Below are 54863 nucleotides of genomic sequence, written 5' to 3' on the forward strand. Positions count from 1 at the left end.
CTAAAGTCACAGGAGAGAATGCAGCATATGCTTTTGAAAGGCAAACCATTGCGTAATTAGAAGGGGGAGTAGGACTGTGAGAGAAGCAGTTATTGTAGCCGGAGCAAGAACACCTGTTGGAAAAGCGAAAAAAGGATCATTAGCAAACGTAAGACCTGATGACCTAGGGGCCCTTGCTGTGCAAGAAACGTTGAAAAGAGCAGGCGGATATAGTGGTGAAATTGATGATCTCATTATAGGATGTTCGATTCCAGAAGCAGAGCAAGGGTTAAACTTAGCGCGAAACATTGGGGCTTTAGCAGGGTTACCGTACACCGTTCCAGCGGTTACGATCAATCGATACTGCTCATCTGGATTACAAACGATTGCGTATGGCGCAGAGAGTATTATGCTTGGAAAAGCGAATGCAGTATTAGCAGGAGGCGTAGAATCAATGAGCCTTGTGCCGATGATAGGGCATGTGACACGATTGAATGCTCGCCTAGCGGAAGAAAAACCGGAGTATTATATGGCAATGGGGCATACAGCTGAACGAGTTGCCGATAAGTATGGCATTAGCAGAGAAGATCAAGATGCCTTTGCTGTAAGGAGTCACCAAAAAGCAGCAAAAGCAATACAGGAAGGTAAATTTAAAGATGAAATAGTACCTGTTGAAGTGCCGATAAGAACGGTGGATGAACATCATAAATGGAATGAGAAGAAAGTGTTGTTTAGCAAAGATGAAGGAGTACGTCCTGGAACAACAATGGAGGCTCTTAGTCATCTTCGCCCAGCTTTTGCCTTGAATGGTTCGGTGACAGCAGGAAATGCATCTCAAACAAGTGATGGGGGAGCAGCTGTCTTTTTAATGAATCATGAAAAGGCGAAAGCAGAAGGTCTTAAACCAATGGCCAAATTCCGTTCATTTGCTGTTGGGGGAGTTCCGCCTGAAATCATGGGAGTTGGTCCTGTTGTTGCTATTCCAAAGGCGTTGAAGCAAGCTGGTCTGTCGTTGAGTGATATTGGGCTATTTGAATTAAATGAAGCATTTGCATCACAAGCCATCCAGATTATTAGAGAGCTGGGGATAGATGAGGAAAAAGTAAACGTAAATGGAGGAGCGATTGCGCTTGGTCATCCACTTGGATGTACAGGAACAAAACTAACTCTATCACTTTTGCATGAGATGAAGCGAAGAGGAGAACAATTTGGCATTGTTACAATGTGTGTTGGTGGTGGCATGGGAGCAGCTGGGGTTTTCGAACTTTTAGCATAAAGGGAGGAAGAGTTATGAAAAGCAAAGGGGAGAAAGTAGTAAAAGGTGGAAGTTTCATTTTAGAAGATATTGATCCTGCTATGGTATACACCCCAGAAGACTTTACAGATGAACACAAAATGATTGCTAAAACAGCAGCTGACTATATTGACAAAGAAGTATTAAAAGAGGTGGAGCATCTTGAGAATCATGAGTTTGATCGATCTGTGAAGCTGTTGAAAAAAGCAGGGGATCTTGGGTTGCTTGGCGGAGATATTCCAGAGGAGTATGGCGGACTTGATCTTGATAAAATCAGCTCAGCCCTTGTAGCGGAAAAGTTTTCAAAAGCAGGTGGATTCTCTATTACTCATGGAGCGCACGTTGGAATAGGCTCTTTGCCAATTGTTCTTTTCGGTACAGAACAGCAAAAGCAAACATACTTACCTGAGCTTGCAAGCGGGGATAAGATTGCAGCATATGCTTTAACAGAACCTGGATCTGGTTCTGATGCCCTTGGTGCCAAAACAACGGCACGTCTAAATGAAGAAGGGACACATTATCTTTTAAATGGTGAAAAGCAGTGGATTACAAATGCAGGATTTGCCGATCTTTTTATTGTATATGCGAAAGTAGATGGAGAGCATTTTACCGCATTTATTGTAGAACGAACAGCAGAGGGAGTTTCAACAGGCCCAGAAGAAAAGAAAATGGGAATCAAAAGTTCATCAACAAGAACCCTTATTTTAGAAGATGCTAGAGTTCCTAAAGAAAATGTGTTAGGGGAAATTGGCAGAGGACATATCATTGCTTTTAATATTTTAAATATTGGCCGCTATAAATTGGGGGTTGGAGCGATTGGAGCTTCAAAACATGCCTTTGAGCTTGCTGTAAAATATACAAATGAGCGAAAACAATTTAAAACAAAGATTTCACAGTTCTCTTTAACAAAGGAAAAGCTGGCAACAATGGCAGCTAAGATTTATGCAACAGAAAGCTCTGTTTATCGAACAGTGGGGCTTTTTGAAGAGAGAATGGGATCCTTAAACGAAGAGGAAAGAAAAGACGGTGGAAAAGTAGCGGCTTCAATTGCTGAATACGCTATTGAATGTTCACTAAATAAATTCTTTGGTACAGAAGTGCTTGATTATGTTGTTGATGAAGGGTTGCAGCTTCACGGTGGCTACGGATTTATGGAAGAATACGAAATTTCACGGCTTTATCAAGATTCACGCATTAATCGGATATTTGAAGGCACGAATGAAATTAATCGCTTGCTCGTCCCAGCAACTTATTTGCGTAAAGGAGTAAAAGGAGAGCTACCTCTATTTGAGAAAGCGCAAGCTCTTCAAGAAGAAATGATGATGACAAGAGCTGTAGAAGCAGGAGAAGGGCTTCTTAATCAGGAAGAGAACTTAGTGAAGAACGGTAAAAAAATAGCTTTATTAATTCTTGGTCTTATTGCTCAAAAGTATGGAAAAAAAGCAGCGGAAGAACAGGAGATTTTGGCAAACGCTGCTGATATTATTAGCGAAGTATATGCAATGGAATCTGTTTTACTTCGAACACAAAAGGCCGTGAGGGCTACTGGTGAAGAGAAAAATCAATTAAAAGTACGTTATACCGAAATCTTTTGCCAAGAAGCATTCCAAAAAATTGAGCATCATGCAAAAGAAACACTTTCATATGTTGAAGAAGGGGATAGCCTCCGAATGATGCTTTCTGCTTTGCGTAAATTTACGAAATACATCCCCAAAAATATGATTGCTAAAAAAAGAGAAGTAGCTGAAGTACTAATCGAACAAGAGGAGTTTATTGTGTAATGACTATAAAAAAACAGGGAGAGCGTTCGAGCTTTCCTTGTTTTTTAATGAAGATTCACGATAAAATGAGAAAGAAAATATATGGAATTATGGTGGTGTAATAAATGAGTGTAACAATATATGAATATCCAAAATGCAGTACATGTCGAAATGCAAAGAAATGGCTTGATGAACATAATGTGGAATATAACGCCATACATATTGTAGAAAACCCTCCTTCAAAAGAAGAAATTAAGGAACTTTACAAAAAAAGCGGTTTAGAGCTAAAGAAATTCTTTAATACAAGTGGTAAAAAGTATCGTGAGCTTGGATTAAAAGATAAAGTAGCTTCTGCTTCAAATGAAGAACTTTTTGAACTTCTAGCTTCAGATGGCATGCTTTTAAAACGACCAATTGTGACAGACGGGGAAAAAGTAACGGTTGGGTTTAAAGATGAGATGTTTCAGAAAGAATGGAAATAGAAGGATAATACTTATTGAAAGTTTTTCTTATTTTAGAATGCTTTTAAATAGAAAATATTCTATTTTTACGTTACAATTAAAATAATATGAGAGCGTTTATGTGCTCCCTTTGATAACGAATAAAAGTGATAAGAAAATGAACGATGTATGGAGGGAACTAGAATGAGTTTACCAAAAGATTTACGTTATTCAGAAGAACACGAGTGGGTAAAAGTTGAGGGTGACAAAGTAACAATCGGAATTACTGACTTTGCACAATCAGAACTAGGCGATATCGTATTTGTTGAGCTTCCTGAAGTAGGAGCAACAATTGAAGCGGACGAGCCTTTTGGAAGCGTTGAGTCTGTTAAAACAGTATCTGAGCTGTACGCACCAATTAGCGGAAAAGTAGTTGAAATCAACGAAAACCTAGATGACAGCCCAGAGTTTGTTAACGAATCTCCATACGAAAACGCATGGATGATTGTTGTGGAGCCTGATAATAAGGAAGATATTGAGAAATTAATGACTGCAGAAGAATATCAAAAAATGATTTCAGAATAAAAATGAGGAATGTTTCCAAAAGGGAAACATTCCTCATTTTTATTCTGAAAAGGGAAAAATTTCATTTATGAACCCCTCTCTTTCAGGAGAATCTATAATTAGATTCGTCTATAAGGAGTGAAGCTTAATGTTAGAAAAGCGTCATATTGATGTAACGGACCGTGTTGTCGGAAAGTATGTAAATGATGAATTGAATTTATACGTTGAAAATGAACCAATCGGTAAGGTGACTGTTAACGAGCAAGGAAAATCAGAATATCAGTTAAATAACGGATATCAATATCGCGATAATAAATTTTACCAACATACAGATGTTACAACAGGTAAAGATATGAAGTATACAGATTGTGACAATGAAGAAGGTTGGTGCTAAAAAGCAGCGGGATTCCGCTGCTTTTTCTCTTAAAGAAAGCATTTTATAAAATTAAATATGAAGAAACAGGGGAAAAGACGTGAGAAAGCGAATATTGTATACTAAAGGATAAATGGATATTGGTGTACATTCTAACAAACAGGTGATGACAATGGTAGAAGGTATGGATAAGGTAATTATTGTTGAAGGAAGATCGGATAAAAAAAGAATTGAAAACATTATTAGAGAACCGATTGAGATTATTTGTACAAATGGCACGCTTAGCGTTGCCAAACTTGATGAAATTATTGATGCAACATTCGACAGAGACGTCTATATATTAGTCGATTCAGACGATGCTGGTGATAAGCTTAGAAAACAATTTCGTCGTGAATTTCCTGAAGCAGAACATCTTTATATTGATCGAGCCTATCGAGAAGTAGCTGCTGCACCAAGAAACCATATTGCGACCGTGTTGTTGAGTGCTAATATTGATATCAACACAGAATTTTTAGTTTAAAGGATTTGGTTAACGATGCAGGAATGGACAGAAGAGATTGTAAATGAAAATATAAACAAAGACGGATATCGCTTTCTCTATTTTTACACACCACTTTGTGGAACATGTCAGCTTGCAAAGAAGATGCTTGAAGTAAGTGAGAAAGTGCTACCAGATGTAAATATTGGAGCAGCTAATTTAAACTATATGCCAAATAAGGCAAGTGAATTTAAGATAGAAAGTGTGCCATGTTTGCTCATTTTGAAAGATGGGAAATTAGAGGAAAAAGTATATGCTTTTCATTCAGTTGAAAACATTATTGGAAAATTAGGCTCTTATGAAAGTGCTTTACGCTAATGTAAAGCACTTTTTGACATATTTCTTAGGAAATAAAGGTGTTGCGACATTGTTTGAAGTTTAAGAAAAGAGATTGTCGAGAAAAAGAACAAGGAACAGGAAAAAAAAGAGAGAACTTTAACAATACGAGAAAAAAGGAGTGTAAGCGGATGAAACTAAAAACATTAGTTCACAGTTTTATGAAACGCCTTACTAAAAGCGCTCACTTACTGCCGTTAATGGGAGACGAATATTTTGTTATTTCTCTTCAAGATGAAACAGATTCCTATTCCTTGCTTATTTCAAAAGACGAGCAAATTGTTGTGTCTGGATTAGTTCAACAAGCAAACGTTCGGATTCAGGGTGATAATAAAAGTTATTATGATTTGCTACTAAGTTTAGAAGCTTTGCAGAAGCTAAGTAAACAGCAACAAGTGGTTATAGAAGGTAGTTTTGCAGATGTTCTGAAAGCTGAAATGTTGATTAAACTGGCTACAAAAGAGCAAAAAGGAAAAGTTGTACAGTTAGCCTCATAGCAAAAAATAGAAATGTTATCACTGTTGAAAATTATTTGACATTATTTATGATAGGTGCTACAATCACTCTCGTAACTTCTAATCGTTTAATTAAATATTGCAACTCTTATCAAGAGAGGTGGAGGGACTGTGCCCGATGAAGCCCGGCAACCGTCAGATAATCTGAAAAGGTGCCAATTCCTGCAAAGCCGTGTAATACGACTTTGAGAGATGAGAGAGAGGCTTGAACATACACAACCTTTCTGCTCGTCGTGCAGAAAGGTTTTTTATTATGCTGAAAAGATTCTGTTTGGGGATACTATCCTTCATTACTAGGCCTCTTTATCGGAAAAAACTGACTTTTTAAACGATAAATAAGAATAACTGACAGATCGAAGAAGGTGAATACACAATGATTACATTGAAGAACGTCAACAAGACATACAAAACGAAATCAGGTGAAGTTGTAGCAGTCAAAGACGTAAATCTCGAAGTTGGAAAGGGAGAAATCTTTGGGATTATCGGTTACAGCGGAGCCGGAAAAAGTACGATGGTTCGACTTTTTAACGGCCTTGAGAAGCCTACAAGTGGGGATGTCGTAGTAGCAGATAACAACATTGGTCATATAAAGGGCGAACAGCTCCGAAAAGCTCGTCAAGAAATAGGAATGATCTTTCAACATTTCAATTTATTATGGTCTCGAACTGTACGTGATAATATTTCGTTTCCTCTTGAAATTGCTGGAGTACCGAAGAAAGAGAGACAAAAAAGAGCAGAGGAGCTCATTAAGCTTGTTGGGCTTGAAGGGCGCGAGAAAGCTTACCCTTCTCAATTAAGTGGAGGACAAAAACAAAGGGTTGGAATTGCGAGAGCACTTGCTAACAATCCAAAAGTTCTTCTTTGTGATGAAGCCACTTCAGCACTTGATCCTCAAACAACAGATTCAATTTTAGATTTACTTGTAGACATTAATAAAAAATTAGGACTAACAATTGTCCTCATTACGCATGAAATGCACGTTATTCGCAAAATTTGTCATCGTGTAGCGGTGATGGAGAGCGGAAATATCGTAGAGCATGGTGAAGTATTAGAAGTCTTCCGCAACCCACAGCAGAACGTAACGAAACGTTTCGTTAAGCAAGTAGCAGAAGCAGAAGATGCTTCTGAAACAATCTCTACTTTAGTAGAACGCTATAAGAGCGGACGAATTGTACAGCTCACATTTATTGGAGATGATGCGGAGCAGCCGCTTATTACTCAGCTTATCCGAAAGTTTGATATTGCGGTAAACATTGTACAAGGGAAAGTGTCTCAGCTCCAAGACGGCGCGTACGGTACACTATTTATCCATCTTGATGGAAATGAAGAAGAACTAAACAAGGCATTAGCCTTTTTGCAACAAGAGAACATCGAAGTAGAGGTGATCAATCATGTTTAGTGAATGGTTTCCAAACGTTGACTTAGAGTCTTTTCAGCAAGCAACAATTGAGACGCTCTATATGACGTCTATCTCAGTTATTGCAACGTTTATTTTAGGGATTTTACTTGGACTCTTATTATTTTTAACATCTAAGGGAAGTCTATGGGAAAACAAGTTCTTTAACACAATTATTGCTGTTATTGTGAACGTATTTCGTTCCATCCCCTTTATCATTTTAATCATTCTATTGCTTCCTTTTACAAACTTTATAATTGGTTCTATGTTTGGTCCAAAAGCAGCTCTTCCAGCATTAATTATTGGAGCAGCCCCTTTCTATGCGCGACTTGTAGAAATTGCGCTTCGTGAAATTGATCGTGGAGTTATTGAAGCAGCTCAAGCAATGGGAGCGAAAACAAGAACTATCATTTTCAAAGTATTGTTACCAGAGTCATTGCCAGCCCTTATTTCAGGTATTACTGTAACAGCTATTGCTCTTATTGGATACACAGCAGTAGCGGCAGCAATTGGAGCAGGAGGACTTGGCGCCCTAGCATATGACCAAGGATTTAAACGTAATGAGAATGATGTAACATTTTTAGCAACAGCTTTAATTTTAGTTATTGTATTTATTCTTCAATTCATTGGCGACTTAGCGACGAAGAAAATCGACAAACGCTAATGTTATAAACTAATTTTGAAATAAAAGGAGAGTCATTACATGAAAAAGTTATTTGCATCAGCTGTTCTAGCTCTATCTGTGACAAGCCTTGCAGCTTGTGGTTCAAGCGGCGGTAGCGACAGCTCTAAGGAAAAAGAAATTAAAATTGTAGCAACAAGTACTCCACATGCTGAGATTTTAGAAGAAGCAGCCTCAATTTTAGAGAAAAAAGACATCAAGCTTGATGTTGAAGTGAACGACGATTACAGTTTACAAAATAAAATGCTAGCTAGTGGTGAAGTTGATGCAAACTTCTTCCAACATACACCATATCTTAAAAATGCAATGAAGGAAGACAAAAGCTTTGATCTTGTAAGTGCAGGTGGCGTACACCTTGAGCCGATGGGTGTATACTCTAAAAAATATAAAAACCTTGATGAAATTCCTAAAAACGGAACAATTATGATTAGTAATAACGTAGCAGAAGAAGGACGCATGCTTTCTCTTTTACAACAAGGCGGTCTTATTAAACTAAAAGAAGGCGTTGACGCTGTTTCAGCAACGAAGAAAGATATTGTAGAGAATAAGAAAAATATCAACATTAAAGTTGGTGGTGATGCTGCTTTAATGCCAAAAGCATATGAAAATGAAGAAGCAGACGCAGTTATTATTAACACTAACTATGCAATCGGAGCTGACTTAACGCCAACAAAAGATGCGATTGAGTTAGAAGGAGAAGACTCGCCATACGTGAATATCGTTGCAGTGAAAAAAGGTGACGAAGATCGTGAAGAAATTAAAGAACTTATGAAAGTTCTTCATTCGAAAGAGATTCAAGACTTTATTAAAGAGAAATATAAAGGTTCTATCATTCCAGTTTCAAAATGATTTGGAAAGGGAGCGCATTTGCGCTCCCTTTTTTATTTTTATGAGAGGTGCAGAAAGCATACATTTTTTCTAGAAGACCATACTAACGTTGAAAAGTTTAAAGAAATGGAGTTGATAGGGATGGATACAGGTCAAAATTCAACAGACCAGGCGTTGCATGCGTATAAAGTAGGTATCGGTGAATTCACACAGAAGCTTCCAGATGTTGCTGAAGCATTTAATGCATTTACAGAAACATGTTTTAAAGAAGGAGAACTTTCAGCAAAACAGAAACAGCTGATTGCTCTTGGAATCAGTCTTGTAGCACAAGATGAATACTGTATTATTTACCATACAAAAGGATGTCTAGATGAAGGAGCAAGTGAGAAGGAAATTCTTGAAGCATGCGGCGTTGGCGCAGCATTTGGCGGAGGAGCAGCAATGAGTCAAGCTGTTACACTCGTGCAAGAATGCATTGGAGAACTAGATCAGCACACACATTAAACAAACGTTTGATTAATGTTTCTAGGCTAGTATTCAAGCTTTACAATGCCCCTTTTTTAAAAGGGGTCTTTTACATAAGTAAGGAAAGAAACCAATAACAGCTATTCCTTAAAATTAGTTAAAGCTTTTCTCTGTTTCTATAGTAGAAAATAGGATAGAATGAGAAGAGATTAAGAGCTAAGCCTAATAGGGAGATTAGCCTTTCTGGGTTGCCATAGGATTTTATTTGTTATAAAATTATAATGAGAATAAAATGAGAATGATTAGTAATAAAATTAATAATAAATATTGGCATATATAAGCTAATAATTGGAGGGTTTACGAATGGCAGGTTCAACATTAAAGATTACAGACCTTCATGTTGAGATTGAAGGAAAAGAGATTTTAAAAGGTGTTAACTTAGAAATTAAAGGCGGCGAAATCCACGCTGTTATGGGACCGAACGGTACTGGTAAATCAACGTTATCATCTGCAATTATGGGACACCCTAAATATGAGGTAACAAAAGGTAGCATCACGCTTGATGGAAAAGATGTTCTTGAGATGGAAGTTGACGAACGTGCACAAGCAGGTCTTTTCCTTGCAATGCAGTACCCAAGTGAAATCAGTGGTGTAACAAACGCAGATTTCCTACGTTCAGCAATTAATGCTCGTCGTGAAGAAGGTGATGAAATTTCTCTAATGAAATTCATCCGTAAATTAGATTCAAAAATGGAATTGCTTGAAATGGATCAAGACATGGCACAGCGTTACCTAAACGAAGGTTTCTCTGGTGGGGAGAAGAAACGTAATGAAATTCTTCAACTTATGATGCTTGAGCCAAAATTAGCAATCCTTGATGAAATTGACTCTGGTCTTGATATTGATGCCTTAAAGGTTGTTTCTAAAGGAATCAATGAAATGCGCGGAGAAGACTTCGGTTGCTTAATGATTACTCACTATCAACGTTTACTTAACTACATCACACCTGATCATGTTCACGTTATGATGCAAGGACGCGTTGTTAAATCTGGTGGTCCAGAACTAGCACAACGTCTAGAATCAGAAGGCTACGACTGGATTAAAAAAGAACTTGGCATTGAAGATGAAACAGTAGGACAAGAAGCATAAAGTAAGCGTTAGGAGGAAATGTCATGACGATTGAGACAACATTACCATTTGATAAAGAGTACGTCCGCAATTACTCACAGCAGTCAGAAGAGCCAACATGGCTAACAGACATCCGCTTACAAGCTCTTGAACAAGCGGAATCTCTTCCACTGCCAAAAGCAGAAAAAACAAAGATTACAAACTGGAATTTTACAAGCTTTAAGGAGCATACAGTAGAAGGTTCAGCAATTTCTTCTATTAATGAGCTACCTGAAGTTGTACAGTCTTTAATTAATAAAGAGAATGCAAATAACCTGTACGTTCAGCAAAATCAAACGGCTGTTTACTCAGAGTTAACAGCAGAGCTTAAAGAGCAAGGCGTTATTTTTACAGACATTCAAAAAGCAGCAAAAGAGCATAGTGACCTTGTACAGAAATACTTCATGCAAGGAGCGAAAGTAGACGAAAACCGTCTGACAGCTCTTCACGCAGCTCTAATGAATGGCGGCGTGTTCGTTTATGTTCCAAAGAACGTTGAAGTAAAAGAACCATTGCAAGCTGTTTTTGTTCATGAAAATGCTAAAACACCGTTATTCAACCATGTTATTGTTGTTGCTGATGATAATAGTTCTGTAACATATGTTGAGAACTACGTTTCAACAACAAATGCAGATGAAAGCATCGCAAACATCGTGACGGAAGTTTTCGCAAACAATAATGCGAAAGTAACATTTGGTGCTGTAGACTACCTTGGAGAAGGTACAACAACGTATGAAAATCGCCGTGGTATTGCAGCACGTGATGGTCGCATTGAATGGGCGCTTGGATTAATGAATGAAGGCAACACTGTTGTTGAAAACATTACTTATCTAATTGGTGACGGTTCATATGGCGATATTAAAACAGTAACAGTTGGCCGTGGTCATCAAACACAAAACTTAACTACAAACATTACACACTTCGGGAAAAATTCTGAAGGATATATCTTAAAGCACGGCGTTATGAAGGATAGTGCATCTTCAATTTTTAATGGTATCGGTAAAATTGAGCATGGTGCATCAAAATCAAATGCTGAACAAGAATCTCGCGTTCTTATGTTAAGTGAAAAAGCACGTGGAGATGCAAATCCAATTCTTCTTATTGATGAAGATGATGTAACAGCAGGACACGCAGCTTCTGTTGGTCGCGTTGATCCGATTCAACTTTACTATCTAATGAGCCGCGGTATTTCAAAAGCTGAAGCAGAACGTCTAATTGTTTATGGATTCCTTGACCCAGTTGTTCGCGAATTACCAATTGAAGAAGTGAAAAAACAGCTTGTTGAGGTAATTGAAAGGAAAGTTAAGTAATGAATATCCATGATATTCGTGAACAATTTCCAATTCTACATCAAGAGGTCAATGGAAATCCGCTTGTTTATCTAGATAGTGCAGCAACATCACAGAAACCTCTAAAAGTGATTGAAGCAGTTGATAAATACTACCGTGAGTATAACTCAAACGTGCACCGCGGTGTTCATACACTTGGTACAAGAGCAACAGATGGATATGAAGGGGCTCGTGAAAAAGTACGTAAATTTATTCATGCTTCATCAACAGAGGAAGTTATTTTTACAAGAGGTACAACAACGGCTCTTAATACGATTGCTGCAAGCTATGGACGTGAGAATGTAGGTGAAGGCGATGAAATTGTTATCACTTATATGGAGCACCATAGTAACATCATTCCATGGCAGCAAGTTGCCAAAGCAACAGGAGCTACGTTAAAATATATACCATTAACAGATGATGGTTCTCTAGATTTAGAAGAAGTGCGCAATACAGTTACATCAAACACAAAGATTGTAGCTGTTATGCACGTTTCTAACGTTCTTGGAACAATCAATCCTGTTAAAGAAATTGCTCGCATTGCTCATGAAAATGAAGCAGTTATGGTTGTAGATGGAGCACAAAGTGCGCCACATATGAAAGTGGACGTACAAGATCTTGACTGTGATTTTTATGCTTTTTCAGGACACAAAATGGGTGGCCCGACTGGTATCGGTGTTCTTTACGGAAAGAAAGCACTTCTGGAAAAAATGGAGCCTGTTGAATTTGGAGGAGAAATGATTGATTTTGTTAACCTTTATGATTCAACATGGAAAGAGCTTCCTTGGAAGTTTGAAGGTGGGACACCAATCATTGCAGGAGCTATTGGATTAGGCGCTGCAATTGATTTTCTAGAAGATGTAGGTCTTGATAACATCGCTGCACATGAGCATAAGCTTGCACAATATGCGTTAGAAAAGTTGTCAACAGTTGAAGGCATTACGATTTATGGACCGAAAGAACGCGCAGGAGTTGTAACGTTCAATCTAGATGAGGTACATCCACATGATGTAGCAACAGTACTTGACGCAGATGGAATTGCTGTTCGTGCTGGTCATCACTGTGCACAACCTCTTATGAAGTACTTGAACGTATCTGCAACAGCTCGTGCAAGTTTCTATCTATACAATACAGAAGAAGAAATTGACCGTTTTGTTTCTTCATTAATTAAAACGAAGGAGTATTTCACAAATGTCTTTTAGTAACCTTGATACACTGTACCGTCAAGTGATTATGGATCATTATAAAAATCCTCGCAACAAGGGTAACCTTGATGACGACACAGTGACAATTAATATGAACAACCCAACTTGTGGTGATCGAATTCAACTTTCTTTAAAAGTTGAGGACGATAAAGTCGTCGATGCGAAGTTTGATGGTGAAGGTTGTTCAATTTCATTATCAAGTGCTTCTATGATGACACAAGCTATTAAAGGCTTAAAAGTTGAAGATGCTCTTAAAATGTCAAAAGTTTTTTCAGATATGATGCAGGGAAAAGAATATGAAGATAGCAGCCTTGAGTTAGAAGATATCGAAGCATTACAAGGTGTATCCCAGTTTCCAGCCCGCATTAAATGTGCAACATTAGCTTGGAAAGCAATGGAAAAAGGTTTGCACGAGAAGGATAGCGACGCATAAGTAGCTTTATGATCGTATCAAACCAATATGTAGGGGGTAGTAAAAGATGGCGAAGAAGATGCCAGAAATCGGCGATTACAAGTACGGTTTTTCCGATAAAGACGTATCCATTTTCCGTTCAGAACGTGGTTTAACGAAAGAAATCGTAGAAGAGATCTCTCGTATGAAGGAAGAGCCACAGTGGATGCTTGATTTCCGCTTAAAGTCGCTTGAACATTTTTATAACATGCCAATGCCTCAATGGGGCGGAGACTTAAATAGCTTAAACTTTGATGAGATTACGTATTATGTAAAACCATCAGAACGTTCAGAGCGTTCTTGGGATGAAGTACCTGAAGAAATTAAACAAACGTTTGATAAATTAGGAATTCCAGAAGCAGAACAAAAATATCTTGCAGGGGTATCTGCTCAGTATGAGTCAGAAGTTGTTTACCATAACATGCAAGAAGATCTTGAAGCAAAAGGGATTGTCTTCAAGGATACAGATTCAGCACTAAAAGAAAACGAAGAGCTTTTCCGTGAGCACTGGGCGAAAGTAATTCCGCCAACAGACAATAAGTTTTCAGCACTAAACTCAGCAGTTTGGTCTGGTGGATCATTCATTTATGTGCCAAAAGGTGTAAAAGTGGAAACACCTCTTCAAGCTTACTTCCGTATTAATTCAGAAAATATGGGACAGTTTGAGCGTACGCTTATCATTGTTGATGAAGGCGCACATGTACACTATGTTGAAGGCTGTACAGCACCTGTTTACACAACAAACTCACTTCACAGTGCAGTTGTAGAAATCATCATCAAAAAAGATGCTTACTGTCGTTATACAACAATTCAAAACTGGGCAAACAACGTATACAACCTTGTAACAAAACGCGCAGTTTGTGAAGAAAACGCGACAATGGAATGGATTGATGGTAACATCGGTTCAAAACTTACAATGAAATATCCAGCAGTTATCTTAAAAGGTGAAGGTGCTCGTGGTATGACACTTTCTATCGCTCTAGCTGGTAAAGGTCAGCACCAAGATGCAGGAGCTAAAATGATTCACTTAGCACCAAATACGTCTTCTACAATCGTTTCTAAATCGATTTCTAAACATGGCGGAAAAGTAACGTACCGTGGTATTGTTCACTTTGGTCGTCGTGCAGAAGGTGCTCGCTCTAATATCGAGTGCGATACGCTTATCATGGATAACAAATCAACATCAGATACAATTCCGTACAACGAGATTTTAAACGATAACATCTCGCTTGAACATGAAGCAAAAGTTTCAAAAGTATCTGAAGAACAGCTTTTCTATCTAATGAGCCGTGGTATCTCAGAAGAAGAAGCAACAGAAATGATCGTAATGGGCTTCATCGAGCCGTTTACAAAAGAACTTCCAATGGAGTATGCGGTTGAAATGAACCGTCTTATCAAGTTCGAAATGGAAGGTTCTATTGGTTAATAGACAGAAAAAAGGGTGAACCTCTTTCAAAGAGGTTCACCCTTTTCCTTTATCGTAGAGCGTTAAGGCTTGTTTGTTTAGCTTCTTCTACCATTCTTTTTGCTTTTTGGTCTTCAATATGGTCTTTTTTCGCTTTTTCTTCAATCTTCTCTGTCTCATTTTTAGAATGAGGGATTTCCACTTTTTAATCATTCCTTTTTTAAAATTTGTAATCAAAGCTTACGTACTGTCCATGAGATTGTTCTAGAAATTAAGCTTCTACCATATCTTCCTCCTCTTAAAAAGCATTCATCTATCTTTTTCCCCCTTTTTTCTATAATAAACATTATTGGAATCGTAACCTATCGCCCTGTTTAAAGAAAAATTAAACGTGGTACTGACATATATAACAATAAAAAATAATTAAAGATAATGACAAGGAGGAATTGAGGATGAAAGACACAAATCGACAAGTTGGCGGAACAAAAGGACAAACTCAAGATCGTCAGCCAGGAATTGAAAGTGAAATGGATCCTAGACCTGTATATGAAGAGAAGGACTATAAAGGGGCGGACAAATTAAAAGACAAAGTAGCTCTTATTACAGGTGGAGATAGCGGAATCGGTAGAGCTGTAGCAATTGCTTATGCAAAAGAAGGCGCACATGTTGCTGTTTCTTACTTAGATGAAGAAGGAGATGCAGAAGTTGTTAAAGAAGCAGTTGAGAAAGAAGGAGTAAAATGTACGCTTCATGCAGGGGACGTAGGAGATGAAGACTTCTGTAAACGTCTTATTAAAGATGTTGTAGCTGAACATGGCCGTATTGATATTCTAGTAAACAATGCAGGTGAACAGCACCCACAAGACGGAATTGAAAACATTTCAACAGAGCAATTGCATAAAACATTCCAAACAAACTTCTTCTCTATGTTTTATCTAACAAAAGGTGCTCTTCCACATATGAAAGAAGGAAGCACAATTATCAATACAGCTTCTATTAATGCATATAGAGGGCATGCAACTCTTATTGATTACTCTTCAACAAAAGGAGCAATTGTAGCCTTTACACGCTCAATGGCACAGTCTCTTGCAGATAAAGGGATTCGAGTGAATGGTGTAGCACCAGGACCAATCTGGACACCGCTTATTCCTGCGACATTCCCAAAAGAACAAGTAGAAGAGTTTGGCTTAGACACATTAATGAAGAGACCAGGACAGCCTGTAGAGCACGTAGGAAGTTATGTCCTGCTTGCAAGCGATGAATCATCATATATGACAGGACAGTTCATCCACATTAATGGAGGAGCCTACATTTCAAGCTAAAAAAAGCCGATTTCCGGCTTTTTTTTATTATTAACACTGCTCAATCGAGAAATCGAAAAGAATAGGATATAATAGAAGAAAATAAAATGGTGTGGGGTTTTGATATGATTCAAATAGGTGTAACAGGCTGGGGTGATCATGATTCCCTTTATCCAGCTGGAACAAGAAGTAATGAAAAATTAGAAGTATACAGCGGCCATTTTCCTATTGTTGAAGTGGATTCTTCATTTTATGCTGTTCAACATTCTTCAACATTTGAAAAATGGGTAGCACAAACACCAAAATCATTTGGATTTATTGTAAAGGCATATCAAGGCATGACAGGGCATTTGAAAGAAGAAATTCCTTTTGAATCTAAAGAGGAAATGTTTGAGAAGTTTAAGCTATCCATTTCTCCTCTCATAAAAGCAGGTAAGCTAAAGGCTGTTCTCTTTCAATATCCGCCTTGGTTCCGATGTGAAAAAGCTTCAGTCAACCTACTGAACTATACAAAGAAAATGATGGGATCTATTCCTATTGCAATTGAATTTCGTAATAAGACATGGTTTGAAGGGGAGATGAGAGAGCGTACAATATCTTATCTGAAAGAAAACGGATGGATTCACACTGTATGTGATGAACCACAGCTTCAAAGTGGAGAAGGATACGTTCCAATTGTGCCAAAGGCAACCTCCAAAGAGTTAACAATTATTCGTTTTCACGGTCGTAATAGTGCAGGATGGACGAGAGGGAACCGCTCAAATGCAGAGTGGCGAAAAGTACGCTGCTTGTATCGCTATAATGAAAAGGAATTAGTAGAGTGGAAAAATCGACTTGAAGAGATGAAAAAGGAAACAAAAGAAATTTGTCTTCTTTTTAACAACAATTCAGCAGGAGATGCTGCAGATAATGCCAAGCAGATGATTGACCTTCTTAATCTAGAGTATGAAGGGCTTGCTCCAAAGCAGCTGGATTTCTTTGATTTATAACTATCTTTAATCACCTTTCTAAATGTTTATCATACATTGACTATAGAAGGGGTGTAGTCAAAATGATAACGTTAGAACCGATTGTAATTGAAGGAAAAACATTCAATGCTACAACAGTTGCTCTGCCAAAAACAACGCTTCTTGTTGTCTCTAACGACAAAGGATACATTATGTGTGGTGCCCTTGATGTTGGACTATTAAACGATAAGTTAAAAGATCGCAATATTCTAGCAGGACGGGCAACAGGGGTTAAAACGATTGACCAACTATTAGAGGCTCCTCTTGAATCTGTGACACTTTATGCGGAACAAAAAGGGATTGTGGCTGGCATGAAGGGAAAAGATGCTTTATTAAAAATGGTGTAGGAAGACGGAAGATGCCGTCTTCTTTTTTATGAATTTAGAAATGAGCTTATCTTCTCTTGCATATATATAGTTTGTAGGGGGGGTAAGCCGTGTACAAATTAAGAAGAAGACCCCATCGCAAAGGTCCTCTGCCATTTCGGTATGTATTATTGTTAAGCTTTGTTTTCTTTATTTTATCTACGTCGCTTGGAATTTGGCTTATTAATAAGGCGGTAGAACCGACTCTTATGGCTTATGCAAATATGCAAACGAAAAAAATTGCTCAATATGTCATTAATGAAGCAATTGATAAAGAAATTACAAACCAGCTTGACCCTGAATCAGTCTTTGGTACAACTGGAGAAGCAGGAGATGGCACAGCAGTAAATCTTAATACAGCTGTTGTAACAAATGTTTTAAAAGAGACAACAACACTTGTACAAAAGAGTCTGCGCGATATTGAAAAAGGAGAAGGACAAATTGCAGATCCCCCTAGTGGAGTAGAAATAGAAGAAAGTAAAAAACTTCGCGAAGAGGGAATTTTGTATCATATTCCACTTGGACGTGCAACAGATAATGCATTGCTTGCAAACCTAGGTCCAAACATTCCAGTAGAGTTTAGCACAATTGGAGCGGCCCATACAGATGTAGAAACAAGCATTGAGGAGTACGGAATTAACAATGCTATGATTACAGTTTATGTGAAAGTTCAAGTTGATGTGCAAGTAGTGCTTCCGTTTGCAACGGATATAGCTAGGGTAACAACGAAAGTTCCTGTTGCAATGAGAATTCATGAAGGAAGTGTACCAGACTATTACAATAGAGGCGGAGACGGCAATGGAGCAGCAATAGAACTGCCAGGAAAAAAATAAAAGGACTTCCAGGAAAGGAAGCCCTTTTATTTAATTTCCTTTTGCTTTTTGACGATCTGAGCGCTCCCACATTTTTAAATGTGAATAGGGGTCAAAAGACCACTCAGTTCGTCCGTTGTCTTTGTACATTCCATAATGAAGATGAGGTGGGAATTTTCCTGATGTTCCAGGTGGACCATATCCTGTGCTTCCAACACCGCCGACAACCATTCCTGGCTCCACAACCTGCCCAACTTCAAGGTCTTTCGTAAATCCGTTTAAGTGAGCAAAGTAGTGATAATTATTATTTACATCGCGTATGCCAAGCCGCCATCCGCCATATCTATTCCAGCCTTTCATTTCAACAATTCCATAGCAAGTAGAACGAACAGGAACGCTGTAGTTGGCAAAGATGTCTGTTCCTTCATGGATGCGACGTCCGCCCCATCCACGTGCATCTCCCCATGTGTTCTTGTAGCTGAAATTAGCATTAAGCGGGAGTGGGAAAGCATGATGATCTAAATCTAGAGTGCTAAAAGTTTTAAAGAGCTTTGCATGTCCTAGAATGATACTTACAGTTCGGTCACGATGATAATATTGCCAAAGACCAATCTTAATTTGAGGAGGGGTAATTCCATATGACTGCAAATAAGAACCAATTGTATATAAAATGTCTTCGTCGTCATATTGATCTGCTTTTCCATCACCATTTCCATCTTTCCCTATTCCTCCAAACAAGGAGATAACTGTTTCATCTTGAGCTTCTTTATGAGGATTCATTGGCCCAACCCAACGGCTTGGCTCGATATAAATGCCAAGTGCTCCTTTTTCATGCGGAATATCTTTATGAGTGCGTCGGACTTGGCGCTCATATTGATCAATTCCAGCAAAGTAATACCAAGGAATATGTGTTGTTGCTTCTGCTTTTTTATACAAGCTCATACGTTCTTCACGAAGTGTTTTTTCATCTTTTTCATTCTCCGTGCTAAAAGCAGCTTGCACATTACTAAAGAAAAAACTAACTATAAATAAACCAATAAATAAGGTTCGCAACGAAAAGTCCTCCTTTCTTCAAACTGCTATTCATTAGTGTGTGAAAAAGTTTTTTTTTCATAAACTTAAAATTATGGAAAAGCCTTTTCATAGGACACATAACTCATGGAAGAATAAGCAAGCAAGCTTGTCTATTTAATGGTAAATATGATAAAGTGGCATAGGATTGACTTATTATTTACTTAAAAATTTTTAGAAAAATAACAACTTTTATATGATGGAGATGATGGGATATGGCAACGAAAGAAGATCATATTCGTAAACCAGATTGGTTGAAAATTAAGCTAAACACAAATGAGAACTATACAGGTTTAAAGAAGATGATGAGAGAGAACAATCTTCATACAGTTTGCGAGGAAGCAAAATGTCCGAATATTCATGAATGCTGGGCAGTACGTCGTACGGCTACGTTCATGATCCTAGGTGCTGTATGTACACGTGCCTGTCGTTTCTGTGCGGTAAAAACAGGTTTACCCACAGAGCTAGATTTACAAGAGCCGGAACGCGTAGCAGATTCCGTTCAACTTATGAACCTAAAACACGCAGTTATCACAGCTGTAGCTCGTGATGATTTAAAAGACGGCGGCGCCCAAGTATTTGCGGAAACAGTTCGCGCTGTACGTAGAAAAAACCCGTTTACAACAATTGAGGTTCTACCTTCAGATATGGGTGGAGTGGAAGAAAACTTAAAATTGTTAATGGATGCTCGTCCCGACATCTTAAATCACAACATTGAAACTGTTCGAAGTCTTACTAAGAGAGTTCGTGCTCGTGCTACATATGACCGCTCATTAGAGTTTTTACGCCGTGCAAAAGAGATGCAGCCTGATATTCCAACGAAATCAAGTATTATGGTTGGTCTTGGAGAAACGAAAGAAGAGATTATTGAAACAATGGATGACTTACGTGCAAACAACGTAGATATCATGACAATTGGTCAATATCTACAACCATCTAAAAAACATCTTAAAGTACAGAAATATTATCATCCAGATGAGTTTGAAGAGTTGAAAAATATTGCTTTAACAAAAGGCTTCAGCCACGTTGAAGCAGGTCCTCTTGTTCGTTCTTCTTATCATGCCGATGAGCAAGTAAATGCAGCTTCAAAAGCACGTCAAGAAAAAGCATAAACAAAAACAACACGCGTTAATAAAACGCGTGTTGTTTTTTATTCACCATTTGCGTTTTCACTATTGTTCATTTCTTTACCTTGTGGTGAAGTTTTCATCTTTTCTATCGTCTTATTCAACGTGTTTCGAAACTCGTCTGATGCTGTAGCAGAGTTTCCGTTACTTAAACGTTCAATAAGGTCTAGATGTTCCTCGTTATCAGAAACATATACATGGTAGTAGCGAGGCACAACAGATAAAGCTGTTCGCTTAACGCTATCTGCTGTAGCAGAGCGATCTTGTGCACTAGTCTTGTACGAAACGAGCACTTCTTTATCTGTAACAAGAGTTGCGGCATCTGCTACATTTGGAAGCGATGAGGTCATTCGGCTAATAGAGTCAGCTAATGCTTCTCGGTCTAAGTATGGAACACCTTCTTGTCGTTGTTCTTGATTTTCTCCATCATTTCTTTGACGTCTAACATATCCATAGTTAGAGTTTGTATCATTTTCAGTATCTCGATCTGAAACGGTAATGGGGGTTGTTCCTTTATCTGTTAAAGAATCATTTTCAGAAGCGTTTTGCTGGCATGCTGCTGTGAAGAGAAGTAAACAAGAAAAAGGGAAAATAAGACGTTTCATTCAAGCACCTCCTTTCCTATTAGAATGCGACAAATACGAGCGTTTTTTTCTGTCAAATGATGGTTTCATGGATGTTGTTATGGTATGTTAAAATGAGAGAAATGAGGTGAAGTTTTTGGTACAAGTTCAAAATAATACGTATGAATTAATTGAAAATGTTAAAGAGGGATTTCAAGAGGAGGCTTTCAAAGCACGCTACAGTGAAATTTTGAATAAATATGATTATATTGTAGGTGACTGGGGGTATAATCAGCTTCGCCTAAAAGGATTTTTCGAAGATCAAAACAATCGTTCAACATATGACACGAAAATTAGCACGCTACAGGAGTATTTATTCGAATACTGTAACTTTGGATGCGCTTATTTTGTGCTACGTAAGATAAAAAAATAAAAGCCAAGGCACTTTATTAAAGGCTTTGGCTTTTATTTTTTTGATGAAGTTTTACTGAGCTTTCTCCTAGGTTATTTAGTATAAGAGCTTGCCCTTGTATGGTAAACTATAGAGGGAAAATACTAAAACAAAAATTAGCTTATGCAACATAAGGGGATGAGTAAGCATGTATTTTGTTGATCGCGGCCGTATTGAAAAGATATTGGTTCATTTTGAGGAGCAGTATGCGCTTTTTTTACATCATGAGAAATGGAAAAGCGAACTGGAGCTACGGGCTCTTGAGAGAATTGGTCAGCTCCTCATCGAAGGTATTCTAGATGTTGGAAACGATATGATTGACGGCTTTATTATGAGAGATCCAGGAAGCTATGATGATATTGTGGATATTTTGCATGATGAGAAAGTAATCACAAGCGAAGACGAAGGGTTACTAAAAGACTTTATTCGCTATCGTAAAGAGCTTGTACAGCAGTATATAGATATTAACCATGAAGAACTTATTGAGGCTTTAAAAAGAAACGCACCAGTGCTTGAAGCATTCCCAACACGAATCCGTACATATTTGGAAAATGAACTTGGTCCTGTTTCAGCATTTAAAAACTAACAACAACGGGTGGCATAAGGAGGATTTACGTTTTGAAAAAGTATAAAGGCTATTTATTTGATTTAGATGGAACGATGTATAAAGGAACAGAGCTCATCGCAGAAGCAAGAGACTTTGTTGTAAAGCTTAAAGAAAAGAATCTCCCATATCTTTTTGTAACGAATAATTCGTCAAGAACGCCTGAGCAAGTAGCTGCAAAATTAAGAGATTTTGGTATCCCAGCAGAGGGACCACAAGTTTTTACAACAAGCCAAGCAACAGCAAACTTTCTAGCGGAGAAAAAAGAGAATGCAACAGCATATGTTATTGGTGAAGAAGGAATTCAACAAGCACTAATTGAAAAAGGATTTACGCTTCAAGACGAGAATCCGGATTTTGTTGTTGTTGGGATCGACAGAAGCATAAGCTATGAGAAACTTACGAAGGCTTGTTTAGGAGTAAGAAATGGAGCAACGTTCGTATCCACTAATGGAGACATTGCAATTCCGACTGAGAGAGGTCTTTTACCTGGAAATGGTTCTCTTACTTCTGTTGTTACAGTGTCAACAGAAACACAGCCAATTTTTATAGGAAAACCAGAAAAAATTATTATGGAACAAGCTCTTGAAGTAATTGGAACACCGAGATCTGAAACGCTTATGATTGGCGATAATTATCACACAGATATTATGGCTGGAATGAATGCAGGAATTGACACGCTCCTTGTTCATACAGGAGTTACAACTCCAGAACATTTAACAACATTTGAACAGCAGCCTACCCATGTTGCACATTCACTTTTAGAATGGATGGAATCTATTTAATGAAGAGAGGAACTTTTGTTCCTCTCTTTTTTTATGGAATAAAAGATTTTCCTTTAATAAAAACTAACAGTTCACTTATATTACGAAGATGTAATTTGACAATTTTGTGAACACTGATATGCTTCTTCTACATATACTATTTATACACACTAAAAAAGGGGATTGAACAGATGGAAAAACAAACATTGATTTTTGATTTAGATGACACACTTATTCATTGTAATAAATACTTTCGAGCAACAATTAATACTTTTGTATCAACAATGCAACAATGGTTTTCTACTCTTACTGCTGATGAAATTAAAGAAAAGCAGCTCCAGATTGATTTAGAAAGCATTGAACAACATGGACTTCATTCCTCAAGGTTCCCTGAATCTCTTGTTTCAACTTATAAATTTTTTTGTGAGAAACAAAAGAAAGAGATAAAAGAAACAGAGATAGAGGAAATAAGAAAAATTGGTGTGAGCGTTTTTGAAATTGAAGTACAGCCTTTTCCATATATGTATGAAGTGTTGTCAACACTGCAAAATGAAGGACACGAGCTTTATCTTTTTACAGGCGGTGATGAAGAGAACCAAAGCAGGAAAGTTGTGCAGCTTGAGCTTGAAACGTATTTTGGAAATCGGGTTTTTATTTTTGAACATAAGAATACAGAAGCTCTTCAAACGGTTTTACAAACTATCCGCTCTAACCCTAAACAAACGTGGATGATAGGTAATTCCCTAAAAACAGATATTAAGCCAGCTGTTGAGCTTGGAATTCATGCTATTCATATTCCTTCTGAACTTGAATGGAGTTATAACCAAATTAAGCTTGATATTGATCCAACAGGTGAACTTATTACTTTAAACTCACTTACTCAAGTGCCAACTCTTATTAAACAATATGCTAAGGAAGATAAAGCGCTCTAAAGTTTACGACATAACCATCACACCGTTAATATGAAGCGTCCGTCCTGTTATGTAGCGTGAATCACTAAATGCCAAATGAACGTATGTTGGAGCAGGCTCAAAAGGTTGTGCTGACCGTTTAATTGGTGCATTTGACTCATGCATACTTATAGAATCAGCTGGAAACTAGCTGGAATGAGCGGGGGCCACACAGGGACAGGAGCAAAAGTATTTACCCTTATTCCGCTATCAATAAGGTTATTTGCTAAAGATCCTGTTGTATAGAAATGAGAATAGATGTTCACTTTGAATGTATCGTCAAACAGTTCATCTGTAATACCTAACAAGCTTAGTTGTTGAACATGTATGCCTGCGTGGTTGCAACTGTTTTCAAGATGTCCGCATGTGTCCATTGTAGCCTCTGCAATGCCTTGACAATGATGTTTGTCACGCAAGTCATTAAAGTCATTAGGAAGAAGGGAGCAGCGTTTTCTAAGTTCCTCAACGCGTGTTTTCGTTCATTTGGCAGGAGATAGCAACATCTACTCCAGTCCCGCTATTGTCACCATTAATTAAGGCTCGTCTTCCAGTTAGTTTTCCACTTCCATCTTCTCAATAACTGGTCTTAGGTTCATCAGTTTTTAAAGACCCGGGTGCCTTGTTTCTCTTTGAGATGGAAAGCTAATTGGGACATCCTCATATTTCGTGAACTTTCCGTAGTAGGGCATTAATGGATACCTTGGCTTCATTTTTCTTTCCTCCAAACAATCAAATCCTTTATACACTATGCAAATTAAGCTAGTATAATGTCTGTTGAGTAAGCTACTTGATGAAATGCTGTATAAGACAGTATTTGTTTGAAGTAGGATAGAAAACAGAAGAGCATACAGGAGGTTATGCAATACAACCTAAATGAATTTCAACCTCCTTTCTTTTCTCAGTAGCCTTCTATATAGAAGGAGAGCCAGCTAAAAAGAATACGATAATCCGTATCCTTTTAAACCCGTAAAACATGGACCAAGATTTCCATACTATTGTAATGCAAGTTATATGGAGTACTATCCAATCATTTAAAAAGAAAAGAGCAGCTACCAGCTGCTCTTTTTTGATGATGAGAAAAGTAACCATTTTACAGCAATCTCTTCATATAATCATAAAGAGAAATGAATAGAGAAGGAGCGATATCATTGCAACAAGCAATTTATGAAATGTATGGAATTCAACCAACTTCTTTCTCGGACATATTTGGATATGACGGTTTTTCGCAAGGACATCTTTTATATACAATTATTCCTGCTTCCTCATTTAGTGAAGAAGAAGCAAGGGAACTTTTTGAAATGGGTCAGCATTTAATTGCTAAAGGAGACAAAGAAGCAGGGTTATTTCTTCAGAATAAAGAAGGAAAGCTTATTTCTGAATGGCAAGATGAAAAATTCATGCTTTGCCGTCATATGGCTCATTCAAACAAATCCTTTTCCACTTTAGGAGAAGAACTTGCTTTGTTTCACGAGCGAGGAAAGATGATGTATGGTGGACAAGAAAAAATTCATCGCAGCAGGTTTGGAAATTGGAAAGAGCTGTGGGCAACAAGACATGATCAGATGGAGAAATTTTGGATTTTAAAGGTGCGCGATCATCCAAATGATGAAATGGATAAAAGATTAATTGAATCTTTTCCTTATTATTCAGGTCTTACTGAAAATGCAATTCAATATTTAGTGGATACAGAGATCGATGATCTTCCGCGAGCATTTGACACAGCAACTGTTTGTCATCATCGTTTTACAAAAGAGATATGGAGCACGGAGAAATTTGTGAAATTCCCAATGGACTGGGTTTATGACCATCCAAGTAGAGATCTCAGTGAATACATTCGCACTATTTATTTTCAAGAACCAGAAACGTTCCAAGCCAGCATGTACGCCTTTTTAGAAAAGTATGAGCGTAAAACACCTCTCTCATCCTTTGCTTGGCGTCTTCTTTATGCGAGGCTTCTATGTCCACTGCATTATTTTGAGCTAGTTGAAGGCTTTTATAGCACGAATAACGAAGATTTAAAAGAACAGTACAGAAAGGAACTAGAAGATATGCTTCATACATCAGGAAACTATGAATCTTTTTTGGGAGAATTTTATCGCTTACTAGGGATTTCTACAAAGCGCTATTATATCCCGGAAATTCCTTGGTTATCTTCTTAATATATAGAAGTAGGATATGATATAATGAAAGGAGTCGCAATATTCTTTAAAATAAAAGAACGTTGCGACTTTTTCTTTTTAATCATGAAAAGCTATTGTGAAAGATCATTCTTTCCTTTAAAATAATTAGAAAATTTATATTTGTTAGCAAAATGGGTTGTAAAATCCTTAAAAAGCTTTATAATGTCTTTTATACGAGTACATATGTATTTTCAAGATAAACATTCGAAGGAGCGTGGCACAGCTATGACAAAAAAAATATCGGTCGGTTTACTAGGACTTGGAACAGTTGGATCAGGTGTTGTGAAAATTGTTGAAGAACATCAGGATAAGCTGCAGCATCAAATTGGATGTCCCGTTGAGATAAAAAAGGCATTAGTACGTGACCTTGATAAAAGCCGTGATACGAATTTAACGAAGGAAAAATTCACAGAGAACGTAAGTGATATTTTACATGACCCAGAAATCGATGTTGTAATTGAAGTAATGGGCGGGGTCGAAGAAACGCGTGATTATCTACTAACAGCACTTCAAAATAAAAAGCATGTTGTAACAGCAAATAAAGATTTAATGGCTTTATACGGTTCAGAATTGCTAACAGTAGCAGCTGATAACAAATGTGATTTATTTTACGAAGCAAGTGTTGCAGGAGGAATCCCAATTTTAAGAGGATTAGTTGATGGTCTTTCTTCAGATAGAATTACGAAGATGATGGGAATTGTGAACGGTACAACAAACTTCATTCTAACAAAAATGAGCAATGAAGGAAAAGCATATGATGACGTTCTAGCTGAAGCCCAAAAGCTTGGCTATGCAGAAGCAGATCCAACTGCAGATGTAGAAGGACTAGATGCAGCCCGTAAAATGACTATTTTAGCAACGCTTGGTTTTTCTATGAAGGTCGATCTTGATGATGTAAAGGTAGAAGGAATTACTAGAGTTACAGAGGAAGATTTACAGTATAGTAAACAGCTAGGTTATACAATGAAGCTCATTGGTTATGCTCATCGAGATGAAGAAGAAATTGAAGTTAGTGTTCAACCAACATTGATTGCGAACAATCATCCATTAGCAGGAGTAAATGATGAATATAATGCTGTCTATGTGTATGGGGAAGCTGTCGGTGAAACAATGTTTTATGGACCTGGAGCAGGTAGTTTGCCAACAGCAACAGCAGTTGTATCAGACCTTGTTGGAGTAATGAAGAACATGAGGCTTGGTGTGAACGGAAGCAGTGCAGTTGCTCCGCAATTCCCGAAACAGCTTAAAGCAGACGAAAAAGTACTTTCGAAATATTTCCTTCGTCTTCATGTCCATGATCAAGTTGGAGCATTCTCAGAGCTGACAAACTTGTTTTCAGATCAAGGAGTAAGTCTTGAAAGAATTATTCAGCTTCCTGTTAAAGATAGTGATCTAGCTGAAATTGTTCTTGTTACGCATGAAGCATCGCTAGGAAAATATGAAAAAGTATTACATGCCATTGAAGCACTACCAATTGTTCAAGAAATAAAAAGCAGCTATAGAGTTGAAGGAGATGGATCGCTATGACATGGAAAGGTTTGTTAAGTGAGTATAGAGAGTTTCTACCCGTAAATGAGAATACGCCATTATTAACACTTCATGAAGGAAATACGCCACTTGTTCATCTAGCTTCTCTTTCAGAAGAACTTGGCATTAATTTACATGTGAAATTTGATGGAGCTAATCCAACAGGTTCTTTTAAAGATCGTGGAATGGTTATGGCTGTTGCGAAGGCGAAAGAAGAAGGAAGTAAAACAGTTGTGTGTGCTTCAACAGGGAACACATCAGCAGCTGCAGCTGCATATGCAGCACGCGCTGGACTCCGTTGTATTGTTGTTATTCCAAATGGCAAGATTGCTATGGGGAAACTTGCGCAAGCTGTAATGTATGGAGCAGAGATTATCGCAATTGACGGAAACTTTGACGAAGCGCTTAAAATGGTGCGTAAACTTAGCGAAACAACTCCATTAACGCTCGTAAACTCTGTAAATCCATATCGTATTGAAGGACAAAAAACAGCTGCTTTTGAGGTTTGTGACGCTTTAGGAGTAGCGCCTGATGTACTAGCTATCCCAGTTGGGAATGCAGGCAATATTACAGCATATTGGAAAGGTTTCAACGAGTATAACGATAAGAAAAATACAGGGTTACCCCGTATGCACGGTTTTGAAGCAGAGGGAGCAGCAGCTATTGTTCAGAATAAAGTAATTGAACAACCTGAAACAATTGCAACAGCTATTCGAATTGGAAATCCAGCAAGCTGGAATCTTGCAGTGGAAGCGGCAGAAAACTCAAATGGAAAAATTGATTATGTAACAGATGAAGAGATTTTAGAAGCTTATCATCTTATTGCTAAAAGAGAAGGTGTGTTTGCAGAGCCAGCTTCAGCAGCTTCTGTAGCAGGGGTTATTAAAGATTTAAAAGCAGGTAAAATTAAAAAAGGTGAGACAGTTGTTGCAGTGCTGACAGGTAACGGTTTGAAAGATCCTAACGTTGCCATTGAGTCTAACAACTTTACACCAACTGTTCTTCCAAATGATGAAGAAGAGGTATTTCAATATATCCAAGGAGTTGTCGCTTCATGCTAGCCGTGGAACGGTTTCATATTACCGTTCCAGCAAGCACGGCAAACCTTGGTCCAGGGTTTGATTCAGTTGGAATGGCCCTTGGAAAATACCTTGAACTAACAGTTGAGCCTGCTGAAAAATGGTCATTTGTTCCTCTTACTCAAGAGGTAGCACTTATTCCTCAAGGAACAGATAATATGATGTATGAAGTGGCTAAGCATGTAGCAGACAAATTTGATGTCTCGCTTCCGAGCGCCTGTGTTGAGGTGAAAAGTAATATTCCCCTTGCACGAGGCCTTGGTAGTAGTGCTTCAGCTATTATTGCAGGGATTGAACTTGCTAATCAGCTGTGTGAGCTGAATTTATCCAATGAAGAGAAAATCCGGATTGCAAGCCTTTTGGAGGGACATCCTGACAATGTGGCGCCAACAGTTAATGGAGGAATTGTCGTAGGCTGCCACACGGAAGCTAAGACATATACTGTTTCTATTGTGCCAAAAGATGTGGATGTTGTCGTTGTCATCCCGAATTATGAGCTTAAAACAGATGATGCTAGAAATGCGCTTCCTTCTCAGTTTTCATTTAAGGAGGCTGTCGAAGCAAGCGCTGTAAGTAATGTATTAACAGGGGCATTGCTTATTGAAGACTGGAAAACAGTTGGAGAGATGATGGAGCAAGATTCTTTTCATGAGCCATATCGAGAACAGTTTGTTCCAGAGCTCTCATTTGTTCGTCGTAAAGCAAAAGAATTTGGAGCCTTTGGCACAGCTTTAAGTGGTGCAGGGCCAACAGTGCTTTGTTTAGTTGAAAAAGGTCGTGGAGAAGAGCTTGCGGCTGCTTTAGCTCCATCGCTCACTCATTGCCTTGTAGAATCAATTCAAATTGATGTAAAAGGTGTTTCAGTAGAAACTGTCACAAATGAACATGCATAAAAAACAGCCCTTTTGCCTGAGGCAAAAGGGCTGTTATCATTATTAAAATACTTGTTCAACTTCTACAACGCCAGGTACTTCCTCAAGAAGTGCACGCTCAATACCAGCTTTTAAAGTGATTGTTGAACTTGGACAGCTTCCACAAGCTCCAAGAAGACGAAGTTTTACAATACCATCTTCTACATCAACAAGCTCACAGTCTCCGCCGTCACGTAGTAAAAACGGACGAAGTTTATCAAGAACCTCTTGTACTTGGCCTTTCATTTCTACAGTTTCCATTCCTGAAAACCCCTTTCTGTTTCAATATTAAAAAGAGTTTATAGTCTTGTTGAAAAGACTTTGGAACTCATGAATACTTATAATTTTATATGTGAAGCTTAACGGTTTTGCTCACCTAACTACATTATAAAGGTTATAAAGAAAAAAATCTATCTGAGGAACAGAACTTAAGAAAGGAAAATTTGTTTTTAGCTTCCAGAAGCGCATAGTATCAAGTTTTTTTATTAGGAATAAAAAAGAAAGAAAATTTGCAAACGAAGAGAATATATATAGTAAAAGAGAAAAAGAGAGGGGAATTGAGAAATGTCTCAAAAAGCGGTCGTTAATATTTGTGTGTATGGAGCAGAAGTGATTTGTGCAAGCTGTGTAAATGCTCCCACTTCAAAAGATACCTTCGAATGGTTAAAAGCAGCTTTATCGCGTAAATATGGTCAGCATTGTTTTGATTTTATATATGTTGACATAAATGAACAACAATCAGATAGAGAGCAAACGGATATGTGTAAGAGAATTCTAGAAGAAGAGTTTTTTTATCCACTTGTTACAATAAACGGAGAAATTGCTGGAGAAGGACATATTCAGCTCTCGCATTTGCACCAAAAGCTTCAGCAGTTAGTATAAAAGGCGGCTAGTATAAGCTAACCGCCTTTTTTTATCCATTATGGTGTTTGTACATCCAAAGAAGACCAGACTTTAAGAGGCGAGCAACACGACCTGTAATAGGACGCTCTGCAAGTAAGCCAAATCCGTGTTTCTTTCCAAGAGAGCCGAGCACTCCTTTAAGCTTAATTGTTGAAAGTTCAGGAGGCTGTTCACCTTTCCAGCGAGAAAGAAGAACTTGAACAATCTGTTCGGCTTGGCCTTCCGCAAGCTGTGCACTTGGGGCATGCGGAAGGCTTGCACAGTCACCTAATACATATACATGTTCATTGTTTGGAATATTATGATGAGGAGTGAGGATAACACGACCTTGAGGGTCTTTTTCTACATCCAAGTTACGAACAACTTTACTTGGCTGAATTCCTGCAGTCCATACGATTGCATCACTATAAATCTCTTCATCATGATTGTAAAGCTTGTTTTCTTCTACTCTTGTAATATTTGCCTTGCTTACAATTTCGACTCCATTTTCTACAAACCATTTTTGTACATAGTTACTTAAACGCTCAGGAAATGCGGATAAAATAAGGGCACCACGGTCGAAAAGTTTAATTGTTAAATCTGGTCTGCTTTCACTTAGCTCACTTGCAAGCTCAACTCCGCTTAAACCAGCACCAACAATAGATACAACGCCATGTGGAGGAAGGTTGTTTAGTGTTTGATATGTTGCTCGAGATTGATCAATGGATTGGATACTATATGTGTGTTCCGGTGCTCCAGGCACGTTATGATACTTGTCTTCACAGCCTAAGCCAATTACAAGATCATCATAAGAAAGGGTACTTCCATCTTCAAAATGGACGAGATTGTTCTGAAGATCAATGTTTACAATGGTTCCATATTTGATGTTTAAACGAGGCTCATCTGGAAAGGAAACGCGAACATGCTGGTCTGAAATCGTCCCTGCTGCAAGCGCATAAAACTCAGTTTTTAAAGAATGATAAGGCGCTCGATCAACAAGCGTAATTTCAACATCATTTGGCAATGCGTTTGGAAGAAGGCGCTGAAGCATGCGCATACCACCGTAACCGCCACCGAGAATAACAAACTTTTTCATAGCAATTTCCCCTTTAAAGTTTTATGTATATTGTAAATGGAGTAACATAATTCGGTGTAAAAAGGTTTCTTGATAACATTTTAAATCAAAAACACATTAAAAGTATAGCCAAATTGAAAAAAAATCACAAGCTTTGTTAATAGATTTGTATATTGATATGATTTAGTAGATAATATTTGACGCGAAAGAGAGAACAAACTAAAATAAGTGAACAATTAACACCTATTTAAAGAAGTGTTAGGATTTTAAGGTATAGATGAAATTTTATTTTTTTACTATAGTATGAATGAGAAGCGGGTATAATGAGAAGAGGTGAAAAAATGATTAAACCAATTGTAGAATTTTGCATTAGTAATTTAGCAAACGGTTCTCAAAAGGCATTAGAGGAGCTTGAGAAAGATCCAGACCTCGATGTTATTGAATATGGCTGTTTAGGGTACTGTGGACAATGTGCACATTCTTTATATGCGATGGTGAATGGAGAAGTAGTTGAAGCTGAATCCCCAGATGAACTTGTGAAAAATGTGTATACGTTTATAGAAGAAAATCCAATGTTTTAAGGCAAAAGGCTTTTTAGGTCTTTTGCTTTTTTTCATAAAAAAAACTCCCTGATCAAATCCAAGGAGCTAAAAACGGGGGATATCCTTATTGTGCTCCGAACTTGTTTTTTTTATACTAGAAAAAACGGAAAATTTGGAGGAAATGATGAAAAAGTTTAACTTCACAAAAATGCATGCACTAGGGAATAACTATATTTATGTTGATATGTTCAAAGAACAAATTGAAGAAGAAAGATTAGCATCACTTGCAGTAAGCGTATCTGATATTTATAAAGGCATTGGATCTGATGGAATGATTTTAATTTGTCCTTCAGAGGTAGCTCCTGTAAAAATGCGCATTTTTAATAACGATGGCTCAGAAGGAAGAAACTGTGGGAACGGTCTGCGCTGTGTTGCTAAATATGCCTATGAAAATGGAATTGTAGAGTCTGAACAATTTGCAATAGAGACGTTGTCAGGAATTGTTCAAGCATATGTTCACATTGATAGAGGGATAGTTGAAGAAGTAACGATAAATATGGGGAAACCACGTTTATCAAGAGAACAAATCCCGATGAAAGGTGAAAGCGTAGAAAGCATTGTGAACGAAAAGGCTACCTTTGCTGGGCAAGAGTACAATATTACGGCTGTTTCAATGGGCAACCCTCATGTTATTTTCTATGTGGATTATATTGAAGAAGCACCTCTTACAACGCTTGGTCCTATTGTTGAAAAAGATGAACGTTTTCCAGAGGGAGTAAATGTAGAATTTGTAGAAGTTGTGAACGAGAAGGAAGTTCATTTCCGCGTATGGGAAAGAGGATCAGGTATTACACAAGCGTGTGGTACTGGAGCATGTGCCGCTGTTGTGTCATCTGTTTTAAATGATAAAGTAGAGCGGGATGTCCCTGTTGTTGTTCATCTAGCTGGGGGCGACTTAACAATTGAGTGGAAAAGTGATGGAGACGTTTTTATGAAAGGTGAAGCGAAAACCGTTTGCAAAGGTGAGTACTATTATTAAGAGGTATCGTTTGTTCCACTATCGAAGGAATAGTATACTATAAAGAGAACACCTTTTATGTGTAAAAAGGAGGGCTAGAAATGAAAGACGTTGTAATCATTACCGAAGCAGCAAGTCATCAAATTAAAGATATGATGAAAGAGCATGGTGAAGAAGGCTCTTACTTGCGCGTTGGTGTAAAAGGCGGAGGCTGTAGCGGTTTGTCTTATGGAATGGGGTTTGAAGAAGCTCCAACAGAAGCAGATGAGCAGCTAGAGCAACATGGAATTAAAGTGATTGTCGCAAAAGAAGATGCAGCTATCTTAAACGGCACAACAATAGATTTCAAAGAGTCCATGCTTGGTGGAGGATTTACGATTGAAAATCCGAACGCTATTGCTTCATGTGGCTGTGGTTCTTCATTCCGTACGGCAACAAATACGGGATCACCTGAAGAATGCTAAAAAAGACGCTCATCTGAGCGTCTTTTTTATTGAGCAAAAGAGATGTACTATGTGCAGGTTGTACGCGCGCTTTTGGATCGATGTAAGCTTTAGCATTGCTTATAGCTGTTGGAGCTTCACCAAAACCTGAAGCAATAAGCTTAACTTTTCCTTCGTATGTGCAAACATCTCCTGCTGCTTAGATGATGCCTTCAATATTTGTTTCTTGTTTTGTATTTACAACAATAGAGTTCTTTTCAATTTCTAGCCCCCAGTCTTTAATTGGGCCAAGAGCTGAAATAAAACCATAGTTTATGATTAATGCATCAATATCAATAACTTCTTTTTCTTCATTTTTAGCATGTTGAAGAACAACTTGTTTAATATTTTCCTCACCAACAAGCTCTTCTGGAATGTATGGTGTTTTAATATCAACTTTAGAGTTTATTAATTTTTCTACACTATGCTCATGTGCACGGAACTTATCGCGACGGTGAACAAGTGTTACTTTTTCAGCAATCGGTTCAAGCATAAGAGCCCAGTCAACTGCAGAGTCTCCGCCGCCACAAATCATCACACGTTGTCCTGCAAACTTGTTTAAATCATCAATAAAGTAATGAAGGTTTTTAGATTCATACTGTTCAGCACCTTCGATTTGAAGCTTACGAGGTTGGAATGCACCATTTCCTGCTGTAATGATAATTGTTTTTGAAAAGTGAACTTCTTTATCTGTTGAAAAACACGCCATTAGCTTGTTTTTCAACAGATTGAACAGCTTGTTCGAGAGCAACAGATGGTGAGAATTGATTCATTTGTTCCTTTAAGTTGTTTACAAGCTCACCAGCACGAATTTTAGGAAATCCAGCTACACCATAGATGTATTTTTCTAGATATAATGCGGAAAGTTGACCACCAAGCTGTGGTAAGCTTTCAATGATTTTTACACTTGCTTGGCGCATACTGCCGTAAAAAGTTGTAAATAAACCTGTTGGTCCGCACCAATAACAGTAATATCAAAGACTTGTTGATCTTCTTTCAAGATGAGTTCCTCCTTCAAAAATGTGAAAATATGTAGAAACACATGTGAAAAAACACGTATTAAATTTATAAAATTAGTTAAACCTTTCCTTACCGTAGCATAAGGTAGAAAGAAGTTTAGCAAACACAATAACAATGAGAATGATTATCATTTAATGATTTATTATCATACTATACAAGGATTTTAGAAAAAACACAAATTTTTTGAGCCTAGGTAAATTGAAAATGCTTACAGAAGGAAACCCTATGCAACAGTAGTTCTATCCTAAGTGGGATAGCAAGAGATCCAATATAGAGTAGCCTAAAATGCTCTGTTCATACTAAAATGTCCTTGAAAAAGTTTAAGAAACATCATATCATGTTTTACAAACATTATTATCTAATTTTTGAAAATATTTAATGGTAGTTCATTCTTTTATAGTTAGGTTCGTGAATAAATTCACAACAATTATTTACCTTAACGTTTTGAAAGGGATAGGAATATATTCAAATGCTTACAATAAGGGAAAATACATCTGTGAAGCATAAATACATGAATAAAATTCTAACAAAAAGGTGGATGTGATTAAAATGAAGAAGCCTAAAGTTGTTGTTCTAGGTGCTGGGTATGGCGGCATTATGACGACGATTCACTTACAAAAACAGCTAGGCGTCAATGAAGCTGAAATCACTTTAATTAATAAAAATGACTATCATTATGAAACAACATGGCTACACGAAGTTTCAGCTGGGACGCTTCATCACGATCGTGCTCGTGTTAGCGTGACAGACTTAATTAATAAAAACAAAGTAACATTTATGAAAGATACGGTTACAGATATTAATATTGAACAAAAGAAGGTTATACTCAAAAACAATCAAGAAATAGAATATGACTATCTTGTAATTGCGCTTGGATATGAGTCTGAAACATTTGGTATTAAAGGATTAAAAGAACACGCCTTTTCTATTTCTAATATTAATACTGCTCGTCAAATCCGTGAGCATCTTGACTATACTTTTGCAACATACAATAACTTGGAAGAAAAACCAGAAGGTATGATGACTATCATTGTAGGAGGAGCAGGATTCACAGGCATTGAGTTTGTAGCAGAGATAGCAAATAGGGTGCCAAAGCTCTGTAAAGAGTTTGACATTCCTCGTGATACAGTTCGCATTATTTGCGTAGAAGCAGCTCCAACTGCTCTTCCAGGTTTTGATCCACAGCTTATCGAATATGCTGTAACACAGCTTGAGCGTAAAGGTGTTGAATTTAAGATTGGGACGATGATTAAAGAATGTACACCAGAGGGAATCATTGTTTCTAAAGATGATCAAACAGAAGAAATCAAATCGAAAACAGTTGTATGGGCAGCTGGTGTGCGTGGTAGCCATATTATTGAAAAAACAGGCATTGAAAATAATCGATGTCGTGTGAAAGTTGGTCCAGATTTGCGTGCTCCAGGAGCTGAGGGTGTATTTATTGTTGGGGATTGCTCACTTGTTATTAATGATGAAACAGACAAACCTTACCCACCAACAGCTCAAGTTGCTATGCAGCAAGGACCTGTTGCTGCGAAAAATATTACTACTCTCATCAAAGGCGGTACAGAACTTCAAACCTTTAAGCCAGACTTAAAAGGAACAGTATGCTCTTTAGGTCACGATGATGCTATTGGGGTTGTGTTTGGGCGTAAGTTATTTGGAACAAGTGCTTCAGCAATGAAAAAAGTTGTTGATAATAGAGCGCTATTCCTTGAAGGAGGGCCAGGACTCTTGCTTAAGAAAGGAAAATTTAACTTCTTTTAAGAGTCATGAGAAAGGCAGAGGAAAACCCCTTTGCTTTTCTCTAACACGAAAATTAATCTGAATTTTCGGAAAGGTGGTTTATAGATGATTTGCGATCATTGTAAAGGCCATGGTTTCTTAACTCTCCTTGTAGGCGGAACAGAACAATGTTTGTTTTGTGAAGGAGAAGGAATTGTAGAATTAATAGAGAAAAAGAAAAGTGAAGAAGAATAAAGAGCTTGCAATAAAAGGCAAGGGGGGATATGGAAATGGAAATGAGTGTTCCAATCTTAATAATTTCCATACTTTTATTTTTTGTACTCTTTTTTGGAATCGGTTTCCTGCTTAATATGATTTTAAGAATGTCATGGGTTATGGCTTTTATCTATCCAATTGTCTTTCTTCTTATTGTTGATAACCTTGAAATGACTCAGTATATCTTTCAGCCCCTTCATTCATTAACACATGTAGGAAATCAAGTGCTTTCACTTAAGCTAGCAGATATCGTTATTTTATCTTCTGGTTTTATAGGAGCTCTTTGTTCCGGAATTGCTATTCGAACACTTCGATCAAAAGGATATCGAATGTTTTAAAAACGTCAAAAACCTCTCTCGGTTTTTGACGTTTTTTATCTTGATTGCTGCGAATAATTCTCCTACAACATGGTAAAAACTATGTTGGTGGGAGGAATGATGAAAAAGATGGTAAAAAAACTATATATTAAACGATTCATCATGGGGCTACTTCTATGTGGAGCTCTTTTAACAACGTTTGAAAGTATAACAGGAAGGCAGGTCTCCTCTTTATCTTCAAGTGAACAAGTAAGTGCTAATTCTAAAGAAGAGAAAAAGAATCATGTAAGAGAAAGCAGGGTTGTGAATCAACTTAATCAACAAATTCCAACTGATGTTGATGAACAAACACTTGAAGGAAGCTTTGATTGGTCTAAATATAGAAAAGTCAAGGTTACGGCAACAGGATACACAGCAGGCTATGAATCAACAGGAAAAGAGCCAACACATCCGTCATATGGAATTACATATTCAGGTGTTAAAGTACAAAGAGATATGTTTTCTACAATTGCAGCAGATTTGACTGTCTTTCCAATCGGTACTATTTTGTTTATCCCTGGATATGGTTATGGGGTTGTGGCAGACAAAGGTGGAGCTATAAAAGGAGAAAAACTTGATTTATATTATGAAACAGTCGAAGACGTATATGCTTCATGGGGAAAGAAATTACTTGATGTTTATGTTGTAAAAGAAGGAAATGGAACATTAACAGAAAAACAGATGAAAGTATGGAATGAAGATCAAACAATGAAAGTATTCAGACAGCAATATATCGATGAAAAGTCGTAGCGTGAAGAAAGTTCTTCACGCTTTTTGATATCTTTATAAATTATAAATACCGTACATAATGATAGCGATAATAATTCCTGTTAAAGCCCCAAAGAAAACTTCAATTGGCTGATGACCTAACAATTCTTTTAACTTTTGCTGTTTTTCTTGCTGTTCTTTTTTAGGCCATTTCTTAGCTTCAGACATAAATGTGTTCCAATCTTCCACAAGTCGATTAATAGCAATAGCTTGTTCTCCTGCATGTCTGCGAACTCCTGTTGCATCAAACATAACGATTACAGCAAGTACAAAAGAGATAGCAAAAAAGGGAGAAGAAAATCCTTCGCTAATGCCGACAGCTGTTGCAAGGGATGTAACAGCTGCTGAATGTGAACTAGGCATGCCGCCTGTACTAAAAGCAAGGCGTACATCAAATTTCCTTGTTGCAAGAAACTCTAATGGAACTTTAACGGCTTGAGCGAAGAAGATAGCAACAAGAGCACTAATGAGCGGATAATTCAATAATAAATCCATAAGGGGCATTGCTCCTTTATTAAGAAGGTATGTGTGTATGTCGTCTTATTTTATGATATTTACTCGTATCTTAGTTATAAAATGTAGAGATTTCGTTCACTTCCTTATATATCCGTCCCTTTTTACTTTTAAACATACGTTTGTTTAAAGAAGTTCTTATTTTTCGTCATGCTTGCAATAGTGATATGATAAAAATAAAGTAAAAAGGAGATGGTAAGATATGTTTCACATTCAAAAGAGCGCAGATCTAACAGAAGTAACAGAAGCCCTCGTTGTGGGTGTCTTTAAACAAACAAAACCATTTGATGGCATTCTGGCTGACCTTGATGAACAGTTGGATATTCGTAACCTTATTAAAAGCGGAGATATTGAAGTGAGAAATAAGGCTATTACAAAGATTCCAACGCTAGGGAAAATAGATCCAAAAAGAATTTTCTTCGTCGGATTAGGAAGACCAAAAGAGATGACGGCTTCTTCTCTAAAAGAAGGATTTGGTGAACTTTTTCAACACATTCAAAAATGTGGTATATCAGAAGTATCAATTGCATTGTCTTCTTTTGAAACTGATGCAATAAATGAATATATGTGTGCTTATGCATTGAGCGAAGCACTCCCACTTTCAACATATAAATTTAATGATTATAAACGTCGATCGAATGAGCCTGCCAAACGTATTGAAAAAGTGACTCTTTTGACAGATGAAGATAACCAAGAGATAGAGAATATGGTTCGGACAGGATACATATATGGGAAGGCTACAAACTCAGCGCGCACGCTTGTGAATCTTCCTGGAAATATGCTTACAGCTACAGATCTTGCTCAATATGCAAGAGAACTTGGCGAAAAGTATGAATTTGAAGTGGAGATTCTTGAAAAAGAAGATATGGAAAAGCTCGGTATGGGAGCACTCCTTGCTGTTAACAAAGGATCTGTTGAGCCACCAAAAATGATTGTTTTAAAATACCAAGGAAAAAAAGAGTGGAAAGACGTTATTGGTCTTGTAGGGAAAGGAATTACGTATGATACAGGAGGTTATTCTCTCAAGCCTCGCCAAAGCATGGTTGGAATGAAGACAGATATGGGAGGCGCAGCGTCTGTACTTGGAGCAATGGAAGTTATTGGTGAGATCCGTCCAAACCAAAACGTAGTTGCTGTTATTCCTTCCACTGATAATATGGTAAGTGCGAGTGCGTTTAAGCCTGATGACGTGATTACAGCGATGAGTGGTAAAACAATTGAAGTATTGAATACAGATGCAGAAGGGCGCCTTGCTTTAGCAGATGGTATTACGTATGCTAAGCATCATGGAGCAGAATATTTAATTGATGTTGCTACACTCACTGGGGGAGTCATTGTTGCACTTGGAGAGGAAACAACAGGAGCAATGACAAACAATCAAAAGTGGTATGAAAAAGTAGCTGAAGCAAGTGTAGAAGCACAGGAAGATATGTGGCAGCTACCTATTTTTGAACGTGACAAGAAAAGAGTAAGAAACAGTGCAATAGCAGACTTGAATAACTCTCCTGGTCGTGAAGGTCATGCTATTATGGCGGGCGCCTTCATTGGAGAATTTGCTGAAGAAACACCTTGGGTTCATTTAGATATAGCAGGTACTTCTGTTACGAAGAAATCCGGATCACTTGGTCCGAGTGGTGCAACAGGAGTTATGGTGCGCACGCTTGCTGCTGCTGTAGAACGATTTGATAGTGAAACAAAATAAAGAGATTTGAAAGAGCCTTTTTACTTAAGGCTCTTTTTTAAAAAAATAAGCACTGTAGAATAATGGAATATATTAAATTTGTAGCATCCCATTGACAACTTTATCTTTCGTATTATAATTAAGAATGTCTTTAGTGTTTTAGTAATTTATCACGATAAAGGATTTTTGGAGGGTTTAATTATGAATGCAGTTGTTGCTGCAGTCCTCATTATGCTTATTTTAAGTGCATTACGAGTTAATGTAACAATTGCTCTTATTGTTGGTGCATTTGCAGGAGGCATCATTGGTGGATTGGGTGTAGAAGAAACGATAAATGTATTTTCATCAGGATTAGGTGACAACGCAACAGTTGCGTTGAGTTATGCAACACTTGGAGGATTTGCTCTTGCTTTAACAAAAACAGGTTTACCTGATGCAGTTGTAGATGGAACATTGAGAATTATCGGTAACTCGAATGATACGAAGAAGAAGGCATTCTCTAAAGTGCTAGTTGTCTTACTAATTCTAGTTATTTCTTGTTTTTCTCAAAATGTTATTCCTGTTCATATTGCTTTTATTCCAATTTTAATTCCAGCTCTTTTGAAAGTTTTCAATGAGCTTCATCTTGATCGTCGTCTTATCGCTTGTGTTATGACTTTTGGATTAATCACCCCTTATATGTTTATACCAGCAGGATTTGGTAAGATTTATCATGATATTCTTGCCAAAACAGTTACAGCTGGCGGACTAAAGGTAAACGTAGAAGACATTCCGGCTGCAATGGCAATTCCGGCTCTTGGTATGGTTGTTGGTTTGCTGATTGCTATCTTCTTTAGTTATCGAAAACCAAGAGAATATGACACTATTGAATATATAGAAACAAATGAAAAAGCTCAATATTCAAAACGTAGTTTAATTACAGCTGTTGTAGCTGTGTTAGCAGCACTTACTGTTCAGCTTTTAACACTGGATACAGAAGGAGCCATGATTTTTGGAGCTATTACGGGAATCATTATTTTACTTATAAGTGGGGCAATGAATTTTAAAGAAGCAGATGAGCTTCTTACAAATGGAATGCGCATGATGGCTTTTATTGGATTTGTTATCATTTCAGCAGCAGGTTTTGCCGCTGTAATGACAAAAACAGGAGATGTTGAATCTTTAGTTGCATATGCAGCAGATTTGATTGGCAATAACCAATCTCTTGGTGCACTTCTAATGCTAATTGTTGGTTTGTTGGTTACAATGGGAATCGGTTCTTCTTTTTCAACCCTTCCAATTATTGCAGCTATTTTTGTTCCTCTCTGTGTTCAGCTTGGTTTTAGTCCTATTGCCACTCTTGCTATTATTGGCACAGCTGGTGCTCTTGGTGATGCTGGTTCTCCAGCTTCAGATAGTACACTTGGACCAACATCGGGTCTAAACGTGGATGGACAGCATAATCACATTTGGGAAACTGTTATCCCAACATTTATTCATTATAATATTCCTCTAATTATATTTGGTTGGATTGCCGCAATGGTTTTATAAATGAAAACTAAGGTTAGAATAAGTATATAATAAAAAGCGACATCTCGATGTCGCTTTTTATTATGGAATTAACTATAGAAGGAGAGAAGATACATGTATTTCGGTAAGCCTAAAAAAACACACAATGCAAACATCCCTCCAGGACAGCAAGAAACAACCCGCTTTCCCGTTCTTCACCATGGCAATGTTCCCTACTATCGCGATTTAGAAGAGTGGACTTTAACGATTGATGGACTTGTCGATGAAAAGATGACGTATACGTATCAACAGCTTCTTGATATGCCTCAAACGCGCTTGCAAAACGATATACACTGTGTGACTGGCTGGTCTAAGTTGAACAATATGTGGGAAGGTATTACACCAAAGGATTTGTTGTCTTCTATTAAAGTCAATGATTCTGCAAAATTTGTAGTTTTACATGCTGAGGAAGAGTTCTCAACAAATTTGCCAATTCAAGACTTTCTGCATGAGAAAACTCTTCTAGCTCATTCTTATGAAGGGAAACCTCTTACACCTGAACATGGCTTTCCACTCCGAGCGGTTGTTTCACATCTTTATTTCTGGAAGAGTGCAAAATGGCTGCGGAGAATTGAATTTGTAGCAGAAGAGCAATTAGGTTTTTGGGAGAAAAATGGCTATCATCACTATGGAAATCCATGGAAAGAAGAGCGATATAGCTGGTCATAGTTCTCCCCATAAAAAAGAAAGTTGAAGCTGACAGCATTTTTTAGATAAGTCTACTAGTGTAACAATCAGGCCATCAGGATTAAAATGAAGGTTGAAATTAGAGTTTCTAATATACACTTGTAACAGTCTTCTAACTCGAACGATGTCTGACTTTTGAGCAGCCTGCATGATAGAGGAAGCTAGCTCATTTGAAGAGTGGATAGCTTCTGTCATGCTCTCAGCATCTTTTAGTAATCTTTTCATTGTTTGGGCAGAATTTTTAAATTGATTAGGACGTACAGTAGGCAGGCTCTGAAATCGATAAAGGGGGGCATATGGGTAAGGTTGATATGTGTAAGGGTAATAATACACTAAAATTCCTCCTTTTAAATGAAACTGTTCTCCAAACTACAATGTTCCAGACAGAAATTGTCACAAAAAAATGAACTCTTGTTAGTGTATGAAGGAAAAAAGTAATTTAGGCAAGAACATCATAAAAAGAGAAAAGTGTACAAATAATAAAAAAAGCTCCCTATCGTATAGATAGAGAGCTTGTCTAACTTAGTAAGCTAAGCTGAAAAGACCTTTAATGTGAGTTAAGTAACGAACGTTACTTGCTTCTTTCATTAGAGAAGCAGGAAGCCCTTTAAGTGGAGTAGAGTTTGCTCCAATCGTTGCTACTGCATCTTTGCGGCCTAAGCTTGCAAGTGTACCAGAGTTAACTGGAGAGAATGTTTCAAGATCTTTGTTTTCTAAGAAAGCATAAAGGTTGTAACCGATAAGTTCTCCCATTTGCCAAGCAATTTGAGCTGTTGGTGGGTATGGACGACCTTCTGGGCCGAATACAACCGCGCTGTCTCCAGCAACAAATACATCTTTGTGTGATGTTGATTGAAGGAAGTCGTTCACTGTTGCGCGACCACGGTTTACTTCAAGACCGCTTTCGCCAACAAGTGGATTACCTTGAACTCCGCCTGTCCAAACAAAAGTGTTAGCAACAACTTTTTGACCATCTTTAAGGTCAATAGTGTTACCTTCAACGTTTGTTACAGGAAGACCTGTTAAGAACTCAACGCCGCGAGCTTCTAAGCTAGAAGTTGCGCGTTCGATTAAGTGGTCTGGTAAAACAGGAAGGATTTTTGGACCTGCTTCAACAAGTTTAAGTTTTACTGCTTTAGGGTCAACACCGTATTTGCGAGTAAGTTTAGGCATGATGTCAGCTAATTCACCAACAAGTTCAACACCTGTTAAACCGCCACCGCCGATAAGGATTGTTGCATCAGCTTCATTTTTAGTTTTTGCATATTCTGCAATACGCTCTTCAACATGCTTGTAGATTTTATTAGCATCTGCAGCAGATTTTAGTACCATGCTGTTTTCTTCAAGTCCAGGGATACCAAAGTATGCTGTAACACTTCCTAAACCAACAACAAGAGCATCGTAAGTTAGGGTAGAACCGTCGCCTAGTTTGATTTCTTTATTGTCTACAGAGAAAGATTCAACTTCAGCGATTTTAAGATCGATATCAAGACCTTTAAAAAGCTTTGTTAAAGGCATAGCAACAGCTTGCTCAGATACGTTACCTGCTGCAAGTCTGTGTAGCTCTGTAATGATTTGGTGTGTAGGATATTTATTAATAACTGTTACTTCTGCTTCTGATTTACTAAAGTGTTTGCGAACATTTAAAGCTGCTAAAACTCCGCCATAACCAGCGCCTAGAATGACAATTTTTTTTGACATGTTAGTTCCTCCGTTTTTACTAATTGAGTATGAAAAATACTATTTGTTTTCGCGTTCAGCTGAAACTTGTAGATAAGCATTTACAAAACGGAATAGTTTTTGTGCTTGAGGGTCTTTCAGCATTTTCATTAAGCCAAAGATACCAATTACTTCTTTGCTTTCGTCTGCGCGATCTTTTGCCTCAATAGCAGTTGCTGCAAGGTTTTTAGCTGTGTGAACTACCGGCTCAGCAAGCTCTTGGATTGCTCCAACTGTGTCACTTTTTAGGACATCATCAGTTGCAACTGATTGTGCAAAGTCATAAGACTTAGATAAGATGCTAACAAGCTCAGTTAACTTTGGAAGCTCCTCAACTAGTGTTGTTAGAGATTCTTGAACCTCAGGTTTTAATAGCTGATCGAGTACATCAAGTTGTTCTTGGCTAGCAGAAAATCTTGATCGTTCTTGATCAGTTTTTGCTTGAGTGATTGTTTCTGACATATCCAATTCTCCTTTACTTTAAGCATTACGCTTGATTTTTAGACACCTACAAAAAAGTTTGTAAAATAGTGCACAAACTTTTTCACAAGCATGTAGAGGTAGAAAGTGTAAAAAAAATACAGATTCAAACCTATCAAAAATTTTGAGATACATATAATAATGAACTTAAAACAAAAATAAAACAATTAATAGTGCTTCTAAACTTTTTAAATAAATTAGCCAAGAAATTCATGCAAGAAATACAGACCTTCACATTCTTGAGAAGGTCTAATACGTATAGTATACATTATATAGTATAACTTATATATTATAAAGTATTATTATGGAATAAACTTTTACCAAAGGTGGGAATCCCTTTGTAAGAGGATAGAACAATCTTTAAAATTTAGTTAGCTCTTCTTCCTTATATTCTAGAATTCTTAAACAAACAAGCCGTTTTTCTCGTAAAGATAGAATTAAGGGCGTTTAACTATTATCATTTTACAAAAAAATGAATAGATTAACTAGTAAGAAAGCTAGAAAAGAACAAAAATTAAATTCTGAATATTTAGTTTCGTGTCAAAAAACTGACATATAAAAGCAGTTGAGATGGTATAATAAAAATATATTGTCTAAAGAAGAAAAATATTGAAGGGTGGGAGGAGTTATGGGAAAAGAAAGTCAGCATCTTTTTATTGATTTTGAGTTCACAATGCCTGAACAAAAAGGGCGCCCGAAAGGTTTTTTTCCGGAGATTATTGAAGTTGGCATTGTAGTAGCGAGAAATTACAAAGTTATTGACACATTTTCCTCTTATGTTCGCCCCCAGCATTTCCCCACATTAACTAACCGTTGTAAAACATTTTTAAGCATCGAACAGCAAAGCGTTGATAGTGGTATAACACTTCAAGAGCTTGCAGACCTATTCAAAAATTATTGTAAAAACTATGAGACTACTGTTGTCACATGGGGAAATATGGATATGAAAGTGTTGCGACAAAATTGTCAGAAAGCCCGCATTCCTTTCACATTTAAAGGTGAACAAGTTGATTTATCGATGGAATATAAGAAATTCTTTGGGGATCGTAATCAAACAGGTCTTTGGAAAGCAGTTGAAGCATACGGGAAAAAAGGAACAGGGACGCATCATCGTGCGTTGGATGATGCGATGACAACCTATAACATTTTCAAGCTTGTTGAAAAGGATAAAAGTTATTTATCAAGCCCTGCTAAAACAACCATTGGAGATCGAATTGACCTTTCCAAAGTATTAAATAAGTTTGCATAAAGGCCAAGTCATTCAAAAAGTGATTTGGCTTTACGTTTGAGGAAAGTAGTCCTTTTCTAGGTTTTTGAGATGAACAAGACATTGTTGAGCAAATGAACTCTCATCACCTTCATATTTCTCAATTTGAGCAGAGAGCGCTTTTGCAAGTGACTCTTTATAATCAGGTACACCTTCATCAAAGATATGAACCATTTTTTTTGGAACATTCGTTTGTTCACGGTAAGCAAGAGCTCTGCGTTCATGAAAGAGCGCAACATCCGTTTGATTTGGGTTATGAAGGTCTCCTTGAGTAGGGTGCTTTAAAACAGCTAAAACTCTCACAAGATAATGAGAAGGACGGATTTCAGTCACTTCTCCTACATACTTTCCTGTTTTATATAGGCCCGTCACAATAGAACCTACTTCAATCTTCTCTTCCATGCTATTTCCCCCTCTTAGATTTTCCTTATGTTTAGTATAAAGGAAAGGCTCACAAATTTCAGGTTAGAAATAGAAAAACTGAGGAGTGTGAAAAAGATGTTTGGCTTTGGTTTCTTTTTATATTTTCCTGAAGATAAGACGGAGTATATTCCTGCATTTATTACGCTTATCTTATTTTTTTTAGCCGCTATTTGGACAATGAGCTTTATAAAGAAAATTTCCAAAAAGCAAGAAAGACAAGCAAAAGAGCTTGAGGAAAAAATTAAAAATACAACGAAAATGTAGAAAAGCAGGCATTAGCCTGCTTTTCTATTTGCTTAGTGCTATTTTCAAACGTTTCAGACCTTCAAGTACTGTTTCTTTAGAACAACCAAGATTCATACGAACAAATCCTTCACCTTGCGTACCATATTTAGGTCCAGGCTCAAGTGCTAAATGACCTTTATGAAGAAGTCTTTCTTTTAATTCTTCATCTGAAAAACCTGTTCCACGGCAGTCAATCCAAGCAAGATATGTGCCTTCAGGATAAATTAGCTCAATATCTGGAATTTCTTTTTGAATGAATTCATGTACTGTATTAATGTTTTCTTTCAAATATGGAAGAAGCTCTTCAAGCCATTCCTCTCCATAATTATAGGCTGCTTGTAACGCAATGATCCCAAACGTATTAAGGCCACCTGCTCCTTGCCTACGCTGTGTTTCTTGGTATTTCAAGCGAAGACTTTTGTTTGGAATAACAATTGCTGAAGCTTGTAGTCCAGCTAAATTGAATGTTTTACTAGGAGCTACACAAGTGATAGTGAGGTTTGATGTTTCCTCTGACAAACTTGCAATAGGAATATGCTTGTTTGGCTGATATACAAGATCTGAATGAATCTCATCAGAAAGCAAAATCACATTATATTGCATACAAAGGTCTGCAACTTTTTGGAGCTCTTGTTTTGTCCACACACGGCCAGCTGGGTTATGAGGACTGCAAAGAATCATCATTTTAGCACCTTGTGCAAACTTTTCTTCTAAATCCGCAAAGTCCATTTTATATTGACCATTCTCTAAAATAACCGGGTTTTCAACAAGTTTACGATTATTTTGTTGAATCATATTAAAGAATGGAGTATAAACAGGGGGTTGGATGACAATTTGCTCTCCTTCATTTGTAAAGGCTTGTACTGCCATGCTGATTGCAAAAACAATGCCAGGACTATAAATAATAGAAGATGCGTCAACACTAAAACCATGTCGTTTATGTAACCATCTGCAGACAGATTTATATGTATCGGTTGTTGGAGATGTATATCCAAAGATACCGTGCTGAATTCGTTCTGATAAGACATCAAGAACTTTTTGAGGCGGTTTAAAATCCATATCCGCTACCCACATTGGTAAGACATCATCTGTTCCATAAACGGCTTTATTAAAATCCCATTTTACAGATTGAGTATTTTTGCGATTTAAAACTTGATCAAAAGAATTTGTCATTTAACATCACTCCTTGAACATGATAAAGTAAAAAAAGAGGTGAAAAAGTGTGAACGAAACACAGCAAACAAATATAAAGTTATATGAAATCTTGTATTACTGGGATCCGCTTGGATACGGTGAAGGATTTTATGAAACTGAAATTAGCGATGTTTTACAAGCATTACACGTACACGATAATGCTGAAGAACTTGCTCGTAAAATCCAAAGTATCTATGAATTCTCATCTGAAGAAGTAATTCCACTTTCACAATGTAAACAAAAAGCAAGCGAACTTCTTCTTGTTAAAGATCAAAGCAGCTGCTCCATTAACTAAGAAGGAGAGACTCTAATAGATGGAGTCTCTCTTCTTAAATAAATTGTAGCATATGTCTCCAAATTGCTTTAGGGTTTTCTTCTGGAACTAAGTGTCCTGTCTTATTAAGGGAAATAAATGTAGAATTTAAAATGTCTCCATGAAGTCTTTTGCCAACGCTAATTGGCACTACTTTATCTTCCTCTCCCCAAATTAAAAGCGTTGGAACATTGATTTTTTTTAAGGCTTCAGACGATAAATCCCCTTCACGATCTCTAATCATCTTGGCTAAAGCCATAAAGATGTGATCGGTTCGAAATGGTTTCATATATCCCTCAACCATTTCTTGATTCACAAGATCCAAGTTGTACACCACATTTTCTAAATTTCCTTGAATTCCTTTTCTTCCAAGCCAACGCTTAATCCAGAGATGAAAATAAGGCAAGTAAGAAGAAGCAACAAGCCCATAATGAGCTCTGCTTAAATAACCTGAGCTGCATAAAAGCACAAGGTTCGAAACATAGTTTGGCTTTTCTTTTGCGATATTTAATGCAATTTGTCCTCCCATTGAATGTCCCATCACAATTGCTTTATTAATTCCCCATAAGTCTAAAAGTCCTGTCACAAGATTTGCAAGGTTTTGATATGAATATTTAAAAGAGAGGGATTTCTCGCTTTGACCAAAAGGAGGGAGGTCAACTGCAATAACTGTGAAGTCTTCTTTTAAAATAGGAATTAAGCGTCTGAAGCTGAACGTAGAAGACAAAAACCCATGAATTAATAAGACTGTTGGTTTGTTTTTACGATAACCATGTACTTCGTAAAAAACTTTCACACCATTTATAAAATCAATATAATGTCCAGACGAAAAGGCAACGTTATGCATTTAGTTCAACTCCAACAATTTTTTTCATAGTTTTCCCGTTTTCTTTGTTCTTAAGCAAAGTTTTTAACTGGAAAGAGAGAGGAGATATCCTTCTCTTTAAAGGGTTGGGAATATGTGTAAAAAAAGAAGTTGAAAAAGAGGTAGGAGAACAAGAGTGGATTTGTTATAATCTTTGCTAGAACAAAAGTGTATAATGGTATACGACTTAATGTAAGTATCAGTACAGGGACATGAGGAGGATTTTCCGTGCAATTATCTGAAAAAGAATTGGAAATTTTAGAAATATTAGAACATGATAGCCGATTACCTCTTGATAGTATCGCTAAAATGGTGGACTTATCAGAGAAAGAAACAAAAGAAGTTGTCGAAAAGCTTGAAGGCAAAAAAGTAATTGTTCAATATTCAACAGATATTAACTGGCGCCGTGTAGACGGTCATGAAGGTGTAACAGCTATGATTGATGTCAAAGTTACGCCAAAGCGTGGTGTTGGATTTGATGAAATTGCAGAGCGAATTTATCGCTTCGAGGAAGTTAAAGCGGTTTATTTGATGTCAGGTACGTATGACTTATCTGTTACAATCGAAGGAAAGTCAATGTCTCAAATTGCAAATTTCGTGTCTGAGAAATTATCAACACTTGATTCAGTAGTTTCCACAACAACCCATTTTATTATGAAGAAATATAAACATGATGGCACAATTTATGAATATGATGACGACGACAAAAGAATTGTGGTGTCACCATAATGAAACGACATTTATCAAAAACTGTAGATGAACTTCAGCCATCAGGCATTCGCCGTTTTTTTGATCTTGCGAATGGGATGGAAGACGTGATTTCCCTTGGAGTTGGAGAACCGGATTTTGTTACTTCATGGTCTGTACGTGAGGCATCTATCTTATCTCTAGAGAAAGGGTACACGTCATACACGGCAAATGCAGGGTTATTGGAACTAAGAGAAGAAATTGCAAACTATATGGATCGTAAATTTGATCTTCAATATGAGGCAAACTCTAACATTATTGTCACAGTAGGAGCGAGTCAAGCGCTTGATATCGCAATGAGAGCCATCGTAAATCCTGGTGAAGAAGTGCTCATTATCGAACCAAGCTTTGTTGCTTATGGACCGTTAGTTGAGCTTGTTGGAGGCATTCCTAAATTTGTTCAAACAAATGGAGAAGAAGATTTTAAACTTCATGCTTCTAAAATAAAAGAACAGCTTACAGATAAAACAAAAGCCATCTTAATCTGTTCGCCAAACAACCCAACAGGCAGTGTTCTTTCAAAAGGTGAGCTTGAAGAAATTGCTGCTATTGCAAAAGAACACGATCTTATTGTGTTAGCAGACGAAATTTATGCTGAGTTAACGTATGATGAAGAGTATTGTTCAATCGCTTCATTAGAAGGGATGAAAGACCGTACAATTATTATCTCAGGTTTTTCAAAAGGATTTGCGATGACAGGATGGCGCCTTGGATTTTTATGCGCACACGAAGATTTGGCAGGGGCAATGCTTAAAGTTCATCAATATGCGATGATGTGTGCGCCAACAATGGCTCAATATGGAGCATTAGAAGCTTTGAAAACAGGTGAAGAAGATGTGCAGACAATGAAAAAAAGCTATCGTCGTCGCCGCAACTTCTTTGTCAAATCGTTAAATGAAATTGGATTATCATGTCACAAGCCAGGCGGAGCTTTTTATGCGTTTCCTTCTGTGAAAGCAACGGGTTTAACATCAAATGAATTCGCAGAAAGGTTGTTGTTAGAACAAAAGGTAGCGGTTGTACCTGGGTATGTGTTTGGAGAAAGTGGAGAAGGATATGTGCGTTGTTCTTATGCAGCTTCTCTTGATTCCTTGCAAGAAGCTCTAAGAAGAATGGAACGATTTATGAATCAGTTTACAAAAGTAAAAGAAAAGCAACAGGTATAACAAAAGGAACGTACAGAAGTACGTTCCTTTTTTATTATCCTTCTTCAATAAGAAGATCTTTTTCATAAAATAACGTGTTCATAATTGTTAAAAATTGATCATCGCTATATCCTTTTATCTTTTGTAACAGGCGCTTTGTTCTTTCGACCCCAATCTCATTAACAAGCTGTGTTAGCTCAGCATCTGGAAAAACAAGCTGGCGCACGGTAGGTCTGCTTGTGAGCTCTGCTGCTGGAATATCGAGAGCAGTAGAGATCTTTAAAATAGTTTGAGTATCAGGTAAACTTTGGCCTGATTCATATTTTTGAATTGTTGAAGTCCCTACACGGATTTTCAATGCTAGCTCTTCCTGTGACATTCCTTTTTGCTCACGCTGAAAACGAATATTTTGTCCAATTGTATTCATTTTTTAGCCTCCCTGTTTAAAGTTTTTACACAACCACCTCTTTTGACCTTCACTCTTCCCCCAACAGAAGTTTTTTATCTTTTCTTATATTTTAACACAGTTCAAGAAATTTTGATGATAATATTCTGAAAACTATGTGTCGATTTTGTATATTTCTTTATTTTTAGAAAGATATATAGCGAAGAAACACATTCCAATAGACAGTCTAAGGAAGACAGTGAAAAAAAGGAAATGGTAATAATTACGCATTATTTTATTTAACTTAAAGGATACAAAAAAGAAGCAACAGTCTAAACTAAGTATAAGTCAGGATTGTTTTGATTATGACAGATAAGTATGCTATAATTTAAAATTGCGTATAATCGAGAAAAAACTAACAAAAACTTAGGAGTGTTTACATGGCTGAAAAGTTTACAGTAGGTAGCGTTATTGATGGAAAAGTTACAGGAATTCAACCATACGGAGCTTTCGTTGCACTAGACGAAGAAACTCAAGGTTTAGTTCATATTTCAGAAGTTACTCACGGTTTCGTTAAAGATATTAATGAGCATCTTAAAGTAGGTCAAGAAGTACCTGTAAAAGTTATTTCTGTTGACGAAAAGTCTGGAAAGCTTGGTCTTTCTATTCGTGCTACTCAACCAGAACCAGAAGTAAAAGAAGAACCAAAGAAAAAGCGTCCTCAAGCAGCAGCGGCAGCGCAACCTGTAGAGAACGCAGCACCACAAGGTTTCAACACACTACGCGAAAAGCTTGAAGAGTGGGTTGAGCAATCTAACCGTCAAGATCTAATTAAGAAGTAAAGACGGTGAAAAGCAGCTGATAAGTCAGCTGCTTTTTTTATTGCTTTTTATACGTTAGAAGGAAGAAAAGAACGGGTAATGTTCCTCTTAGAAGAGGAACTAACGAAAAATGAGTTTCTTTTATTTACTTTTAGATATGGTTACTTCAGTATAGTTAATAGTAAGAATGTTTAGAAATTTTGAGGGGGATGAAAAATGAAGATAACAAGTGAAAAGGTAATTAACCAAACTGAAAAATTTGGTGCCAACAATTATCATCCATTACCGATTGTTATTTCAAAGGCAGAAGGGGTATGGGTAGAGGATCCAGAGGGAAATCGATATATGGATATGCTTAGTGCATACTCAGCTGTTAACCAAGGGCATCGCCATCCTAAAATTATTGAAGCATTAAAAAAACAGGCAGACCGTGTCACCCTTACATCAAGAGCTTTTCACAATGACCAGCTTGGTCCATGGTATGAGAGAATGTGTGCGGTTACAAATAAAGATATGATTTTACCTATGAACACAGGAGCAGAAGCAGTGGAAACAGCGGTGAAAGCCGTAAGACGCTGGGGCTACGAGAAAAAAGGAATTGAAGAAAATAAAGCGGAAATTATTGCATGCTACGATAATTTTCATGGACGTACAATGACAGCAGTTTCGCTTTCTTCGGAAGAAGAATACAAACGTGGCTTTGGTCCAATGCTTCCTGGCATAAAACTTGTTCCATACGGAGACTTAAAAGCACTGAAAGAAGCAATTACACCGAATACTGTTGCTTTTCTAATGGAGCCTATTCAAGGTGAAGCAGGCATTAACGTTCCTCCACAAGGCTTCTTGAAAGAAGCTGCTGCTCTTTGTAAGGAACAAAACGTTCTATTTGTGGCAGATGAGATTCAAGTAGGACTCGGAAGAACGGGAAAGATGTTTGCTTGTGATTGGGAAGATATAGAGCCAGACGTACTAATCTTAGGGAAAGCCCTAGGAGGGGGTGTTTTTCCTATTTCATGCGTTGCGGCAAACAAGGAAATTCTAGGTGTATTTAACCCAGGTTCACATGGATCAACGTTTGGAGGGAATCCCTTAGCATGCGCTGTTTCCCTAGCTTCTCTTGACGTGATTCAAGATGAAAATCTTGTGGAAAAGTCATTCGATTTAGGGAACTATTTCAAAGAACAGTTAGAAAAAATTCAGTCATCGATTGTTAAAGAAGTTCGGGGAAAGGGCCTATTTATTGGAGTAGAACTTCATGAAAAAGCGCGGCCATACTGTGAAAAACTAAAAGCAGAAGGATTGCTATGCAAGGAAACACACGATACTGTAATTCGTTTTGCTCCACCGCTTATCATTGAGCAAGAAGACTTAAATTGGGCTATTGACAAAATCAAAAAGATTCTTCAATGATAAGAAAAAGCAGGGGCTGTAATAGTCCCCTGCTTTTTTTATTGTTCATTCATTTTTGGCTCTGTACGCTCTACTTCTGCAGAAGGCTTAAACAGAAGTCCCAAGTTAATTAAGCCAGCAATGCCGACCAATCCATAGATAATACGAGAAAGAGCAGAAGTTTGGCCTCCAAAAATAGCCGCTACTAAATCAAACTGAAAGAACCCGATAAGTCCCCAGTTGATTGCTCCGATAATAGTAAGAACAAGTGCAGTTCGTTGAATACCACTCATAATTGACAACCTCCTTTTGTAATCTTTCCTTATTAGCTTGGTGTTTTAGGACGAAAATATTCTACGGTTTCTGTGGTAATGTTTGTGGGTAATGCCTATTTTATAGAACATGTTTTTTAGGATTTGTGACACTTTAAAGAAGGAGCACATTTCTTTACAAAGTAAAATGGATTTCTGCATAATAAGGAAGAAATCGAGGAGGGAATTTGTTTTGGATAATTTTACATTTTATAACCCAACTAAATTAATTTTTGGTAAAGGGCAAGTTGAGCAATTGCGTGAACTCGTTCCACAGTATGGAAAGAAAGTTCTTTTAGTCTATGGTGGCGGAAGCATTAAGCGTAACGGACTATATGATGAAGTAATGAACATTTTGAACGAAGTGGGAGCAACAGTTCATGAGCTAGCGGGCGTTGAGCCAAACCCTCGTTTGACAACGGTAAGAAAAGGTGTGGAAATTTGTAAGCAAGAAGGTATTGAGTTTGCACTAGCAGTTGGTGGTGGAAGCGTTATTGATTGCACAAAAGCTGTTGTAGCAGGCGCTAAGTACGATGGTGATGCTTGGGATTTAGTAACGAAAAAAGCATTTGCAACAGAAGCTCTTCCATTTGGTACAGTACTGACGTTAGCTGCAACAGGTTCTGAAATGAACGCTGGATCTGTTATTACGAATTGGGAAACAAATGAGAAATATGGTTGGGGTAGCCCAGCAACATTCCCACAATTTTCAATCCTAGATCCTGTTAATACATTTACAGTTCCAAAAGATCAAACCGTATATGGCATGATTGATATGATGAGTCATGTATTTGAACAATATTTCCATCCTGTCTCAAATACAAAGCTTCAAGACGGTATGTGTGAAGCAACGTTAAGAACAGTTATTGATACAGCGCCAAAACTTCTTGAAAACTTAGAAAGCTATGAGCACCGTGAAACCATTCTATATTCAGGTACGATTGCCTTAAATGGCATGCTTCAAATGGGACACCGTGGCGACTGGGCAACACATAATATCGAACATGCTGTTTCAGCTGTATATGATATTCCTCATGCAGGAGGGCTTGCTATTCTGTTCCCGAACTGGATGAAGCATACGCTTGATCAAAATGTGGAGCGCTTCAAACAGATTGCTACTCGCGTATTCCAAGTTGAAGAAGAGGGTAAATCTGATCGAGAAGTGGCTCTTGAAGGAATTGAGAAGCTACGTGAGTTCTGGACAAGCCTTGGTGCACCAACTCGTTTAGCTGATTATGATATCGATGATTCTAAACTAGAGCTTATGGCAGATAGAGCGATGGCAAATGGAGAATTTGGTAAATTTAAAGTACTAAACAAAGAAGATGTATTAGCTATTTTACGTGCTTCTTTATAATAAAAAAACGATCCACACATGTGGATCGTTTTTTTATTGTTCTTGTTTCTGTTTTTTATATTTTTCTTTAAGGTCATCCCTAACGCTCCCTTTCCAAAGAGCAACACCTTTATTGTAAGAGGCTCTCGTAATCAAATGGGAAGCGACAGGA

67 protein-coding genes, 1 pseudogene and 1 riboswitch (2 of these 69 running past the window's edge) are annotated in these 54863 nt (G+C 37.5%); of the genes and pseudogenes, 50 read left to right on the forward strand and 18 right to left on the reverse strand.

The window, feature by feature from the left end:
- The 18 genes from BM012_RS11835 to sufB all read left to right on the forward strand — a co-directional run.
- Positions 1-60 carry the 3' portion of a 3-hydroxyacyl-CoA dehydrogenase/enoyl-CoA hydratase family protein gene (locus tag BM012_RS11835; protein ID WP_061804626.1) on the forward strand. Its footprint begins 2298 nt before the window's first position, so 60 of the gene's 2358 nt are visible here — the last part of the coding sequence; the start codon falls outside the window, past its left edge; its stop codon occupies positions 58-60.
- A gap of 16 nt (positions 61-76) precedes the next feature.
- Entirely contained in the window at positions 77-1255 is a 1179-nt protein-coding gene (locus BM012_RS11840) for an acetyl-CoA C-acetyltransferase (protein ID WP_061804625.1), read from the forward strand.
- A gap of 14 nt (positions 1256-1269) precedes the next feature.
- Positions 1270-3054: an acyl-CoA dehydrogenase family protein gene (locus BM012_RS11845; RefSeq protein WP_061804624.1), complete on the forward strand. Its 1785-nt coding sequence runs from the start codon at positions 1270-1272 to the stop codon at positions 3052-3054.
- 104 nt (positions 3055-3158) lie between these two features.
- The gene (locus BM012_RS11850; protein ID WP_061804623.1) at positions 3159-3515 is read left to right on the forward strand and encodes an arsenate reductase family protein; all 357 of its coding nucleotides are present in this window, start codon (positions 3159-3161) and stop codon (positions 3513-3515) included.
- Positions 3516-3677: 162 nt separating this feature from the next.
- The gene (gene gcvH, locus BM012_RS11855; RefSeq protein WP_061804622.1) at positions 3678-4058 is read left to right on the forward strand and encodes a glycine cleavage system protein GcvH; all 381 of its coding nucleotides are present in this window, start codon (positions 3678-3680) and stop codon (positions 4056-4058) included.
- 127 nt (positions 4059-4185) lie between these two features.
- A complete protein-coding gene (locus BM012_RS11860) occupies positions 4186-4431 on the forward strand; it encodes a YusG family protein (protein WP_061804621.1) in 246 nt (81 codons plus the stop codon).
- 151 nt (positions 4432-4582) lie between these two features.
- A complete protein-coding gene (locus BM012_RS11865) occupies positions 4583-4930 on the forward strand; it encodes a toprim domain-containing protein (RefSeq protein WP_019395008.1) in 348 nt (115 codons plus the stop codon).
- A gap of 15 nt (positions 4931-4945) precedes the next feature.
- A complete protein-coding gene (locus BM012_RS11870; RefSeq protein ID WP_061804620.1) occupies positions 4946-5266 on the forward strand; it encodes a thioredoxin family protein in 321 nt (106 codons plus the stop codon).
- 149 nt (positions 5267-5415) lie between these two features.
- Positions 5416-5781 (forward strand): SCP2 sterol-binding domain-containing protein, encoded by a 366-nt coding sequence (locus tag BM012_RS11875; protein WP_139210336.1) that lies wholly within the window; start codon positions 5416-5418, stop codon positions 5779-5781.
- Positions 5782-5884: 103 nt separating this feature from the next.
- A riboswitch (SAM riboswitch) is annotated at positions 5885-5998 on the forward strand.
- A 174-nt stretch (positions 5999-6172) separates the two neighbouring features.
- Complete coding sequence (locus BM012_RS11880) at positions 6173-7198, forward strand: methionine ABC transporter ATP-binding protein (protein WP_061804618.1); 1026 nt, start codon at positions 6173-6175, stop codon at positions 7196-7198.
- Positions 7191-7859, forward strand: coding sequence for a methionine ABC transporter permease (locus BM012_RS11885; protein WP_061804617.1), 669 nt, complete (start codon positions 7191-7193; stop codon positions 7857-7859). Before BM012_RS11880 ends, BM012_RS11885 begins: the two co-directional genes overlap by 8 nt.
- A 39-nt stretch (positions 7860-7898) precedes the next feature.
- On the forward strand, positions 7899-8726 hold the full coding sequence (locus BM012_RS11890) for a MetQ/NlpA family ABC transporter substrate-binding protein (protein WP_061804616.1): 828 nt from the start codon (positions 7899-7901) through the stop codon (positions 8724-8726).
- A gap of 120 nt (positions 8727-8846) precedes the next feature.
- Complete coding sequence (locus BM012_RS11895) at positions 8847-9209, forward strand: carboxymuconolactone decarboxylase family protein (RefSeq protein WP_061804615.1); 363 nt, start codon at positions 8847-8849, stop codon at positions 9207-9209.
- Between the two features lie 324 nt (positions 9210-9533).
- Positions 9534-10319, forward strand: coding sequence for a Fe-S cluster assembly ATPase SufC (sufC, locus tag BM012_RS11900; RefSeq protein ID WP_040060177.1), 786 nt, complete (start codon positions 9534-9536; stop codon positions 10317-10319).
- Between the two features lie 23 nt (positions 10320-10342).
- Positions 10343-11647: a Fe-S cluster assembly protein SufD gene (sufD, locus tag BM012_RS11905; protein WP_061804614.1), complete on the forward strand. Its 1305-nt coding sequence runs from the start codon at positions 10343-10345 to the stop codon at positions 11645-11647.
- Entirely contained in the window at positions 11647-12867 is a 1221-nt protein-coding gene (locus BM012_RS11910) for a cysteine desulfurase (RefSeq protein WP_061804613.1), read from the forward strand. Before sufD ends, BM012_RS11910 begins: the two co-directional genes overlap by 1 nt.
- On the forward strand, positions 12857-13303 hold the full coding sequence (sufU, locus tag BM012_RS11915) for a Fe-S cluster assembly sulfur transfer protein SufU (RefSeq protein ID WP_061804612.1): 447 nt from the start codon (positions 12857-12859) through the stop codon (positions 13301-13303). The genes BM012_RS11910 and sufU overlap by 11 nt, the downstream gene beginning before the upstream one ends.
- Before the next feature lie 46 nt (positions 13304-13349).
- A complete protein-coding gene (gene sufB / locus BM012_RS11920; protein ID WP_061804611.1) occupies positions 13350-14747 on the forward strand; it encodes a Fe-S cluster assembly protein SufB in 1398 nt (465 codons plus the stop codon).
- Positions 14748-14796: 49 nt separating this feature from the next.
- On the opposite strand, the gene BM012_RS27070 is transcribed toward sufB, so the two are convergent.
- Positions 14797-14928 carry a hypothetical protein gene (locus BM012_RS27070; RefSeq protein WP_268801479.1) on the reverse strand — a complete coding sequence of 44 codons (132 nt, stop codon included), beginning with the start codon at positions 14926-14928 and terminating at the stop codon, positions 14797-14799.
- Between the two features lie 250 nt (positions 14929-15178).
- Between BM012_RS27070 and BM012_RS11925 the strand changes: the two genes are divergently transcribed.
- The 4 genes from BM012_RS11925 to yunB all read left to right on the forward strand — a co-directional run bounded on the left by BM012_RS11925 (position 15179) and on the right by yunB (position 18232).
- Positions 15179-16048, forward strand: coding sequence for an SDR family oxidoreductase (locus BM012_RS11925; RefSeq protein ID WP_061804610.1), 870 nt, complete (start codon positions 15179-15181; stop codon positions 16046-16048).
- A gap of 104 nt (positions 16049-16152) precedes the next feature.
- On the forward strand, positions 16153-17016 hold the full coding sequence (locus tag BM012_RS11930; RefSeq protein ID WP_061804922.1) for a DUF72 domain-containing protein: 864 nt from the start codon (positions 16153-16155) through the stop codon (positions 17014-17016).
- Between the two features lie 62 nt (positions 17017-17078).
- The gene (locus tag BM012_RS11935; protein ID WP_019395024.1) at positions 17079-17381 is read left to right on the forward strand and encodes a YunC family protein; all 303 of its coding nucleotides are present in this window, start codon (positions 17079-17081) and stop codon (positions 17379-17381) included.
- An 89-nt stretch (positions 17382-17470) separates the two neighbouring features.
- Entirely contained in the window at positions 17471-18232 is a 762-nt protein-coding gene (gene yunB, locus BM012_RS11940) for a sporulation protein YunB (RefSeq protein WP_061804609.1), read from the forward strand.
- Between the two features lie 30 nt (positions 18233-18262).
- Here yunB and BM012_RS11945 read toward each other — a convergent pair whose 3' ends face one another.
- Positions 18263-19264: a M23 family metallopeptidase gene (locus BM012_RS11945; protein WP_061804608.1), complete on the reverse strand. Its 1002-nt coding sequence runs from the start codon at positions 19262-19264 to the stop codon at positions 18263-18265.
- Positions 19265-19497: 233 nt separating this feature from the next.
- Here BM012_RS11945 and lipA point away from each other — a divergent pair, with 233 nt between their 5' ends.
- The gene (lipA, locus tag BM012_RS11950) at positions 19498-20394 is read left to right on the forward strand and encodes a lipoyl synthase (protein WP_061804607.1); all 897 of its coding nucleotides are present in this window, start codon (positions 19498-19500) and stop codon (positions 20392-20394) included.
- Between the two features lie 38 nt (positions 20395-20432).
- Here the strand turns inward: lipA and BM012_RS11955 are convergent, their stop codons facing one another.
- Entirely contained in the window at positions 20433-21014 is a 582-nt protein-coding gene (locus tag BM012_RS11955; RefSeq protein WP_061804606.1) for a YhcN/YlaJ family sporulation lipoprotein, read from the reverse strand.
- Between the two features lie 115 nt (positions 21015-21129).
- On the opposite strand from BM012_RS11955, the gene BM012_RS11960 reads away from it, so the two are divergent.
- The 4 genes from BM012_RS11960 to BM012_RS11975 all read left to right on the forward strand — a co-directional run bounded on the left by BM012_RS11960 (position 21130) and on the right by BM012_RS11975 (position 23723).
- On the forward strand, positions 21130-21405 hold the full coding sequence (locus BM012_RS11960) for a YutD family protein (RefSeq protein ID WP_061804605.1): 276 nt from the start codon (positions 21130-21132) through the stop codon (positions 21403-21405).
- 166 nt (positions 21406-21571) lie between these two features.
- Entirely contained in the window at positions 21572-22009 is a 438-nt protein-coding gene (locus BM012_RS11965; RefSeq protein WP_061804604.1) for a DUF86 domain-containing protein, read from the forward strand.
- Positions 22010-22041: 32 nt separating this feature from the next.
- Positions 22042-22812, forward strand: coding sequence for a TIGR01457 family HAD-type hydrolase (locus BM012_RS11970; protein ID WP_019395033.1), 771 nt, complete (start codon positions 22042-22044; stop codon positions 22810-22812).
- Positions 22813-22982: 170 nt separating this feature from the next.
- On the forward strand, positions 22983-23723 hold the full coding sequence (locus BM012_RS11975) for an HAD family hydrolase (RefSeq protein ID WP_019395034.1): 741 nt from the start codon (positions 22983-22985) through the stop codon (positions 23721-23723).
- A gap of 3 nt (positions 23724-23726) precedes the next feature.
- Here the strand turns inward: BM012_RS11975 and BM012_RS27230 are convergent, their stop codons facing one another.
- Both BM012_RS27230 and BM012_RS27235 read right to left on the reverse strand, forming a co-directional pair.
- Positions 23727-23867 (reverse strand): hypothetical protein, encoded by a 141-nt coding sequence (locus tag BM012_RS27230; protein ID WP_372439901.1) that lies wholly within the window; start codon positions 23865-23867, stop codon positions 23727-23729.
- Positions 23868-23869: 2 nt separating this feature from the next.
- Positions 23870-24157 carry a Rossmann-fold NAD(P)-binding domain-containing protein gene (locus BM012_RS27235; RefSeq protein ID WP_407984404.1) on the reverse strand — a complete coding sequence of 96 codons (288 nt, stop codon included), beginning with the start codon at positions 24155-24157 and terminating at the stop codon, positions 23870-23872.
- Between the two features lie 732 nt (positions 24158-24889).
- Between BM012_RS27235 and yutH the strand changes: the two genes are divergently transcribed.
- From yutH to thrB, 4 genes are all read left to right on the forward strand, one after another.
- Positions 24890-25900 carry a spore coat putative kinase YutH gene (gene yutH, locus BM012_RS11985; protein ID WP_061804601.1) on the forward strand — a complete coding sequence of 337 codons (1011 nt, stop codon included), beginning with the start codon at positions 24890-24892 and terminating at the stop codon, positions 25898-25900.
- Between the two features lie 246 nt (positions 25901-26146).
- Positions 26147-27448, forward strand: coding sequence for a homoserine dehydrogenase (locus tag BM012_RS11990; RefSeq protein WP_019395036.1), 1302 nt, complete (start codon positions 26147-26149; stop codon positions 27446-27448).
- Positions 27445-28509, forward strand: a complete 1065-nt coding sequence (gene thrC / locus BM012_RS11995; RefSeq protein WP_061804600.1) for a threonine synthase — start codon at positions 27445-27447, stop codon at positions 28507-28509. Before BM012_RS11990 ends, thrC begins: the two co-directional genes overlap by 4 nt.
- The gene (thrB, locus tag BM012_RS12000) at positions 28503-29420 is read left to right on the forward strand and encodes a homoserine kinase (protein ID WP_061804599.1); all 918 of its coding nucleotides are present in this window, start codon (positions 28503-28505) and stop codon (positions 29418-29420) included. Before thrC ends, thrB begins: the two co-directional genes overlap by 7 nt.
- A 42-nt stretch (positions 29421-29462) precedes the next feature.
- On the opposite strand, the gene BM012_RS12005 is transcribed toward thrB, so the two are convergent.
- Positions 29463-29699: a NifU family protein gene (locus BM012_RS12005; RefSeq protein ID WP_019395039.1), complete on the reverse strand. Its 237-nt coding sequence runs from the start codon at positions 29697-29699 to the stop codon at positions 29463-29465.
- A gap of 303 nt (positions 29700-30002) precedes the next feature.
- On the opposite strand from BM012_RS12005, the gene BM012_RS12010 reads away from it, so the two are divergent.
- A complete protein-coding gene (locus BM012_RS12010; protein ID WP_061804598.1) occupies positions 30003-30320 on the forward strand; it encodes a YuzD family protein in 318 nt (105 codons plus the stop codon).
- Between the two features lie 31 nt (positions 30321-30351).
- Here the strand turns inward: BM012_RS12010 and BM012_RS12015 are convergent, their stop codons facing one another.
- On the reverse strand, positions 30352-31416 hold the full coding sequence (locus BM012_RS12015; protein ID WP_061804597.1) for an NAD(P)/FAD-dependent oxidoreductase: 1065 nt from the start codon (positions 31414-31416) through the stop codon (positions 30352-30354).
- 320 nt (positions 31417-31736) lie between these two features.
- Between BM012_RS12015 and BM012_RS12020 the strand changes: the two genes are divergently transcribed.
- The 3 genes from BM012_RS12020 (at position 31737) to BM012_RS12030 (ending at position 33419) form a co-directional block, all read left to right on the forward strand.
- Positions 31737-31976, forward strand: coding sequence for a YuzB family protein (locus BM012_RS12020; RefSeq protein WP_061804596.1), 240 nt, complete (start codon positions 31737-31739; stop codon positions 31974-31976).
- 145 nt (positions 31977-32121) lie between these two features.
- The gene (gene dapF / locus BM012_RS12025; RefSeq protein ID WP_061804595.1) at positions 32122-32976 is read left to right on the forward strand and encodes a diaminopimelate epimerase; all 855 of its coding nucleotides are present in this window, start codon (positions 32122-32124) and stop codon (positions 32974-32976) included.
- A gap of 80 nt (positions 32977-33056) precedes the next feature.
- Positions 33057-33419 (forward strand): HesB/IscA family protein, encoded by a 363-nt coding sequence (locus BM012_RS12030; RefSeq protein ID WP_061804594.1) that lies wholly within the window; start codon positions 33057-33059, stop codon positions 33417-33419.
- Positions 33420-33444: 25 nt separating this feature from the next.
- Here BM012_RS12030 and BM012_RS12035 read toward each other — a convergent pair.
- Positions 33445-34437, reverse strand: a pseudogene (locus tag BM012_RS12035) (NAD(P)/FAD-dependent oxidoreductase); the annotation flags it as partial.
- A gap of 569 nt (positions 34438-35006) precedes the next feature.
- Here BM012_RS12035 and BM012_RS12040 point away from each other — a divergent pair.
- The 4 genes from BM012_RS12040 (at position 35007) to BM012_RS12050 (ending at position 37564) form a co-directional block, all read left to right on the forward strand.
- Positions 35007-36224, forward strand: a complete 1218-nt coding sequence (locus BM012_RS12040; RefSeq protein ID WP_061804593.1) for an NAD(P)/FAD-dependent oxidoreductase — start codon at positions 35007-35009, stop codon at positions 36222-36224.
- Positions 36225-36308: 84 nt separating this feature from the next.
- Complete coding sequence (locus BM012_RS26405) at positions 36309-36437, forward strand: YuiA family protein (protein WP_019395046.1); 129 nt, start codon at positions 36309-36311, stop codon at positions 36435-36437.
- A 35-nt stretch (positions 36438-36472) separates the two neighbouring features.
- On the forward strand, positions 36473-36796 hold the full coding sequence (locus tag BM012_RS12045; RefSeq protein ID WP_061804592.1) for a YuiB family protein: 324 nt from the start codon (positions 36473-36475) through the stop codon (positions 36794-36796).
- Positions 36797-36895: 99 nt separating this feature from the next.
- Positions 36896-37564 (forward strand): 3D domain-containing protein, encoded by a 669-nt coding sequence (locus BM012_RS12050; protein WP_061804591.1) that lies wholly within the window; start codon positions 36896-36898, stop codon positions 37562-37564.
- Between the two features lie 33 nt (positions 37565-37597).
- Here BM012_RS12050 and BM012_RS12055 read toward each other — a convergent pair whose 3' ends face one another.
- The gene (locus BM012_RS12055) at positions 37598-38077 is read right to left on the reverse strand and encodes a divergent PAP2 family protein (protein ID WP_061804590.1); all 480 of its coding nucleotides are present in this window, start codon (positions 38075-38077) and stop codon (positions 37598-37600) included.
- A 220-nt stretch (positions 38078-38297) separates the two neighbouring features.
- Between BM012_RS12055 and BM012_RS12060 the strand changes: the two genes are divergently transcribed.
- From BM012_RS12060 to BM012_RS12070, 3 genes are all read left to right on the forward strand, one after another.
- Positions 38298-39797 (forward strand): leucyl aminopeptidase, encoded by a 1500-nt coding sequence (locus tag BM012_RS12060; protein WP_061804589.1) that lies wholly within the window; start codon positions 38298-38300, stop codon positions 39795-39797.
- 180 nt (positions 39798-39977) lie between these two features.
- Positions 39978-41306 carry a Na+/H+ antiporter family protein gene (locus tag BM012_RS12065; RefSeq protein WP_061804588.1) on the forward strand — a complete coding sequence of 443 codons (1329 nt, stop codon included), beginning with the start codon at positions 39978-39980 and terminating at the stop codon, positions 41304-41306.
- Positions 41307-41399: 93 nt separating this feature from the next.
- A complete protein-coding gene (locus BM012_RS12070; RefSeq protein WP_061804587.1) occupies positions 41400-41993 on the forward strand; it encodes a sulfite oxidase-like oxidoreductase in 594 nt (197 codons plus the stop codon).
- On the opposite strand, the gene BM012_RS12075 is transcribed toward BM012_RS12070, so the two are convergent.
- The 3 genes from BM012_RS12075 to BM012_RS12085 all read right to left on the reverse strand — a co-directional run bounded on the left by BM012_RS12075 (position 41988) and on the right by BM012_RS12085 (position 44192).
- On the reverse strand, positions 41988-42344 hold the full coding sequence (locus BM012_RS12075; RefSeq protein ID WP_061804586.1) for a YuzC family spore coat inner layer protein: 357 nt from the start codon (positions 42342-42344) through the stop codon (positions 41988-41990). The genes BM012_RS12070 and BM012_RS12075 overlap by 6 nt on opposite strands.
- Before the next feature lie 189 nt (positions 42345-42533).
- Entirely contained in the window at positions 42534-43712 is a 1179-nt protein-coding gene (locus BM012_RS12080; protein WP_019395054.1) for an NAD(P)/FAD-dependent oxidoreductase, read from the reverse strand.
- Positions 43713-43751: 39 nt separating this feature from the next.
- The gene (locus BM012_RS12085) at positions 43752-44192 is read right to left on the reverse strand and encodes a helical membrane plugin domain-containing protein (protein WP_061804585.1); all 441 of its coding nucleotides are present in this window, start codon (positions 44190-44192) and stop codon (positions 43752-43754) included.
- Positions 44193-44838: 646 nt separating this feature from the next.
- Between BM012_RS12085 and kapD the strand changes: the two genes are divergently transcribed.
- Complete coding sequence (gene kapD, locus BM012_RS12090; RefSeq protein WP_019395056.1) at positions 44839-45459, forward strand: 3'-5' exonuclease KapD; 621 nt, start codon at positions 44839-44841, stop codon at positions 45457-45459.
- 30 nt (positions 45460-45489) lie between these two features.
- Here the strand turns inward: kapD and BM012_RS12095 are convergent, their stop codons facing one another.
- On the reverse strand, positions 45490-45879 hold the full coding sequence (locus BM012_RS12095; protein WP_061804584.1) for a kinase-associated lipoprotein KapB: 390 nt from the start codon (positions 45877-45879) through the stop codon (positions 45490-45492).
- Positions 45880-45975: 96 nt separating this feature from the next.
- Here BM012_RS12095 and BM012_RS12100 point away from each other — a divergent pair, with 96 nt between their 5' ends.
- Positions 45976-46164, forward strand: coding sequence for a hypothetical protein (locus BM012_RS12100; RefSeq protein ID WP_019395058.1), 189 nt, complete (start codon positions 45976-45978; stop codon positions 46162-46164).
- A 24-nt stretch (positions 46165-46188) separates the two neighbouring features.
- Here the strand turns inward: BM012_RS12100 and BM012_RS12105 are convergent, their stop codons facing one another.
- Positions 46189-47358, reverse strand: a complete 1170-nt coding sequence (locus BM012_RS12105) for a MalY/PatB family protein (RefSeq protein WP_061804583.1) — start codon at positions 47356-47358, stop codon at positions 46189-46191.
- Between the two features lie 49 nt (positions 47359-47407).
- On the opposite strand from BM012_RS12105, the gene BM012_RS12110 reads away from it, so the two are divergent.
- Positions 47408-47674 (forward strand): DUF1871 family protein, encoded by a 267-nt coding sequence (locus BM012_RS12110; protein WP_061804582.1) that lies wholly within the window; start codon positions 47408-47410, stop codon positions 47672-47674.
- A gap of 34 nt (positions 47675-47708) precedes the next feature.
- On the opposite strand, the gene BM012_RS12115 is transcribed toward BM012_RS12110, so the two are convergent.
- Complete coding sequence (locus tag BM012_RS12115) at positions 47709-48539, reverse strand: alpha/beta fold hydrolase (RefSeq protein WP_061804581.1); 831 nt, start codon at positions 48537-48539, stop codon at positions 47709-47711.
- A 246-nt stretch (positions 48540-48785) separates the two neighbouring features.
- On the opposite strand from BM012_RS12115, the gene BM012_RS12120 reads away from it, so the two are divergent.
- Together BM012_RS12120 and BM012_RS12125 are read left to right on the forward strand one after the other, a co-directional pair.
- Positions 48786-49286: an Lrp/AsnC family transcriptional regulator gene (locus BM012_RS12120; protein WP_019395062.1), complete on the forward strand. Its 501-nt coding sequence runs from the start codon at positions 48786-48788 to the stop codon at positions 49284-49286.
- Positions 49286-50470, forward strand: coding sequence for an aminotransferase (locus tag BM012_RS12125; protein WP_061804580.1), 1185 nt, complete (start codon positions 49286-49288; stop codon positions 50468-50470). The genes BM012_RS12120 and BM012_RS12125 overlap by 1 nt, the downstream gene beginning before the upstream one ends.
- Positions 50471-50504: 34 nt before the next feature.
- Here the strand turns inward: BM012_RS12125 and BM012_RS12130 are convergent, their stop codons facing one another.
- Entirely contained in the window at positions 50505-50876 is a 372-nt protein-coding gene (locus BM012_RS12130; protein ID WP_019395064.1) for a helix-turn-helix domain-containing protein, read from the reverse strand.
- A gap of 398 nt (positions 50877-51274) precedes the next feature.
- Here BM012_RS12130 and yugI point away from each other — a divergent pair, with 398 nt between their 5' ends.
- Positions 51275-51676, forward strand: a complete 402-nt coding sequence (gene yugI, locus BM012_RS12135; protein WP_061804579.1) for a S1 domain-containing post-transcriptional regulator GSP13 — start codon at positions 51275-51277, stop codon at positions 51674-51676.
- Between the two features lie 195 nt (positions 51677-51871).
- On the forward strand, positions 51872-53065 hold the full coding sequence (locus BM012_RS12140) for an ornithine--oxo-acid transaminase (RefSeq protein ID WP_139210337.1): 1194 nt from the start codon (positions 51872-51874) through the stop codon (positions 53063-53065).
- A gap of 38 nt (positions 53066-53103) precedes the next feature.
- On the opposite strand, the gene BM012_RS12145 is transcribed toward BM012_RS12140, so the two are convergent.
- Complete coding sequence (locus tag BM012_RS12145; RefSeq protein ID WP_061804578.1) at positions 53104-53337, reverse strand: DUF378 domain-containing protein; 234 nt, start codon at positions 53335-53337, stop codon at positions 53104-53106.
- Positions 53338-53548: 211 nt separating this feature from the next.
- On the opposite strand from BM012_RS12145, the gene BM012_RS12150 reads away from it, so the two are divergent.
- Complete coding sequence (locus BM012_RS12150) at positions 53549-54712, forward strand: iron-containing alcohol dehydrogenase (protein WP_061804577.1); 1164 nt, start codon at positions 53549-53551, stop codon at positions 54710-54712.
- Positions 54713-54745: 33 nt separating this feature from the next.
- On the opposite strand, the gene mnhG is transcribed toward BM012_RS12150, so the two are convergent.
- A protein-coding gene (mnhG, locus tag BM012_RS12155; protein WP_061804576.1) for a monovalent cation/H(+) antiporter subunit G crosses the window boundary here: on the reverse strand, positions 54746-54863 show its end. Its footprint extends 242 nt past the window's final position; 118 of the gene's 360 nt are visible here — the last part of the coding sequence; its start codon lies off the right edge, out of view; it ends in the stop codon at positions 54746-54748.

Source organism: Priestia endophytica DSM 13796, from assembly GCF_900115845.1.
Taxonomy (GTDB): Bacteria; Bacillota; Bacilli; order Bacillales; family Bacillaceae_H; genus Bacillus_I; species Bacillus_I endophytica.

What these genes read in the sequence shown, in the direction of transcription:
- BM012_RS11965 (WP_061804604.1), top strand. Translation starts at nt 21,572, where the DNA reads ATGTATTTTGTTGATCGCGGCCGTATTGAAAAGATATTGGTTCATTTT.
- BM012_RS11990 (WP_019395036.1), top strand. Translation starts at nt 26,147, where the DNA reads ATGACAAAAAAAATATCGGTCGGTTTACTAGGACTTGGAACAGTTGGA.
- BM012_RS11860 (WP_061804621.1), top strand. Translation starts at nt 4,186, where the DNA reads ATGTTAGAAAAGCGTCATATTGATGTAACGGACCGTGTTGTCGGAAAG.
- BM012_RS12145 (WP_061804578.1), bottom strand. Translation starts at nt 53,337, where the DNA reads ATGAGTGGTATTCAACGAACTGCACTTGTTCTTACTATTATCGGAGCA.
- BM012_RS11930 (WP_061804922.1), top strand. Translation starts at nt 16,153, where the DNA reads ATGATTCAAATAGGTGTAACAGGCTGGGGTGATCATGATTCCCTTTAT.
- BM012_RS12115 (WP_061804581.1), bottom strand. Translation starts at nt 48,539, where the DNA reads ATGCATAACGTTGCCTTTTCGTCTGGACATTATATTGATTTTATAAAT.
- BM012_RS12015 (WP_061804597.1), bottom strand. Translation starts at nt 31,416, where the DNA reads ATGAAAAAGTTTGTTATTCTCGGTGGCGGTTACGGTGGTATGCGCATG.
- BM012_RS12070 (WP_061804587.1), top strand. Translation starts at nt 41,400, where the DNA reads ATGTATTTCGGTAAGCCTAAAAAAACACACAATGCAAACATCCCTCCA.
- BM012_RS12080 (WP_019395054.1), bottom strand. Translation starts at nt 43,712, where the DNA reads ATGTCAAAAAAAATTGTCATTCTAGGCGCTGGTTATGGCGGAGTTTTA.
- BM012_RS12050 (WP_061804591.1), top strand. Translation starts at nt 36,896, where the DNA reads ATGAAAAAGATGGTAAAAAAACTATATATTAAACGATTCATCATGGGG.
- BM012_RS26405 (WP_019395046.1), top strand. Translation starts at nt 36,309, where the DNA reads ATGATTTGCGATCATTGTAAAGGCCATGGTTTCTTAACTCTCCTTGTA.
- BM012_RS12100 (WP_019395058.1), top strand. Translation starts at nt 45,976, where the DNA reads ATGTTTGGCTTTGGTTTCTTTTTATATTTTCCTGAAGATAAGACGGAG.
- BM012_RS11875 (WP_139210336.1), top strand. Translation starts at nt 5,416, where the DNA reads ATGAAACTAAAAACATTAGTTCACAGTTTTATGAAACGCCTTACTAAA.
- thrC (WP_061804600.1), top strand. Translation starts at nt 27,445, where the DNA reads ATGACATGGAAAGGTTTGTTAAGTGAGTATAGAGAGTTTCTACCCGTA.
- BM012_RS12010 (WP_061804598.1), top strand. Translation starts at nt 30,003, where the DNA reads ATGTCTCAAAAAGCGGTCGTTAATATTTGTGTGTATGGAGCAGAAGTG.
- BM012_RS12055 (WP_061804590.1), bottom strand. Translation starts at nt 38,077, where the DNA reads ATGGATTTATTATTGAATTATCCGCTCATTAGTGCTCTTGTTGCTATC.
- BM012_RS11870 (WP_061804620.1), top strand. Translation starts at nt 4,946, where the DNA reads ATGCAGGAATGGACAGAAGAGATTGTAAATGAAAATATAAACAAAGAC.
- sufB (WP_061804611.1), top strand. Translation starts at nt 13,350, where the DNA reads ATGGCGAAGAAGATGCCAGAAATCGGCGATTACAAGTACGGTTTTTCC.
- BM012_RS11890 (WP_061804616.1), top strand. Translation starts at nt 7,899, where the DNA reads ATGAAAAAGTTATTTGCATCAGCTGTTCTAGCTCTATCTGTGACAAGC.
- BM012_RS11975 (WP_019395034.1), top strand. Translation starts at nt 22,983, where the DNA reads ATGGAAAAACAAACATTGATTTTTGATTTAGATGACACACTTATTCAT.
- BM012_RS12130 (WP_019395064.1), bottom strand. Translation starts at nt 50,876, where the DNA reads ATGAATACAATTGGACAAAATATTCGTTTTCAGCGTGAGCAAAAAGGA.
- sufU (WP_061804612.1), top strand. Translation starts at nt 12,857, where the DNA reads ATGTCTTTTAGTAACCTTGATACACTGTACCGTCAAGTGATTATGGAT.
- BM012_RS11880 (WP_061804618.1), top strand. Translation starts at nt 6,173, where the DNA reads ATGATTACATTGAAGAACGTCAACAAGACATACAAAACGAAATCAGGT.
- BM012_RS12020 (WP_061804596.1), top strand. Translation starts at nt 31,737, where the DNA reads ATGATTAAACCAATTGTAGAATTTTGCATTAGTAATTTAGCAAACGGT.
- BM012_RS12060 (WP_061804589.1), top strand. Translation starts at nt 38,298, where the DNA reads ATGTTTCACATTCAAAAGAGCGCAGATCTAACAGAAGTAACAGAAGCC.
- BM012_RS11925 (WP_061804610.1), top strand. Translation starts at nt 15,179, where the DNA reads ATGAAAGACACAAATCGACAAGTTGGCGGAACAAAAGGACAAACTCAA.
- BM012_RS12140 (WP_139210337.1), top strand. Translation starts at nt 51,872, where the DNA reads ATGAAGATAACAAGTGAAAAGGTAATTAACCAAACTGAAAAATTTGGT.
- BM012_RS11955 (WP_061804606.1), bottom strand. Translation starts at nt 21,014, where the DNA reads ATGAAACGTCTTATTTTCCCTTTTTCTTGTTTACTTCTCTTCACAGCA.
- gcvH (WP_061804622.1), top strand. Translation starts at nt 3,678, where the DNA reads ATGAGTTTACCAAAAGATTTACGTTATTCAGAAGAACACGAGTGGGTA.
- yugI (WP_061804579.1), top strand. Translation starts at nt 51,275, where the DNA reads ATGGCTGAAAAGTTTACAGTAGGTAGCGTTATTGATGGAAAAGTTACA.
- BM012_RS12045 (WP_061804592.1), top strand. Translation starts at nt 36,473, where the DNA reads ATGGAAATGAGTGTTCCAATCTTAATAATTTCCATACTTTTATTTTTT.
- BM012_RS11865 (WP_019395008.1), top strand. Translation starts at nt 4,583, where the DNA reads ATGGTAGAAGGTATGGATAAGGTAATTATTGTTGAAGGAAGATCGGAT.
- thrB (WP_061804599.1), top strand. Translation starts at nt 28,503, where the DNA reads ATGCTAGCCGTGGAACGGTTTCATATTACCGTTCCAGCAAGCACGGCA.
- BM012_RS12125 (WP_061804580.1), top strand. Translation starts at nt 49,286, where the DNA reads ATGAAACGACATTTATCAAAAACTGTAGATGAACTTCAGCCATCAGGC.
- BM012_RS12030 (WP_061804594.1), top strand. Translation starts at nt 33,057, where the DNA reads ATGAAAGACGTTGTAATCATTACCGAAGCAGCAAGTCATCAAATTAAA.
- BM012_RS11885 (WP_061804617.1), top strand. Translation starts at nt 7,191, where the DNA reads ATGTTTAGTGAATGGTTTCCAAACGTTGACTTAGAGTCTTTTCAGCAA.
- sufC (WP_040060177.1), top strand. Translation starts at nt 9,534, where the DNA reads ATGGCAGGTTCAACATTAAAGATTACAGACCTTCATGTTGAGATTGAA.
- BM012_RS12085 (WP_061804585.1), bottom strand. Translation starts at nt 44,192, where the DNA reads ATGTCAGAAACAATCACTCAAGCAAAAACTGATCAAGAACGATCAAGA.
- BM012_RS12040 (WP_061804593.1), top strand. Translation starts at nt 35,007, where the DNA reads ATGAAGAAGCCTAAAGTTGTTGTTCTAGGTGCTGGGTATGGCGGCATT.
- BM012_RS11845 (WP_061804624.1), top strand. Translation starts at nt 1,270, where the DNA reads ATGAAAAGCAAAGGGGAGAAAGTAGTAAAAGGTGGAAGTTTCATTTTA.
- BM012_RS12105 (WP_061804583.1), bottom strand. Translation starts at nt 47,358, where the DNA reads ATGACAAATTCTTTTGATCAAGTTTTAAATCGCAAAAATACTCAATCT.
- BM012_RS11895 (WP_061804615.1), top strand. Translation starts at nt 8,847, where the DNA reads ATGGATACAGGTCAAAATTCAACAGACCAGGCGTTGCATGCGTATAAA.
- BM012_RS12005 (WP_019395039.1), bottom strand. Translation starts at nt 29,699, where the DNA reads ATGGAAACTGTAGAAATGAAAGGCCAAGTACAAGAGGTTCTTGATAAA.
- dapF (WP_061804595.1), top strand. Translation starts at nt 32,122, where the DNA reads ATGAAAAAGTTTAACTTCACAAAAATGCATGCACTAGGGAATAACTAT.
- BM012_RS11850 (WP_061804623.1), top strand. Translation starts at nt 3,159, where the DNA reads ATGAGTGTAACAATATATGAATATCCAAAATGCAGTACATGTCGAAAT.
- BM012_RS12065 (WP_061804588.1), top strand. Translation starts at nt 39,978, where the DNA reads ATGAATGCAGTTGTTGCTGCAGTCCTCATTATGCTTATTTTAAGTGCA.
- BM012_RS27230 (WP_372439901.1), bottom strand. Translation starts at nt 23,867, where the DNA reads ATGCATGAGTCAAATGCACCAATTAAACGGTCAGCACAACCTTTTGAG.
- kapD (WP_019395056.1), top strand. Translation starts at nt 44,839, where the DNA reads ATGGGAAAAGAAAGTCAGCATCTTTTTATTGATTTTGAGTTCACAATG.
- sufD (WP_061804614.1), top strand. Translation starts at nt 10,343, where the DNA reads ATGACGATTGAGACAACATTACCATTTGATAAAGAGTACGTCCGCAAT.
- BM012_RS11910 (WP_061804613.1), top strand. Translation starts at nt 11,647, where the DNA reads ATGAATATCCATGATATTCGTGAACAATTTCCAATTCTACATCAAGAG.
- BM012_RS11935 (WP_019395024.1), top strand. Translation starts at nt 17,079, where the DNA reads ATGATAACGTTAGAACCGATTGTAATTGAAGGAAAAACATTCAATGCT.
- lipA (WP_061804607.1), top strand. Translation starts at nt 19,498, where the DNA reads ATGGCAACGAAAGAAGATCATATTCGTAAACCAGATTGGTTGAAAATT.
- BM012_RS12095 (WP_061804584.1), bottom strand. Translation starts at nt 45,879, where the DNA reads ATGGAAGAGAAGATTGAAGTAGGTTCTATTGTGACGGGCCTATATAAA.